This is a genomic window from Chryseobacterium sp. Leaf405 (assembly GCF_001425355.1).
Classification (GTDB): Bacteria; Bacteroidota; Bacteroidia; order Flavobacteriales; family Weeksellaceae; genus Chryseobacterium.
Window position 1 is genome coordinate 288,357 of sequence record NZ_LMQN01000012.1, and the last position, 57,671, is coordinate 346,027.

The 57,671-nt window shown below is 33.5% G+C and carries 56 protein-coding genes (2 of these 56 cut by a window edge); 24 read left to right on the top strand and 32 right to left on the bottom strand.

The annotated features are described in order from the left end of the window. The 5 genes from ASG22_RS07480 to ASG22_RS07500 form a co-directional block, all read left to right on the top strand. Positions 1-1,387: the end of a translocation/assembly module TamB domain-containing protein gene (locus ASG22_RS07480; protein ID WP_055982656.1), read on the top strand. 3,410 nt of this gene lie to the left of the window's left edge; 1,387 of the gene's 4,797 nt are visible here — the last part of the coding sequence; its start codon lies beyond the left edge, outside the window; the stop codon is at positions 1,385-1,387. Between the two features lie 134 nt (positions 1,388-1,521). Further along, complete coding sequence (locus ASG22_RS07485) at positions 1,522-1,992, top strand: Lrp/AsnC family transcriptional regulator (RefSeq protein WP_055982657.1); 471 nt, start codon at positions 1,522-1,524, stop codon at positions 1,990-1,992. A gap of 68 nt (positions 1,993-2,060) precedes the next feature. Further along, positions 2,061-2,438: a hypothetical protein gene (locus tag ASG22_RS07490; RefSeq protein ID WP_055982659.1), complete on the top strand. Its 378-nt coding sequence runs from the start codon at positions 2,061-2,063 to the stop codon at positions 2,436-2,438. Positions 2,439-2,648: 210 nt separating this feature from the next. After that, entirely contained in the window at positions 2,649-3,173 is a 525-nt protein-coding gene (locus tag ASG22_RS07495; RefSeq protein ID WP_055982661.1) for a TetR/AcrR family transcriptional regulator, read from the top strand. Positions 3,174-3,179: 6 nt separating this feature from the next. Further along, a complete protein-coding gene (locus ASG22_RS07500; RefSeq protein ID WP_055982663.1) occupies positions 3,180-3,593 on the top strand; it encodes a nuclear transport factor 2 family protein in 414 nt (137 codons plus the stop codon). A gap of 223 nt (positions 3,594-3,816) precedes the next feature. Here the strand turns inward: ASG22_RS07500 and gwsS are convergent, their stop codons facing one another. The 13 genes from gwsS to ASG22_RS07570 all read right to left on the bottom strand — a co-directional run bounded on the left by gwsS (position 3,817) and on the right by ASG22_RS07570 (position 14,674). After that, positions 3,817-4,884: a grasp-with-spasm system SPASM domain peptide maturase gene (gwsS, locus tag ASG22_RS07505; RefSeq protein WP_055982665.1), complete on the bottom strand. Its 1,068-nt coding sequence runs from the start codon at positions 4,882-4,884 to the stop codon at positions 3,817-3,819. A gap of 175 nt (positions 4,885-5,059) precedes the next feature. Next, positions 5,060-5,458, bottom strand: coding sequence for a hypothetical protein (locus tag ASG22_RS21345; RefSeq protein ID WP_238586871.1), 399 nt, complete (start codon positions 5,456-5,458; stop codon positions 5,060-5,062). Then, positions 5,439-5,957 (bottom strand): hypothetical protein, encoded by a 519-nt coding sequence (locus tag ASG22_RS21350; RefSeq protein ID WP_238586872.1) that lies wholly within the window; start codon positions 5,955-5,957, stop codon positions 5,439-5,441. The genes ASG22_RS21345 and ASG22_RS21350 overlap by 20 nt, the downstream gene beginning before the upstream one ends. 2 nt (positions 5,958-5,959) lie before the next feature. Beyond that, the gene (locus ASG22_RS07520) at positions 5,960-6,838 is read right to left on the bottom strand and encodes a hypothetical protein (RefSeq protein ID WP_055982669.1); all 879 of its coding nucleotides are present in this window, start codon (positions 6,836-6,838) and stop codon (positions 5,960-5,962) included. Between the two features lie 591 nt (positions 6,839-7,429). Continuing rightward, positions 7,430-8,377: a transketolase family protein gene (locus ASG22_RS07530; protein ID WP_055982673.1), complete on the bottom strand. Its 948-nt coding sequence runs from the start codon at positions 8,375-8,377 to the stop codon at positions 7,430-7,432. 46 nt (positions 8,378-8,423) lie between these two features. Beyond that, entirely contained in the window at positions 8,424-9,275 is an 852-nt protein-coding gene (locus ASG22_RS07535; protein WP_055982675.1) for a transketolase, read from the bottom strand. A 91-nt stretch (positions 9,276-9,366) separates the two neighbouring features. Continuing rightward, positions 9,367-9,726: a hypothetical protein gene (locus tag ASG22_RS21125; RefSeq protein WP_131726167.1), complete on the bottom strand. Its 360-nt coding sequence runs from the start codon at positions 9,724-9,726 to the stop codon at positions 9,367-9,369. Positions 9,727-9,940: 214 nt separating this feature from the next. Beyond that, entirely contained in the window at positions 9,941-11,500 is a 1,560-nt protein-coding gene (locus ASG22_RS07545) for a sodium:solute symporter (RefSeq protein WP_055982679.1), read from the bottom strand. 107 nt (positions 11,501-11,607) lie between these two features. Beyond that, positions 11,608-11,910: a GNAT family N-acetyltransferase gene (locus ASG22_RS07550; RefSeq protein WP_185113792.1), complete on the bottom strand. Its 303-nt coding sequence runs from the start codon at positions 11,908-11,910 to the stop codon at positions 11,608-11,610. A gap of 1 nt (position 11,911) precedes the next feature. Next, on the bottom strand, positions 11,912-12,310 hold the full coding sequence (locus ASG22_RS07555) for an OsmC family protein (protein ID WP_055982681.1): 399 nt from the start codon (positions 12,308-12,310) through the stop codon (positions 11,912-11,914). 52 nt (positions 12,311-12,362) lie between these two features. After that, positions 12,363-12,896 (bottom strand): NADPH-dependent FMN reductase, encoded by a 534-nt coding sequence (locus tag ASG22_RS07560; protein WP_055982682.1) that lies wholly within the window; start codon positions 12,894-12,896, stop codon positions 12,363-12,365. 15 nt (positions 12,897-12,911) lie between these two features. Continuing rightward, positions 12,912-13,814 (bottom strand): pirin family protein, encoded by a 903-nt coding sequence (locus ASG22_RS07565; protein WP_055982684.1) that lies wholly within the window; start codon positions 13,812-13,814, stop codon positions 12,912-12,914. Between the two features lie 89 nt (positions 13,815-13,903). After that, positions 13,904-14,674, bottom strand: a complete 771-nt coding sequence (locus ASG22_RS07570) for a pirin family protein (RefSeq protein WP_409991367.1) — start codon at positions 14,672-14,674, stop codon at positions 13,904-13,906. On the opposite strand from ASG22_RS07570, the gene ASG22_RS21640 reads away from it, so the two are divergent. After that, positions 14,585-14,818 carry a hypothetical protein gene (locus ASG22_RS21640; protein WP_409991368.1) on the top strand — a complete coding sequence of 78 codons (234 nt, stop codon included), beginning with the start codon at positions 14,585-14,587 and terminating at the stop codon, positions 14,816-14,818. The two genes, ASG22_RS07570 and ASG22_RS21640, sit on opposite strands and share 90 nt — an antisense overlap. Positions 14,819-15,127: 309 nt before the next feature. Here the strand turns inward: ASG22_RS21640 and ASG22_RS07575 are convergent, their stop codons facing one another. The 5 genes from ASG22_RS07575 to ASG22_RS07595 all read right to left on the bottom strand — a co-directional run bounded on the left by ASG22_RS07575 (position 15,128) and on the right by ASG22_RS07595 (position 22,849). Beyond that, complete coding sequence (locus ASG22_RS07575; RefSeq protein ID WP_055982689.1) at positions 15,128-16,531, bottom strand: MFS transporter; 1,404 nt, start codon at positions 16,529-16,531, stop codon at positions 15,128-15,130. A 194-nt stretch (positions 16,532-16,725) separates the two neighbouring features. After that, positions 16,726-17,538: a hypothetical protein gene (locus tag ASG22_RS07580; protein ID WP_055982691.1), complete on the bottom strand. Its 813-nt coding sequence runs from the start codon at positions 17,536-17,538 to the stop codon at positions 16,726-16,728. A 242-nt stretch (positions 17,539-17,780) separates the two neighbouring features. Further along, positions 17,781-19,454, bottom strand: a complete 1,674-nt coding sequence (gene asnB, locus ASG22_RS07585) for an asparagine synthase B (RefSeq protein ID WP_055982692.1) — start codon at positions 19,452-19,454, stop codon at positions 17,781-17,783. A gap of 321 nt (positions 19,455-19,775) precedes the next feature. Beyond that, a complete protein-coding gene (locus ASG22_RS07590) occupies positions 19,776-21,440 on the bottom strand; it encodes a GLPGLI family protein (RefSeq protein ID WP_055982694.1) in 1,665 nt (554 codons plus the stop codon). A gap of 203 nt (positions 21,441-21,643) precedes the next feature. Continuing rightward, a complete protein-coding gene (locus ASG22_RS07595; RefSeq protein ID WP_055982696.1) occupies positions 21,644-22,849 on the bottom strand; it encodes an RsmB/NOP family class I SAM-dependent RNA methyltransferase in 1,206 nt (401 codons plus the stop codon). A gap of 162 nt (positions 22,850-23,011) precedes the next feature. Here ASG22_RS07595 and ASG22_RS07600 point away from each other — a divergent pair, with 162 nt between their 5' ends. Further along, positions 23,012-23,356 carry a zinc ribbon domain-containing protein YjdM gene (locus ASG22_RS07600; protein ID WP_055982698.1) on the top strand — a complete coding sequence of 115 codons (345 nt, stop codon included), beginning with the start codon at positions 23,012-23,014 and terminating at the stop codon, positions 23,354-23,356. A 223-nt stretch (positions 23,357-23,579) separates the two neighbouring features. On the opposite strand, the gene ASG22_RS07605 is transcribed toward ASG22_RS07600, so the two are convergent. Further along, entirely contained in the window at positions 23,580-24,515 is a 936-nt protein-coding gene (locus tag ASG22_RS07605) for a sulfate/molybdate ABC transporter ATP-binding protein (protein WP_055982700.1), read from the bottom strand. Positions 24,516-24,600: 85 nt separating this feature from the next. On the opposite strand from ASG22_RS07605, the gene ASG22_RS07610 reads away from it, so the two are divergent. The 4 genes from ASG22_RS07610 (at position 24,601) to ASG22_RS07625 (ending at position 29,182) form a co-directional block, all read left to right on the top strand. Then, positions 24,601-25,260, top strand: coding sequence for a YceI family protein (locus ASG22_RS07610; protein ID WP_055982702.1), 660 nt, complete (start codon positions 24,601-24,603; stop codon positions 25,258-25,260). 225 nt (positions 25,261-25,485) lie between these two features. After that, positions 25,486-26,496, top strand: a complete 1,011-nt coding sequence (pheS, locus tag ASG22_RS07615) for a phenylalanine--tRNA ligase subunit alpha (RefSeq protein WP_055982704.1) — start codon at positions 25,486-25,488, stop codon at positions 26,494-26,496. Between the two features lie 308 nt (positions 26,497-26,804). Beyond that, a complete protein-coding gene (locus ASG22_RS07620; protein ID WP_055982706.1) occupies positions 26,805-28,544 on the top strand; it encodes a sensor histidine kinase in 1,740 nt (579 codons plus the stop codon). Then, entirely contained in the window at positions 28,541-29,182 is a 642-nt protein-coding gene (locus tag ASG22_RS07625; protein ID WP_055982708.1) for a response regulator transcription factor, read from the top strand. The genes ASG22_RS07620 and ASG22_RS07625 overlap by 4 nt, the downstream gene beginning before the upstream one ends. A 946-nt stretch (positions 29,183-30,128) precedes the next feature. Here the strand turns inward: ASG22_RS07625 and ASG22_RS07630 are convergent. Then, entirely contained in the window at positions 30,129-30,899 is a 771-nt protein-coding gene (locus ASG22_RS07630; protein WP_055982710.1) for a DUF3108 domain-containing protein, read from the bottom strand. 156 nt (positions 30,900-31,055) lie between these two features. On the opposite strand from ASG22_RS07630, the gene ASG22_RS07635 reads away from it, so the two are divergent. Together ASG22_RS07635 and ASG22_RS07640 are read left to right on the top strand one after the other, a co-directional pair. Then, on the top strand, positions 31,056-32,111 hold the full coding sequence (locus tag ASG22_RS07635; protein ID WP_055982712.1) for an NAD(P)/FAD-dependent oxidoreductase: 1,056 nt from the start codon (positions 31,056-31,058) through the stop codon (positions 32,109-32,111). A gap of 84 nt (positions 32,112-32,195) precedes the next feature. Beyond that, positions 32,196-32,525, top strand: coding sequence for a 2Fe-2S iron-sulfur cluster-binding protein (locus tag ASG22_RS07640; RefSeq protein ID WP_055982714.1), 330 nt, complete (start codon positions 32,196-32,198; stop codon positions 32,523-32,525). A 258-nt stretch (positions 32,526-32,783) separates the two neighbouring features. Here the strand turns inward: ASG22_RS07640 and ASG22_RS07650 are convergent, their stop codons facing one another. The 5 genes from ASG22_RS07650 to ASG22_RS07670 all read right to left on the bottom strand — a co-directional run bounded on the left by ASG22_RS07650 (position 32,784) and on the right by ASG22_RS07670 (position 37,088). Continuing rightward, a complete protein-coding gene (locus tag ASG22_RS07650) occupies positions 32,784-33,659 on the bottom strand; it encodes an HNH endonuclease signature motif containing protein (protein ID WP_055982717.1) in 876 nt (291 codons plus the stop codon). A 2-nt stretch (positions 33,660-33,661) separates the two neighbouring features. Next, a complete protein-coding gene (locus ASG22_RS07655) occupies positions 33,662-34,243 on the bottom strand; it encodes a TIGR00730 family Rossman fold protein (RefSeq protein ID WP_055982720.1) in 582 nt (193 codons plus the stop codon). Positions 34,244-34,441: 198 nt separating this feature from the next. After that, positions 34,442-35,887: an aminoacyl-histidine dipeptidase gene (locus tag ASG22_RS07660; protein ID WP_055982721.1), complete on the bottom strand. Its 1,446-nt coding sequence runs from the start codon at positions 35,885-35,887 to the stop codon at positions 34,442-34,444. Positions 35,888-35,974: 87 nt separating this feature from the next. Continuing rightward, entirely contained in the window at positions 35,975-36,466 is a 492-nt protein-coding gene (locus ASG22_RS07665) for a hypothetical protein (protein WP_055983472.1), read from the bottom strand. Between the two features lie 16 nt (positions 36,467-36,482). Continuing rightward, positions 36,483-37,088, bottom strand: coding sequence for a hypothetical protein (locus tag ASG22_RS07670; RefSeq protein WP_055982723.1), 606 nt, complete (start codon positions 37,086-37,088; stop codon positions 36,483-36,485). 156 nt (positions 37,089-37,244) lie between these two features. Here ASG22_RS07670 and recR point away from each other — a divergent pair, with 156 nt between their 5' ends. From recR to ASG22_RS07695, 5 genes are read left to right on the top strand one after another with little or no spacing between them, the layout of a single operon-like run. Then, positions 37,245-37,859 (top strand): recombination mediator RecR, encoded by a 615-nt coding sequence (recR, locus tag ASG22_RS07675; protein WP_055983475.1) that lies wholly within the window; start codon positions 37,245-37,247, stop codon positions 37,857-37,859. A 23-nt stretch (positions 37,860-37,882) separates the two neighbouring features. Beyond that, the gene (locus ASG22_RS07680; RefSeq protein ID WP_055982725.1) at positions 37,883-39,046 is read left to right on the top strand and encodes a hypothetical protein; all 1,164 of its coding nucleotides are present in this window, start codon (positions 37,883-37,885) and stop codon (positions 39,044-39,046) included. Further along, the gene (locus tag ASG22_RS07685; RefSeq protein ID WP_082504968.1) at positions 39,043-39,855 is read left to right on the top strand and encodes a glycosyltransferase family 2 protein; all 813 of its coding nucleotides are present in this window, start codon (positions 39,043-39,045) and stop codon (positions 39,853-39,855) included. Before ASG22_RS07680 ends, ASG22_RS07685 begins: the two co-directional genes overlap by 4 nt. 14 nt (positions 39,856-39,869) lie before the next feature. Further along, complete coding sequence (locus tag ASG22_RS07690; protein ID WP_055982728.1) at positions 39,870-41,000, top strand: NAD-dependent epimerase/dehydratase family protein; 1,131 nt, start codon at positions 39,870-39,872, stop codon at positions 40,998-41,000. After that, on the top strand, positions 40,997-42,028 hold the full coding sequence (locus tag ASG22_RS07695) for a hypothetical protein (protein WP_055982730.1): 1,032 nt from the start codon (positions 40,997-40,999) through the stop codon (positions 42,026-42,028). The genes ASG22_RS07690 and ASG22_RS07695 overlap by 4 nt, the downstream gene beginning before the upstream one ends. A 56-nt stretch (positions 42,029-42,084) precedes the next feature. Here the strand turns inward: ASG22_RS07695 and secG are convergent, their stop codons facing one another. From secG to ASG22_RS07710, 3 genes are all read right to left on the bottom strand, one after another. After that, positions 42,085-42,435 carry a preprotein translocase subunit SecG gene (gene secG / locus ASG22_RS07700; RefSeq protein ID WP_055982732.1) on the bottom strand — a complete coding sequence of 117 codons (351 nt, stop codon included), beginning with the start codon at positions 42,433-42,435 and terminating at the stop codon, positions 42,085-42,087. A gap of 132 nt (positions 42,436-42,567) precedes the next feature. Continuing rightward, the gene (locus tag ASG22_RS07705; RefSeq protein WP_055982734.1) at positions 42,568-44,613 is read right to left on the bottom strand and encodes a M16 family metallopeptidase; all 2,046 of its coding nucleotides are present in this window, start codon (positions 44,611-44,613) and stop codon (positions 42,568-42,570) included. 50 nt (positions 44,614-44,663) lie between these two features. After that, positions 44,664-45,977 carry a M16 family metallopeptidase gene (locus tag ASG22_RS07710; RefSeq protein ID WP_055982735.1) on the bottom strand — a complete coding sequence of 438 codons (1,314 nt, stop codon included), beginning with the start codon at positions 45,975-45,977 and terminating at the stop codon, positions 44,664-44,666. Positions 45,978-46,139: 162 nt separating this feature from the next. Between ASG22_RS07710 and ASG22_RS07715 the strand changes: the two genes are divergently transcribed. The 5 genes from ASG22_RS07715 (at position 46,140) to ASG22_RS07735 (ending at position 52,954) form a co-directional block, all read left to right on the top strand. Further along, positions 46,140-46,751 carry a short chain dehydrogenase gene (locus tag ASG22_RS07715; protein WP_055982737.1) on the top strand — a complete coding sequence of 204 codons (612 nt, stop codon included), beginning with the start codon at positions 46,140-46,142 and terminating at the stop codon, positions 46,749-46,751. Between the two features lie 67 nt (positions 46,752-46,818). Further along, a complete protein-coding gene (locus ASG22_RS07720) occupies positions 46,819-49,152 on the top strand; it encodes an ATP-dependent helicase (RefSeq protein ID WP_055982739.1) in 2,334 nt (777 codons plus the stop codon). Between the two features lie 164 nt (positions 49,153-49,316). Continuing rightward, positions 49,317-50,135 carry an alpha/beta hydrolase gene (locus ASG22_RS07725; protein WP_055983479.1) on the top strand — a complete coding sequence of 273 codons (819 nt, stop codon included), beginning with the start codon at positions 49,317-49,319 and terminating at the stop codon, positions 50,133-50,135. 92 nt (positions 50,136-50,227) lie between these two features. Then, a complete protein-coding gene (locus ASG22_RS07730; protein WP_055982741.1) occupies positions 50,228-50,995 on the top strand; it encodes a phospholipase D-like domain-containing protein in 768 nt (255 codons plus the stop codon). Positions 50,996-51,232: 237 nt separating this feature from the next. Beyond that, positions 51,233-52,954 (top strand): S41 family peptidase, encoded by a 1,722-nt coding sequence (locus ASG22_RS07735; RefSeq protein WP_055982742.1) that lies wholly within the window; start codon positions 51,233-51,235, stop codon positions 52,952-52,954. Between the two features lie 182 nt (positions 52,955-53,136). Here the strand turns inward: ASG22_RS07735 and ASG22_RS07740 are convergent, their stop codons facing one another. The 4 genes from ASG22_RS07740 to ASG22_RS07755 all read right to left on the bottom strand — a co-directional run bounded on the left by ASG22_RS07740 (position 53,137) and on the right by ASG22_RS07755 (position 57,348). Further along, the gene (locus ASG22_RS07740; RefSeq protein WP_185113793.1) at positions 53,137-54,978 is read right to left on the bottom strand and encodes a carbon starvation protein A; all 1,842 of its coding nucleotides are present in this window, start codon (positions 54,976-54,978) and stop codon (positions 53,137-53,139) included. A 182-nt stretch (positions 54,979-55,160) separates the two neighbouring features. Then, positions 55,161-56,183, bottom strand: coding sequence for an alpha/beta hydrolase (locus ASG22_RS07745; protein ID WP_055982745.1), 1,023 nt, complete (start codon positions 56,181-56,183; stop codon positions 55,161-55,163). A gap of 21 nt (positions 56,184-56,204) precedes the next feature. Further along, positions 56,205-56,588, bottom strand: a complete 384-nt coding sequence (locus ASG22_RS07750) for a DUF3037 domain-containing protein (protein WP_055983482.1) — start codon at positions 56,586-56,588, stop codon at positions 56,205-56,207. Then, positions 56,575-57,348: a HipA family kinase gene (locus tag ASG22_RS07755; protein WP_055982746.1), complete on the bottom strand. Its 774-nt coding sequence runs from the start codon at positions 57,346-57,348 to the stop codon at positions 56,575-56,577. The genes ASG22_RS07750 and ASG22_RS07755 overlap by 14 nt, the downstream gene beginning before the upstream one ends. A 186-nt stretch (positions 57,349-57,534) precedes the next feature. Here ASG22_RS07755 and ASG22_RS07760 point away from each other — a divergent pair, with 186 nt between their 5' ends. Continuing rightward, positions 57,535-57,671 carry the start of an alpha/beta hydrolase family protein gene (locus tag ASG22_RS07760; protein ID WP_055982748.1) on the top strand. It continues 703 nt past the right edge of the window, so 137 of the gene's 840 nt are visible here — the first part of the coding sequence; it begins with the start codon at positions 57,535-57,537; its stop codon lies beyond the right edge, outside the window.

Below are 57,671 nucleotides of genomic sequence, written 5' to 3' on the forward strand. Positions count from 1 at the left end.
GAGAACCAATTCCAAAGGAAATATCTCCGGTGCGATACAGTTTGAAACGATTTCATCAATGGGTGTCAACCTTGTAATGAGAGCCGATAATTTACTGGTGTTGAATACGACTCAGAAAGATTTAGATTTATTTTGGGGAAGAGTGTACGGACAGGGCGATTTGTATATAGACGGTGCGGTTTCTGCGCTTAATATTTCGACGCCAAATATGAAAGCTCTGAGCGGAAGTACATTTACTTTTAATTCAGGATCGACCTCCAATGTGGAAGAATTTAAAATGCTGAGGTTCTTGAAAGAAGGAAAAGACGGTTTGGTAACATTGGAAGATAAGAAAAAAACAGGGGCAAATATGAATATTGATTTTGCCTTAGATGTAGATAAAGGTACCACCGTAAATGTATTAATTGGTGATGATGTCGGAAATATTATGGTAAAAGGTGCAGCAGAAAGATTGCGTTTCCAAATGAACCGACAAGGAAATATTGCCATGAACGGAACCTATCGAGTAGATAATGGAACGTTTGTTTCTAAAGCAATTTTGAATAAAACATTCCAGATAGAAAAAGGAAGCAGTATTCGTTGGGATGGAGATGCCATGAAGCCTGCGCTCGATATTACCGCAAACTATGTAAGAATGGTTTCTAACGCCGGAGAATATCTGAATATGGGAAGTATTCAGCCGATCAGTATTTTACTACAGGCAAATATTACACAGTCTCTTATTGATCCGAAAGTAGATTTGAATGTAACTGCATTGGACGTCTCCAGTCAGGTTAAAGAAACATTAGCTGCGAAGATGAGCCAGGAAGGCGAGAAAGTTCTTCAGTTTGGTTCTGTATTGTTGCTAAGCAGTTTCAACGTATCCAATACGGGTGGAGTAGACGTGGATGTTGCCGGGGTTGCCGAATCTTCAGGATATAATATGCTTTTAAAACAGTTAGGATCTGTTTTGAATACGATGAGTAATGAGTTCCAAATTGATCTTAATTATGTGAAAGGTGATCAGTATTCCAACACAGGAGATCGAGCAAATGCGGGAGTAAGTTTTGCCCTTTCACCAAGAATTAAAGTAAAAACGGGACTTGGAATTCCTTTAACAAAAACTGAAAATACAGAGACCAATTATCTGTCAGGAGAAGGAACGATCGAATATGATATTTCTAAGAAAAATGACGGAAGTCTTGTTCTGAGAGGATATTCAAAACCTTCCAATATCGGTATGGTAAATGGGGCAGGATCAAACGGAACTGCAAACCAAGCCTATGGAGGAGGTATTGTTTGGAGTAAAAGCTTCAATTCTTTCTTCAAAAAGAGGAAAAAAGATAAAAAACAAGCCGTCGACAAAACAGAAATAAAAACAGATTCTACAAAATCAGAAGCGAAATAATTACAATATTTTAATGATTTTTATCATCCATGTTAATTATTGTTAATGTTTCATATAATTTTTTTAGTTAAATAATTTTTTATAAATTTGTAAAAAATATCTTGATTTTTTAAGAAAAATGTAATTTAACTAATATGAACTATCAACTGGACGAAATAGACAAGAAAATTCTTGATTTCTTGGTAGAGAACACAAGAATGCCTTTTACAGAGATTGCTAAGCAGATGGATGTTTCTGCTGGAACAATTCACGTAAGAGTGAAAAAGATGGAGGATGCAGGTATTATTTTGGGATCATCTCTTAATATCGATTACAGAAAGCTGGATTACCACTTCACTGCTTTCATAGGAATCCTTTTAACAAAATCAAACAGAACTCAGGAAGTTTTGAAAGAGTTATCTACTCTTCCTAACGTAATCGAAGCGAGTGTTATTTCAGGGAAATACAATATCTTCTGTAAAGTGAGAGCTAAAAATACAGACGACGCAAAAAGAATTATCTATCAGATAGATGATATTCAAGACGTAATGAGAACTGAAAGTATGATCTCTATGGAGGAGTTTTTAAGCGATAAAAACAGATTGATCAACGCAATCTCTATATAATCAAATTTTAAACGAATTATATAAAAAGAACTTATGAAATCTCTCATAAGTTCTTTATTTTTGTACCTATGGAAGAATACAGTTACTTTGATGAAGATCCGAAAAAAGGGTGGGGATTTATTCTGGCATTTGCAGCCCTAATGTTATTTACAGTTATGGGATTCGGGGTAGATCTTGATGAATATCTGCAGCATGAAACATTGAATATTCCGGCTTGGTATTCTGCCGTCATTTTTGCGATTGATGCATTGATGGTAGTAAGTCTGATTCTGATGTTCTTCTACCGAAAAATAGGGATATTTATGTTTCCTGCTTTATTGGTTTTACACTTTTTTATGCATAATTTTTACCTGTCAACTTTTTTATATACAGACGTAACGAACCTTTTCCTTTTCACGGGTTTTGGAATGTTGGCAATTATTCCGAAATGGAAGTTTTTTAAATAGCCTCTATTAAGAGAGAGCAAAGAATTTAGAAATTAAGACATTACAATATTATAATAAGAACGGGTTAAGCCCGTTTTTTCTTTTATACTAAACTTATAAAGTATTTAAAATTAAATATTATAGATATTCCTATAAAATAATTATAGACAGAACGATCTGTATTTTTTGACAATTAAGTCGTACATTTGTCTTATTAAAATAAACCACAAGATGCTATCACCGAAAGAAAGAATCATTAAAACAACATTTGAGCTATTTGCAAAGCAAGGATATAATTCGACGGGAATTAATCAAATTATTTCTGAAGCCAGTGTAGCAAGAGCAAGCTTCTATCAATATTTTAAATCTAAAGAAGATCTTTGTGTTGAGTTTTTAAATGTAAGACATGACTATTGGTTTAATGAATTACGTCAATTCACTTCAAAAGAGAATGATGTAAAATCTAAAATCATTTCTTCTTTCGATTTTTTACTGTATATGAATGAAAAAGAAGATTTCAGAGGCTGCAGCTTCCTGAATATTTTATCTGAAATCCCGACGGATAATATAAAAATCCTTACTGTAATCCAAAATCATAAAAGAGATCTTAGAAATTACTTTTCAGCCTTGGTGGAAAATACAGACATGGCGGATCATATTTATTTATTATTTGAAAGCAGTATTATTGAAAGTCAGCTTTTCAGATCGAACGAATTAATAGAAAAATCAAAAAAAATAATTATCAACTTAATTTAACTAAAAATGGAACAGAAACATCCACTTCCGCCGTTTACCTTAGAAACGGCTTTGAAAAAAATCCAATTAGCAGAAGACGCTTGGAACAGTCAGAATCCTGAAAGAATTGCTAAAGCTTATACCATAGACAGTGAATGGAGAAACAGAGATCAATTTGTAAACGGCAGAGAAGAAATTGTTAAATTTCTCAGTGGTAAGTGGGACCGAGAATTGAATTATAAGCTTAAAAAAGAATATTGGGCACACACAGAAAATCGTATTGCTGTTCGTTTTGAATATGAATATCAAACCAAAGAAGGAAACTGGTTTAGGGCGTATGGAAATGAAAACTGGGAATTTGATGAAAATGGTTTAATGGCGAAAAGATACGCAAGTATTAATGATCTGGCGATAAAAGAAGAAGACAGAAAGTTTAGATAAGCAAAAAGCATCCGTTTTCTGGATGCTTTTTGTAAATATAATTAATTATTTTAAACTGTAACAAATTCCTGTTTTGTCGGTCTTTCCTAGCCAATAAATTCATCCAAACCATTAATATATTTGTACTCTTCAGCCATTAAGATTTTTCTTGTTTTTTCAATTGATTTGAGATGATTTTCTTTCTTAGAATAGATGATTTGATAAATTCACGACAAATGTATTCTTATAAGCCATATTTTGATATTATCTTTTCTTTTAAAGGATTAGTACTCCATTCTTCCCACTCTGCTTTGTAGGGATTATAACCACATTTAATAGGTTTAGAAATATCAAGACCTTCATTATTTGTGTTAGTTTCTTCTGTATAAGCTCTGCAGTCAGTACAAACATAACGAAATTCACATTCTTTACAAATTTCTATTTTATCTTTGGTAAGATTCCAATGATTTTTGAAATCTTTCACATTTAAAGCCTCTTCTAAAGTTATGTTTTTTATATTTCCAAAAGATTGATACATTGAAGGGCAGTTTTTAATATTACCATATTTATCAATTGATATTTTTTTATGAAGACAAGAATTGTGATTAATTGCTTCCAAAACTTTAGGTAAATTAACGTTAAAATATTTTAAATCTACTTTACCGCAAGAGTTTAATTTTATTTGTTCTTTTACAAAAGCTACAGTGAATTTATACTTGTCTTTAGGTTTAAAAGGATTTTTGTTACACGAATAAAATGCTAAACTGTATATTCTAGAGCAAAAGTTATCGATTACCTCAAAAAAATCTTCATTAAATATTTCATGATATTTAGAAAATATTTCTATTGAAGTTATCGTGGTATTTTTAAACGTATTTTCAATGAATTGTATACATTCAAAAGATAAAAAATTATCGTAATGAATTACAATATGTTCGGCGCCCAAATTCGATAGTGATTTGTTTAATTGGCTCAGTACATGCAAATCATCAATCTCGAGATAAGCATTTGTAATTTCGTTTGGTGTTGAAAATTTATATGAAAAAGGTGGGAAATTATTGTCCCAATAATCTTTAGTAATAAAACCGTATTCGTTATCCAAAAGAATTTTTAAGTACTCTCTTAAAAATTCGTGCGACCCTCTGTCATAAGATTCGAAAAGATTTTTTATTGATTTTTTTTTGAGTTCTTCTATGATATCACTAAGTTCTAAAGGATATAATTTTGCTTTTTCTCTTTGTAAGTCAATGATTAAAATTCTTTGAACTCCTTTTGTAACTAAAATATTACTAAATAGATTAAAATAATTCACAATAATCTGGTAATTGATTTGTAAGGTTTGGATCTGAAGAGATATTCAGTTTGATATTTCTCACACTCCACAAAAAATGTAAGGTTTGATTTACTTTTTACGATGATTTTGCTTTTTGAAAACTCAACATACTTAAATGTAAGAGGGAGTTTATTCTTTTCTCTTATTTTTTTCTTCATAAGTTTTCAGCAAGTTTATAGGCTAAATCATAATTGCAATAAAAAGATACATTTCCAAATTGACCTACAGGGTTCACTTCTAAAAAATAAAATTTATTGCCACTTTTTATAAAATCTAAAGATCCTGAAGATAAATCTAATTTATTCATTAATAATATAATTTTCTCTTCTAAATCTTTAGGAAGATTATATCTCACATTTCTATTAATTATTTTCCCATTATACTTTCTGGAATCTACTTTTGTGTTATCATCATTTTGAGAAAAAATTGCCATAGACCAAATTTCACCTTTAAGGTAAAATGATCTGATTTCAAAATCCTTTTCAATTTTTTCCTGAAAGAAAGTGATAAAAAAATCTTCATTTTCTTTTTTCTCAACAATTGAAGTGTACATTGAGCCATGATTCTCTTGGAACTTTAGAATTCCATTTCCAGCAAGGGGGCTTAGTAATAGTTTTATTAATTTCCAATCGATCCGTATTATTTGTTAAAAAATATTTTGGAACATCAAATCCTATCTCTTGTGCTGTATCCAATACGATCAACTTGTTAACATGATAGTTACTTTCTTTGTTAATATGATTTTTCTTTTCTAAGTAATTTTTTACATAATCTTCTAACCAATGTTGATGCTCATTCATGTGCATATTGATAGCCTGATTTTCATACTTTTTTCTTAAAAACCATATACCACCTCTTCTATACCATACAGTAGTGATTTCATCAATAAAAAAACAATTTCTTTTGCTCTTAATATAAATACGATTATCCTCTGATTTTATTTCAAATACTTCATTTTCATGTACTCGGATAAAATCTTTTTTTAGTGAAATGAGCCAACGTATGATTTCATTTGTTGTCCTTTCATTATTTTCTGAAATTATTAATATCATTTTTACCTTTTTAGATAATCTGCATTAATTTTTTTGCTGTGCTTTAGAGTGGGTAGTCCTATTTCTTTACGATTCTTATTTATTTTTGTACTATCTGTTATACGTGAATTACTGAAAGTACAATATACACAATCCTTCCCTTCCATATAGGCTCTTTTATCAATCATTTCAGCATAATCTTCTGGAGGACAGTCGCCTGATTTTACATATTCTAAAATCTTTTCTTTGAAATAAGGGTAATCTGTATTGTCTATTCCTGCCATGTGATTAAGAATATTTCCCATAGGCATAAATATGTCATTATTTCCCCAAAGCCCTATTTTTTGATAAGATGGAAATCCAAAGTTATTAAATGTCCACATAAATAATTTTGCATTTTTTCTATCATTAATGGTTTGTTGTTTTTCAACATATTTAGGCATTCTGAATTCCTGATTTCTAAAAAAAGCGATAGAAAAAGAATCAACTAATCTTTTATTGAGCCCTCTTTTCCAATCAGCTACTTTATATTTTATTTCCAAACTATCAATCCCATATTTTTCACATAACATAAAAAAGTCTTTATCGAGTTGATTGTATTTCCAATTGGATACTAATAAAGGTATTAGTTTGTAAAGATTTTTCTTACCACCAAAATCTAGATTGTATTTATCCGAAAGGGTAATATAAGTTTGATATTCATCAATAAGATGAGAGTTATGAGGAGGATACTTCTTAAATAATTTTTGATACATCTTAACAGCGGTAAGTGTATCACCTTTAATGCGGTATATATTATCTATTTCGTTTATTTTATTTAAATAAGTAATATGATTTGATTTAGAGACCTGACAGGAATATATAATCATCAAGATTAAAAGCAAAAAAAAACTTTTATTCATTTCTATAAAAAAGTATGTTATTAAAAGAAAATAGTGGGGAGATATTATTAATAAAAAACCCTCCTAATGGACAGTTTTTTAGTTTGTTTTTGTAATAATTGGATCAGAACAATCATCAGTCATACATTCTTGGCGTTGGACATGCACACCATCAACATAAGTGTCAATGTCGGCACAATTCCATTGACTGGTAGATGATTGTGACCACATCGTATTTGATCCGGGTAATTTCCCTCCAAATATTGAATCTACATCTTTTAATTTTTTTTTCAAAAGAAGCAAATAACTTCTTAATTCCTAGTAATTTTTTCATTATTCTAAATTATATTTGTCAAAATTGACCGTATAAAGTAATAATATAATTCAATATTATTGATATTTAACTTAATTTAACTTTTTTGTATTGTTATTTTAATTGATTAATGGTTATTTGTTTTTTATTTAATTAAGATGATTTGATTAATTTATTTAATTAAACTGCTTATTTATTTTAAAACCAATAATTACATTTTGTTTAATAACTCAAAATATTTTTTTAAACAAAAAAGCATCCAGAAACGGATGCTTTTTATGTATATATTTTAAAAGAAATTATTTATCTAAAATTCTTTTCACTGCTTCTATCACCGCAGTAGAATCGATTTTGTATTTCTTCATCAATTCAGCAGGAGTAGCAGATTCCCCGAAAGTATCGTTTACAGCAACAAATTCCTGTCTGGTAGGTCTTTTTCTTGCTAACATTCCTGCGATAGATTCTCCCAAACCACCAAGATAGTTGTGTTCTTCAGCCGTAACGATTTTTCCTGTTTTTTCAACTGATTTTAAGATGATTTCTTCGTCCAAAGGTTTGATCGTGTGAATATTGATCACTTCACAAGAAATACCTTCTTTTTCAAGCTCATCTGCAGCCAAAAGAGATTCCCAAACAAGGTGACCAGTTGCAACAATCGTTACATCAGTTCCTTCCTGAAGCATAATCCCTTTCCCAATTTCGAAAGGCATATCTTCCGGAATGAAAACAGGAACTACAGGTCTTCCGAATCTTAAATAAACCGGACCTTCAAAATCAGCGATGGCTAACGTTGCTGCTTTCGTTTGGTTATAGTCACAAGGATTGATTACCGTCATGCCCGGAAGCATTTTCATCATTCCGATATCTTCTAACACTTGGTGCGTTGCACCGTCTTCTCCCAACGTAAGACCTGCGTGAGAAGCACAGATTTTCACATTTTTATTAGAATAAGCAACCGACTGACGAATCTGGTCGTACACTCTTGAAGTAGAAAAGTTAGCAAAAGTTCCAGTGAAAGGAATTTTTCCTGTGATGCTGAGACCTGCCGCAAGACCGATCATATTCGCTTCTGCAATACCCACCTGAAAAAATCTTTCAGGAGCTTTTTCAATGAATTTCTCCATTTTCAAAGAACCGATAAGGTCAGCACAAAGTGCTACAACATTAGGGTTTTTGTCAGCCAATTCAGCTAATCCTGCTCCGAATCCTGAACGTGTATCTTTTTTTTCTGTATATGTAAATTTCATTTTTTTAATTATTGATTAAAGATTACTTATTATTAATTACTCATAATTAATAATCCGCCGGAGCTTCTAAATATAATTGTTTGAAAGCCGTATCCAATTGCTCATCGTTAGGAGCTTTTCCGTGCCAAGCGTGAGATCCCATCATAAAATCTACACCGTTACCCATTTGCGTGTGAAGGATAATTGCCACAGGTTTTTCTTTTCCTGTTTCAGTTTTTGCTTTTTCAAGAATAGCAATTACGGCTTCAAGATCATTACCGTTTTTCTCTTCCAACACAGTCCAACCGAAAGCTTCTAATTTTGCATGAAGATTTCCTAATGGTAGTACATTGTCTGTACTTCCATCAATTTGTTGTCCATTATAATCGATCGTAGAAATGATGTTGTCAACTTTTTTACCGGCAGCATACATAAATGCTTCCCAGTTTTGACCTTCCTGCAACTCTCCGTCACCTTGTAAAGTATATACCAAAGAGCTGTCTCCATCAATTTTTTTACCCTGAGCTACCCCCAAAGCAACAGAAAGACCTTGTCCCAGAGAACCTGAAGCCACTCTGATTCCCGGCAAACCTTCATGAGTAGTAGGGTGACCCTGCAATCTTGAATTCAGTTTTCTGAAAGTTTTCAATTCTTCAACCGGAAAAAATCCGAATCTTGCCAAAGTAGAATAAAAAACAGGAGAAATGTGACCGTTCGAAAGGTAGAAATGATCCTGATTTTTACCTTCCATAGTAAAAGGAAGACTATAATTCATTACTTTTCCGTAAAGGGCAGTGAAGAATTCTGTACAACCCAAACTTCCACCCGGGTGACCGGAATTTACATCGTGCACCATTCTCAAAATATCTCTTCTTATCTGTGTGGTGAGAGATTTCAACTCTTCGATACTTTTGCTCATTGATATATGATTTAATTATAAGCGAATTTACGATTTTTTAATGGCTTATGGAATGCAAAAAGAGAGTATGATATTAAATTTCTAAATTGATTTAGAAATAATTTAATTTATAAAAAATCCAAATACCCAAGAAAATATACGAGGTTGTATTTGCAATCATTACTCCGGTAAAAATTTTAATTCTTTTTAAATCAGTGAAAATTTTAATTCTTTTTATTGAGTAGTATTCTATAAAAATTGAAATAGTGTATGTAATTAAAAGACTTATAATTAAATCAAAAATAATTTCGTTTGTAATTTTTGATTTAATAGGGTACGCAACATTTCCCAAAACAATATCAAGAATTGGAAATTTAGAATAACTTTCTAAATAAGTAAAAAGTAAAATTCCAAAAACAATTCTAATCAAACCTTGAATAAAAAAACCGCCAAGAGTAGAAAAAATATTCATGATCAAAACGTCGTGCAAAATTGATTTAAAATTAACTCGGAAAAATTTTGAAAAAATGAATGTTTCAACAATAATAACAAAAATAAATGCAATTAAAATATACCACCATTCGAAAAAAAATAATGGTAATGCAGCATTACATAGCCTGTTATTAATTCTTTTCATGATTAATGAATCAAAATCTATTATCCCAAAGTTAAGTATTCAATAAATTTTAAACCAGCTTTAAATAATTCTTATTCTTCACCAGCCACAATCCGATAAAAGTCAGCAATCCGTTTAGAACAATTAATTCTACGCCGATTCTGTAATCAGTATAATTCGTAACCAAAGAATTAATAATATAAGTAATTATCGGCGCTAAAATCGTAACGGTAAGAATAGAATATTTTTTTGAAATCTGAAATTTGGTGAAAATTCCGAAGGCGAAAAGTCCTAAAAGCGGTCCGTATGTATAGCCTGCAATTTCCATGATCAGATACACGATTGATTTGTCGTTCAACGCTTTGAAAACCATAATTAAAATAAAGAAAACGATGGTAAAGGTCAAATGAACTTTCATACGGAGACGTTTTTTCTCTTTCTCAGTTTTATTCTTATCTTCATTTAGGTTTAACAAATCAACGCAGTACGAACTTGTAACTGCTGTTAAAGCACCATCTGCAGAAGGAAATAACGCTGAAATTAAACCAATAATAAAAATAACAGAGATAATCATTGGAAAATGTCCCTGAAGTGACAACGCTGGAAACAAATCGTCTCCCATGATATTTTTGATTTCACCTGCAGAATCTTTAAACCCAAAAATATTAGTAATGGTATCACCATTAATTTGTCCATATTCTGCATCATTCTGCATCGCAAAAAGATAAAGAAGTCCTCCTAAAAATAAAAATGCAAGATTCACAAATAGCAATGTTCCTGCAAAAGTCAGCATGTTTTTCTTGGAATTTTTAAGATTATCAACAGAGATATTTTTTTGCATCATTTCCTGATCAAGACCTGTCATAGCAATCGTAATGAAAATTCCGCCTATAATTGTTTTAAGGAAAAATGTCTTGGAATTGGGATCAAAATTAATAAAATGCGTATAATTTTTCTGTTCGAGAATCGTGTATGCTTCTCCAAAAGATAAATTTAAATTGGATAAAATATAAACAATACAGGCAATTAAGCTGATAATCATGAATGAAGTCTGCAGGGTATCGGTAATTACAATGGTTTTTACACCGCCTTCAAAAGTATATAGAAGGACCATTAATAGAAGTACCAAAGCGGTTACCCAAAACGGAACTCCCAATCCTTCAAGCAAGAAAATCTGCAAAACATTAACGACCAGATATAATCTTGCCGTTGCACCGATTGCTCTTGAAACAATGAAAAATACAGAACCTATTTTATGAGCTTCAACATTAAATCTTTTCCCTAAATATGTATAAATAGATGTAAGATTCATTTTATAATAGAGTGGAAGTAAAATTGCTGCAACGATGAAATATCCGATGAAAAATCCGATGACCATCATGTAATATTCAAAACCTCCGAAAATGTATTCGCTTCCGGTCATTTTGCCGACCGTTCCGGGCACAGAAATAAAAGTAACGCCACTTAAGCTGGTTCCGATCATCCCGAAGGCCACCAACCACCATTTACTTTTTTTGTTACCAATAAAAAATGACTGGTTATCAGAGTTTCGGCTCGTGAAATAAGAAATCACCAGAAGACCGATGAAATAGATAAAAACGAATAGCAAAAGGATAGTTCCGGAGTTCATGCTGAGATTTTAAATTTTAGCAAATATAGTTTTTTTATGTTCCGCTTAAAAAAGAAAAACCTTCAGGATTCTTCCCAAAGGTTTATATATTTTTCTTAAAAAATCAATTACTGCGCTTGAGTCTTATTGACTAAAACATCCTGTAACTCTTCATGTTTCTGAAAAGTAGCTTTTGCAAAAGGACAAAGCGGAATAATTGTTTTCCCTTTTTCTCTTGCAAATTCTACCGCAGCTAAAAGCATTTCTTTGCCAACTCCTTGTCCGTTGTATGCTTCATCCACCTCAGTGTGGTCAATAATAAATCTTTCTTCTCCAGCCCAGGTATAGGTCATTAAACCTGCTCGGTTTCCTTCTATGAATGCTTCAAAATTTCCGTGTTTTTCGTCGTTGTTTTGTTTTATTTCAATCATATTATGAAAATTTGGTTAATATTTCAATATCGTTTGTCAGTATTTTATGAATAGGACACGCATCTGCAATGGTACGAAGTCTTTTCAGTTGTTCATCATCAAGATTTGTGCCTTCAAAGCTTACCTCTCTTTTAAAAATAGCTCTTTTTGTTAAAGGAAAGTTTTCCAGCTCGACTTCAACATTTATTTTTTCAACAGCCCATTCTTTTCTGTCAATGTACATTCTCAACGTTGCTGCTGTACAGCTCGCCAAAGAGGTTGCCAGAATTTCGAAAGGGTTAAAGCCTTTATTCTGTCCGCCTTTATCCACGGGTTCGTCGGTGATCATGATATTTTCACCAGCTACTACTTCTGTGTAATATTTTTCTGTTCCTAAGCTTGCTTTTACAATTATCGCCATTTATTTTTTTTACTATTGAGTTCTAATATAATTATAAAAACTGACTAAATTTTTAGTTTTTAATCTGATTTTTGAAATTTTCAATTTTATCCTGTAGATCTTTTAGCATTTCAGGGTTGATAACTCCGGTTTCAAGATCAAAATTTTCATAAAACTTCGGAAGTGAGAAAGTGTCTTTAATATCAGCACCAAAATTCGGAAAGAATGTTTTTGCCGTATTTATCACATTTCCACCACCGTAACCTCCAGGAGAAGTCGACATCAGGAGCATCGGTTTATTTTGAAAAACTTTTACGTTGATTCTTGAAGCCCAATCGAATACATTTTTGAAAGCGGCACTGTATGATCTGTTGTGTTCCGCAAGGGAACAGATAATAACGTCACATTCTTCAATGACTTTTAAAAAGTTGTGCGCTTCATCGGGAAAACCTTTCTTTTCACGGTCAACGGAAAAAACAGGCATATCAAAATCGTTTAAATCAATTAAATTAATTTCTTCATTCTGAAAATCTTTCAAAACAAATTTCACCAATTCTTTATTGATAGAAGTGGAAGATGTACTTCCTGCAAATGCTAATATTTTCATAGATTATTTTAAATCTTATGGTTTTCTGTTTAAAATTGCTTTCGGAAGCGGAACATATTCTTCTTCGTCACCCGGAACCAAAGGAAAAGCATCATGATTTTGGTCGTTCCAATTTACTTTTGCCTGCTCAATAAGTTCTTTGTCTGAATTTACGAAATTCCAGAATATAAAACGTTCTTCATCAAAAGGTTCGCCTCCGAAAAGATAAACCGTTCCGTTTTCACTCATATCGAATTCGCACAATTTGGTGTCTTTGGCAATCATTAACTGTTTTGAACCGTAAGAATTTCCATCGGTGGTCACTGTTCCGTCTAAAACGTACATCGCAGCTTCACCGTACAAATCTTTTCCGATACTGATTTTCTTTGCCTCTTTGGTTTTAATTTCAATAAAAAATAATTTGCTATGAACCGGAACCGGAGATTTTTTTCCAAATGCTTCTCCGGCTATTAATTTATATTGAATTCCATCTTCTTCCCAAACCGGAAGTTCATTGCCTTCGATATGATGAAATGTTGGTTCAGACTGTTCCAAATGTTTCGGAAGCCCTACCCAAATCTGGAAACCGTGAAGTCTTTTATCTGTATGTCTTAAATACTCCGGAGTTCTTTCCGAGTGAACAACGCCTTTTCCGGCAGTCATCCAGTTTACCGCGCCCGGCTGAATTTCTAAAGCACTTCCGATACTATCTCTATGGAAAATTGAGCCTTCCAAAAGATAAGTTAAAGTCGAAAGTCCGATGTGCGGATGTGGCGGAACATCCAGATTCTGATAATCTTTAAGCTCAGAAGGTCCCATATGATCGATAAAAACGAAAGGTCCGACAGCTCTTTTTTCGCGGAAAGGTAACAATCTTCCCACTAAAAAGTTTCCTATATCCGCTGATTTTTCTTCTATGATAAGTCCGATATTTGACATGATATATAAAGTTTTTATTAATTATTGTAAAGCTAATGTAATGAATTTTTATAATGACTGTGGTATTTCCCACGTTTTTGAACGAAAAGTTAATCTTCAAGATAGCCAAATCTTCCCAAATTATAATCCTCGAAAGCCTGCATAATTTCCTCTTTGGAATTCATCACAAAAGGATCGTGAGAATAAATAGGATCGTTTAAAGGCATTCCGCTGATTACTAAAATAACGGAATCTTCGTTAGCTTCAATTGTAAAATCTTCACCTTCATTTTCAAAGAGAATGAAGTGATCGGTTGGCACTTTTTCTTCGCCGTTTACAATAATGTTTCCTTCAATAACTAAAGCTGCCGTGTTAAAATTTTCCGGGAAACTGAAATCTGCTTTTCCTCCTTTTTTCAATTTTGCATTCATCATATTGACTGGACTAAAAGTGAAAGCAGGACCTTTTTCGTCTTTGTATATTCCTGCGATAACTTCGACAAAACCGTTTTCGCCCAAATCAACTTTAATTATATCTGAATTTTTAATGGTCTGATATTTCGGGCAGCTCATTTTATAAACAGCAGGAAGATTTACCCAAAGTTGAACCATTTGGAAAATTCCGCCTTCTTTTGCCCATTCTTTTTCATGATATTCTTTGTGAAGAACACCTTTTGCAGCAGTCATCCACTGCACATCGCCTTCACCGATAATTCCACCGCCGCCTGCACTGTCGTGATGCTGAATTTTGCCTTTATAAACTATTGTGATAGTTTCAAAACCTCTGTGCGGATGTACTCCAACGCCACGCGGCTTGTCTGTCCCGTCAAAATGAAATTTTGCATTATAATCGAGCATCAGAAACGGATCCATTCTTTTCATATCGATTCCCTCAACATTCGGAATGAAATTATGAATCCTAAAACCGTCACCTACAAGATGAGCAGGTTTAGGAGCTATCACGATCTCTACTTTTTTGGTTGCCATAATATTGTTGGTATTATGAATCAAAGGTACTTTAGTTGAAAATCAGTTGCATTGATCTGTGGTAAGAGTTACGAGGATTTATGTTCCGAGTTTGAGCGTATGAAAATTCCCCTCCTTTGGAGAGGTGGCGAAAATTTCAGAGAAATTTTTGACGGGGTGGTGTATAAAGTAAATTGCAATTCACTTTGTACGGTTGCATTTTCTTAGCCCCGATAGGAACGACATCCTTTTTGCCAAGGGAAAAGCAAGGAAAAAAAAGATATAGTGGATAGCGGGAAATAGCTTCTTAAAAAGAAAGTCCACATTATTGAGAATAATTCTTAGACTCTGCTCGGGATGACACTGCTATTATTCTTCTTTAGATTGCATATTTTTTCCGTCTGAGATATGAAGCCTGCGGAAAACAAAGCCCGAGATAATCGTTAAAATACCCACAGTCAGAAATGTAAGTCTAAATGCGTTATGAATTTCTCCTGCGATGAGATCGGTATTTTCAAATATCTTTAATACAATCAATCCAAACGCAATCCCAAAACCAATTGCAAGCTGTTGATTTACTGAAATTAGCGAATTTCCGCTGCTTGTCTGGAAATTTCTAAGGTCTGCAATCGAAATGGTATTCATCGAAGTAAACTGGATAGAATTGAAAAATCCTAAAATTGCAATTATGGGGATAAACCAATATAAAGAGGTATGAATGTCGGGAATTGATAACAGACAAATCAGTACTCCAATGACAAAAGTATTGACCATTAAGGTCTGTCTGTAGCCAAATTTATCTAAAATTTTAATCACATAAGATTTTCCAAACATCGCTGTAATTGCCATCGGGGCAATAATCCAGCCGGAAGTAACAGCAGATTGTTTGTAAGCAATTTGGATCATTAATGGTAATAATAAAGGAACAGAGCTGATTCCCAATCTTGTTGCTAAATTTCCGACAATTCCTACACGGAAAGTTCTTACCTGAAATAAATTCAGAGGAAAAATTGGACTGCTGTCTTTTTTTGCATGTCTGTAATAATAATACATAAAGAGAAATCCTAAAATGAAAACCACCAATACCGGAGTTGTATTCTGAAGATCTCCAAAAAGTTCTAATGAAACAGAAAGTAGGAGAGAAGCTGCCGCAAAGATCAGGAAACCTTTTAAATCGAAATCGACTTCACTTGCTTTGTAATTAGGCATAAACTTTATGGCCAAAACAATTCCTAATATTCCGATCGGAATGTTAATAAGGAAAATCCAGTGCCATGAAAGATAATCTACCATGTAACCACCCACTAGAGGTCCTAAAACCGGTCCGATTAATGCGGGAATAATGGCAAAGTTCATGGCTTTTAACAATTCGCTTTTATCAAAAGTTTTAATTAGAGCTAATTTCCCGACAGGCGTCATCAAACTTCCGCCAACACCCTGAATTACTCTGGAAATTACAAGTTGGGTAAGATTTTGAGATGAGGCACAAAAGAAGGATCCTAAACTGAAAAGAATCAGAGAGAAAATAAAAACTTTCTTCGTTCCGAACCTGTCTGCCAAAAATCCGCTTGCAGGCATAAAAACAGCCAACGTTAAAACATAACTGATGATCGCATTCTGCATATTAAGCGGAGATTCCTTTAAATCTCGTGCAATGGAAGGCAAAGAAGTATTCAGAATAGTAGAATCTAGCATCTGCATGAAAATCGCCGTAGCAAGAATCAGAGGAAGAATCTTTTTTATCGAATTGGTTTGCGGAGGTAATTCTGGCATATGACTGTACTGGACGTTATTTTAATCCAGATTTATTTTAGTTTGAAAAAATTGGGATTTTATTTTAAAGCAATATTTGTTCCTTTACATAAGTTTAAATGTAAAACTTTACCGAGATTGCTCCGGAATTACGAATGCGATGCCAATTATAATCCAACAAAAAAGTCCTGCGAAATTTCACAGGACTTTTTGATTTATTTTCTAGGTTTTTCTACTCCTTTCCATTCATCACCGGCTTTTCTGTACTGGCTTAATTCGAAAGTTTTGAAATCTTTTGTTTTATATTCGATGTTATCTGTATTTTGTTCAAATGGCATGATGTAATAATAATCTGCATCTGTTTTGTCCGTTTTTGTTCCTTTCTTTACTGTAGGAACGTATTTGGTAAATTTATAGCTCGGAAGATATTGCCTTACTCTCGCATAGAAAGCTTTGTTTTCTTTCTCTTCAGGAATGATATCTACAATATTAAAATCATCCTTAGATTTATTGATCCACAAATAATATGTTTTCTCTTCTCCTAAATTTCTGTTGTTTGAGTTGAAAGCAAATAATTCTTTTGGTACCAATTCCTTGATTTTTTCAGGATCTACTTTTGTGTAGTATTCACCTTTTGAAGGATCAACATATGTTTCAATATTATACATTAACACAGAATTGTTATCTAAATTTTTATTTTTGAAATATTGATTTAAAGATAATTCTGCTGTCGCTCTAAGCTCTTTTCCTCTTTGATCTAACTTTTTAGTAGGGTTCTGAGGATTTACTTTTTTTACAAACTCGTATAAAACTTTAGGTTTTACGTCTTTCAGGTGAGGATAAGTTTTCAGTTGCTCTGCTTTTACCAGCCAGTAATATTGTTGATAAAAGTCGTCTTTATCCTGATCCTTCACACTTTTATACACCATTGCAAGTTTCTTGGAGCTAAGATATTTACCGTATTTTCCCTGTCCAAAAGCAAAAGTCATGGATAATAAAGCAAATAAGAGCGTAATGTTTCTTCTCATTTTTATAAAATTGATATTTTCGTTTTCCAAATATAATTATTTATTAGATATTATTTTTGATTAACAGTTAAATTCTGACAATATTATTATCGTTAATTCAAAAAAAAATCCTGTATTGCTACAGGATTGACAAATTTATGTTTTAGGTTATAGACTTTAGCGCTTAGAATTTAGTTTTTTAGAGTTAATAATTTCAACTTACTATCTTTTAAAAAGGGAGTTATTATGTTAATTTCATAACTCTATTCTTCATAAGACGTTTCGTGTACTTTCACTGCTCTTCCGCTTGGGTCGTTCATTTTCTTAAAAGCTTCATCCCATTCCAAAGCAATAGGAGTGGAGCATGCAACGGAAGGTACAGAAGGAACTGTTGCCGCCGCCGTTTCACTTGGGAAATGTTCCTCAAAGATCGTTCTGTAACGGTATTCTTCTTTGTTTTGAGGAGTATTCAACGGAAATCTGAATTTTGCGTTAGCAAACATTTCGTCAGTCACTTCTTTTTCAGCAACGGCTTTTAAAGTATCGATCCATGAATATCCAACGCCGTCGGAAAACTGTTCTTTCTGTCTCCATACGATAGATTCGGGAAGAATGTCTTCAAAAGCTTTTCTCAATACCCATTTTTCAATTTTTCCTTCAGCAACGTTGATCATTTTATCTTTGGGATTAACAGTCATGGCAATATCCATGAATTCTTTGTCAAGGAAAGGCACACGTCCTTCAATTCCCCAACTCATCAATGCTTTGTTAGCTCTCAAGCAGTCATATAAATGAAGTTTGCTTAATTTTCTCACCGTTTCATCGTGGAATTCTTTCGCATTCGGAGCTTTATGGAAATACAAATATCCACCGAATAATTCATCTGCTCCTTCTCCGGAAAGAACCATTTTTATCCCCATCGATTTAATGACTCTTGCCAAAAGATACATCGGTGTAGATGCTCTAATTGTTGTCACATCATACGTTTCCAAATGATAAATTACATCACGGATGGCATCCAGACCTTCCTGAACCGTAAAATTAACTTCATGATGAACGGATCCGATATGTTCAGCCGCTTTTTTCGCTGCTGCCAAATCCGGAGAACCGATCAAACCCACCGCAAAGCTGTGCAATCTCGGATACCAGGCTTCCTGCGTGTCACCACTTTCAACGCGTTGTCTTGCAAATTTTGCCGTGATGGCAGAAATCACTGAAGAATCCAGACCGCCGGAGAGAAGAACTCCATAAGGAACATCACTCATCAGTTGTCTGTGAACAGCATCTTCTAGTCCTTTTCTTATTTTTGAAATATCGGTTTCGTTATTTTTTACATTATCAAAATTTTCCCAATCTCTTTTGTACCATTGCTGAAGTTCGCTTCCGTCTTCACTATATACTAAATGTCCGGGTAAAAATGTTTCGATTGTTTTGCAAACGCCTTCCAGTGCCTTCAGTTCTGAAGCTACATAATAGTTTCCGTTTTTGTCCCAACCGTGATACAGTGGGCAAATTCCCATATGATCACGGGCAATTAAATAAGTATTATTTTCGGTATCATATAAAGAGAAAGCGAAAATACCGTTTAGTTTTTCAATGAAATTTTTACCGTACTTTCTGTACAATGCTAAAATAACTTCACAGTCAGATTCGGTTTGAAAATCATAATCAGGAAATTCTTCCTTTAATTCTCTGTGATTATAAATTTCTCCGTTTACCGCTAAAACTACTTTTCCGTCTTTTGTAAATAAAGGCTGCTTTCCCGAAGTTGGATCTACAATAGCCAATCTTTCGTGAGAGAAAATCACGTTGTCATCCTGAAATACTCCGCTCCAATCCGGACCTCGGTGACGAATTTTTTTTGACATTTCTAGTACCTGAGGTCTTAATATTTCAGTTTTTTGTTTGGCATCAAACAAACATACAATTCCACACATTTTATATCGTTTTATTGAAGCAAAAGTATAATAGTAGTTTAAAAATAACAACAAAAAATTTAATTAAGTTAATATTTTTAATTAAATTTTATATTTTAAAGAAAATTTTAAACTATTTGAGGCTAAAAATGTTATTTTAATTGATTTTTTTAACCTTATAAAGAATAACCATACTTACATACGAAATAAAAATTATATATTTATTAATGTATGATAAGTAATTTTATAAAAATAAACCTTTACTTTGTAGCTCGAAATAATTTTTTTTCATCATTTGTGTTTTTACCTTCTCGCAATTCATTTTGCGAGAAGGTTTTGTTTTTATTCAACCCCTAATAGTGTTCCCGAAACATTCCATGCACTGAAATAGGTTGCTTCTGAAGGACCTTGGGGGATTTTTATTTGTATGCTGTGTTTTCCGGCTTTTAAATCACCAAGCTGAATAAAATTTGGATTGGTAATTGTCCCTGGGCACCAGTTTGATCTGCTTAAATCTGACGATGAAAGCCCATCCCCGAAATTTCCAGAAGCGGGATTGTACAAACGGTAAGAACCACAGTCTGTTCTCCATGGTACAAAAGAGTAGGTCATTTTTCCATCCAAAAAGATAGAATTCGCTTTTGGAATGAATTCGTCACCATTTTCCCAACCGCCGTGTCCTGTTGTGATATATCTTAACTGGGCATTTTTAAGATCTTTTTTTAACGTAAATTCTACAAATAATCCTTTATCATTATTAAACATTGTAGAATAATCCTGTCCCGCCATTTCCATAATATTCAATGTATTGAAAAGTGGAATTGCCGTGTTATTTTTGTTTACAGTCTGGTCGCTTTTGTGAATTGTAATTTCCATACTTAGCTTGTGACCGCCCTTATCATAATTTCCAATAAATGCACCGACCCAGATCTCTTTTTCTGATAATAACGGTTTCAGTTCGGTAATATCCTGACGATACGGACTTATGGTTTGCCAGGTTTTATTTTTTAATTGAAGGTTATTAAATTTATTAACTCCAAAAGCAGTAAAAAATCTCATCATTTCAACGGCAGGATTATAATTTTCCGTTGTCATAGTTCCGTAATATTGCTTCCCATTTCCGTTTTCATAGACGGGCAGTGTTTTTATACCTTTTTCCAGTCCGTCGAAAAAAGATTGTGATTTGTCCTGCGGAATCATAAAAACAGTTCCTGTTCTGTCATAAGCATCGCCGTTGGATTGTTGTTTCACTTCAGTGAAAATTAATTCGCCATCCGATATTTTTGGAAACTTAATTTTTTTAAGGATAATGGTTCCGTTGGCAAATCTTTTTATGTTTTCATTAGATTTAGATTCTTCTGAAAAATTAATGGTTTCGTTATCAAAAACTTTCAAAGTGGTGAATTTGCTTTTCCAGACAAGATCTCTGTAAGTTAGCTGATCTGTAGAGTTGATGGAGCCTTTTAAAAGCGTCTCAATATCAGTTTTTTTAACTTTTTTAATGGAGCTTGCCGTAACTAATGAATTTTTATTTCTTTCAATTTCTAAAACAAAGCCTAAATTTTGCCCGACACTTGAAGGTCCGCCCTGAATTTTCAGATCATTGGTATACCAAACTTCAATTGTATTTGAATTGATTTTAGTAATCGCTTTTTTGCAATTATACCCTAATATTTTTTTCGTTTCATTAGTCAGTTCAAAATTCTGTTTTCCAATTGCTTCTGCATCTGAAGTTGAAATGATTTCGTTAGGTTTTAAAAATGCATAAGAAATTATCGTGTTAGAAGGTTTTTCAATTTTCGTCATTTCAAACGGAAATTCTGCTTTTTGTTCTCTGATTTTATTATTCAGGATAAAATTTTCCTTTTCATTTGCCCAAACCAAAGTCGGAGATTGTTCTTTTGAAACTTTGCCGTTGAATGAACTGATGTATTGAACTTCGTAAGTCTGCGCAAAAGACAGAGAAAATAAAAATGTAAAGAAACTTAATAAAATTCTTTGATGCATAATTTAAAATAGTTTTCCACAAGGATAATTATAGTAAAGTATCGGTTTGTGAGTTTTAAAATTAATTTATAAATAAGTATAAAGATCAGCCTGTAAGTTACATTTATCAGTGATAAATAAAGCTTTGCTGTAAAATTTTCTTTTAGGAAATAAAAAAACTACTCCAAAATAGAGTAGTTTATAAGTTTTATATTGAGCTTAATTTAAGAAACTCTTTCAATTAAAGCCATATAGAATCCATCGTAACCCTGACTAGGCATTACTTTTTCATCTTTCAGCATTTTGAAGTTCGGATTATTTTTAACAAATTGCTCAACTTGTTTGTTGTTTTCAGAAGGTAGAATAGAGCACGTTGCGTACACCATTTTTCCACCTACTTTAAGCATTTTAGAATAATCCTGAATAATCTGCTGTTGTTCTTTTTTAATTCTGTCGATAAAATCCTGATCGATTTTCCATTTGCTGTCCGGGTTTCTTTTCAAAACTCCTAAACCGGAACATGGCGCATCGATCAATAATCTGTCCACTTTATCATGAAGTCTTTTGATCACTTTAGTGTCAGAAATCATACGTGTTTCGATGTTATGAGCTCCGGCTCTTTTGGCACGACGTTTTAATTCAGCCAACTTCCATTCGAAAATATCTAAAGCAATAATTTGTCCTTTATTTCCCATTAAAGCAGCTAAGTGAAGAGTCTTTCCACCAGCACCAGCACAAGCGTCAACAACTCTTTGTCCTTCTTTCACATCTAGGAAATATCCGATTCTTTGTGAAGAAGCATCCTGAACCTCAAATAATCCTTCTTTAAAGGCTGTTGTAAGAAAAACATTCTTTTTCTCTTCTAATTGCACTGCATCAGGATAATTCTTAATAGGATAAGCAACCACACCTTCAGCAGAAAGATCAGCAATAAGCTCTCTTGGGGTCGATCGTAAAGAATTTGCTCTTAAAACTGTAGGAGCCTGCTCGTTCAGGGCTTTCATTTCTCTTTCCCAATCTGCACCTAATTCTTTTTCCAATGTTTCAGCAAGCCACTCAGGGATGGAATATTCGATAGCTTTTGTAGGAACTGTATTTTTTTTAAGCTTAGTTAGGATATCGGCGATTTTTATTCCGTCAAATTCTTCAAATTTTTTATAATTTGTTTTACTCCAAAGCAGATAAGCCATGATCAATTTATAAATATTATTAGGTTTTACACCTTCTCCCATATAATATTCAAGGCGTTTTTTCCAACGGATAATATTGTAGAAAATTTCAGAAACTACCGCTCTGTCCTGGCTTCCCCATTTTCTGTGTGCTTTTAAAAGTCTTTCGATTACTTTGTCGGCGTATTTATTTTTCTCGAAAAATGTTTCTTGTAAAGCATCGTGAATTCCGATGGCTAAGTTTCTGTGAATAAGTTCCATAAAATTGGGTTCTGCTATTTTGAATCTGCAAAAATACGAATTTAAGTTGAGATACAAGTTTTTGGAGTTTAGTTTCATAATTTAGTCTAGGAGATGATTTCATATCGTATCCCTAAGTCTGCAACTCATTTTAAAATCTTACCTTTGCAAAAAATTTAAAATATGAGTGATACTGTACTTTGTCCTAAATGCGGCTCCGAATTTACTTATCCAAGTGACGATGTGATGGTTTGTTCGCAATGTTTCTATGAATGGAATCCTGAAGAAGCTGCATCTGAAACTTCGAATTCCGGACAAATTTTAGATTCAAACGGAAATGAATTACAAGATGGAGATTCTGTGGTTGTAATTAAAGATTTACCGGTAAAAGGTGCGCCAAAACCAGTAAAAGCAGGAACTAAAGTTAAAAATATTCGTCTGAGACCAGACAGTGATCATAATATTGATTGTAAAATTGATGGTTTTGGATCTATGGCTTTGAAATCAGAATTTGTGAAAAAAGCATAAAAAAAGGAAAAGATTGGACAGGGTAATCTTTCAAAAGAGTCGATTGTCCCATTTTGAAAGAGACTAATTTTCGTCTTAGGAGGCAGAAAGAGAATTAACCAAAAATTTCCTTATGCTTTAGAGATACAAATGTAAGAAAAGATTAAACTCAATTCTTATGTTTGTATTTTTTTTATTAAAATTTAACAGTGTAAATGTAAGAAGATGTGCTGATTGTGGAGATTTAAACGAAAGAAATCATAATTTCACCAGCTATTTCTTCATCTGTATACATAACAATTTGCTTATTTTTTGCTTTCACTTTATTCCAATAATGATTTCCTGCAAATCGGCTTTCCAAAACTTCAGCTGTGATGCCGTTTTCTGTAATTTTTATTTCTTTAGGATAATAGGAAAATTTCGAAATCTGAAAATCCGAAATTTCTGTATCATTAAAAATATTGACTTCACCGAAAAGTTTAGCGACATAAGAATTGTAAGGATTTCTGAAAGTCTCTTCAGGTTTGTCATTTTGAATTAGTCTGCCGTCCTGAAGCACAATAATCTGATCCAACCACGGAATAATATCCTCAAGCTCATGGGTGGAAATCAGTAAAGAAATATTATTTTGCTTTACATATTTAAATAATTTTTCTCTTAATTCAATTTTTCTGGGAAAATCAAGATTACTGAAAGGTTCGTCTAAAATGAGAAGTTTCGGAAGCACAGAAAGTGCTCTTGCCAATGCAACTCTCTGCTGCTGACCGCCACTTAGATATTTAGGTAAAATATGCGCATAATCTTCTAATCCAACAACTTCCAGAAGTTCGGCAACGGTTTCTTTTTTCTGGTTTAAATTAATATTAGAAATAAATTTCCCTACATTTTCTGCCACGGTTGCGTAAGGCATCAGATCGAAATTCTGAGCTACAAATTTCATTTCTGCTTCTCCGGGAACAAGATTGCCTTTGGGACCAAAAAGTTTTTGACCATTAAAAATAATTTCTCCGCTTTCCCAATCCAAAAGACCGTAAATCAAACTTAGCAATGTTGATTTTCCGCATCCGCTTTCACCTGCCAATGCAATAATTTTACCTTCCTCAAATCTTAGATTAAGGTTCTGAAACAAGGGTTTTTCTTTGGAATATGAAAATTGAAGATTGTTTATTTCTAATAGCATATTACAAATGTATGAAATGAAATGTTTCTAGGAAAGGATGTTTTTTTTTATTATATTAGCAGTAGTATTTTAAAAATTACAAATTATGAAGAAAAGGTTGTTTTCGTTACTTATTCCGGCATTCTTTGCAAGCGTTACTTTGGTTTCCTGTAAAAAGGATAAGCCGCTGACGAGCGAGAATAATGAGGTTTCAACAACGAAAGACGGCAATGAGTATATCGTTGATACTTTGAACAGTAAAATCGAGTGGAAGGGCTATAAAATTTTTAAATCTGAAAATACAAGTCATTTCGGCACCATCAAATTTGAAAGTGGAGATGTTACAGTAAAAGACGATAAGCTGGAGAGTGGAAAATTTGTTGCAGATATGAATTCTTTAACGTCTGTTGATCTTAAAGACAAAGCCGAACAATTAGAAAAATTAAACGGACATCTGAAAAGCAACGATTTCTTTGAAGTGGAAAAATTTCCTACAGCTTCTTATGAAATTACAAAAGTTGCGGCATCGGTAGAAGGTGATTATAATACACTTCTTGATGGTAATTTAACAATCAAAGGAATCACAAAACCTGTTCAGTTTAAGGCAAATGTTTCTGTGAAAAACGGAGAAGTAAGCATTGCTTCAGAACCTAAAGATATTAAAAGAGAAGAGTTTGGAGTAAAATTTCAGGCACCTGCTGAAAATGGTGTTATCAAGGATGAGGTAACTCTTCAGATCAATATAAAAGCTTTAGAAAAAAGATAAAGATGAATTCTTACTAAACTTATATATACTGTAGGATATATTCTAACTGTAGTATTTTTAGTTCTTATTCGTCTTTTCAAGAAGATAAAGAAATAATTTTTTTATTTAAGTGAAATAAGTGATTGAAGTCTGTCTCCCGAAAAAGAGGCAGATTTTTTTAACATAATTAGGAAAATTATTTAATTGAAAAATCGTATTTTTGCAAAACATTTAGAAAGGTATAAAATGATAGAAAAGATCGAGGAACTACTGGTTGAGGTAAACAGCTTCAGTGCTACGTCTAAAGAGGAAATTGAAAACTTCCGAATTAAGTACAATGGTAAAAAGGGAGTTTTAAATGATTTCTATGAAACTTTAAAAGCTGTTCCGAACGATCAGAAAAAAGATTTCGGACAAAAAATCAATACATTAAAAATCGCTGTTAATAGTAAATTGGAGGATTTTAAAAATTCTTCTGAATCTTCTGTTATCCTTGAAAAAGAAGATCTTACAAGACCTGCTTTTCCTTTGGATTTGGGTTCAAGACACCCTATTAATTTGGTGAAAAACAGAATTATTGAGATTTTTAAATCTATCGGTTTTGCAGTTGCAGACGGCCCGGAAATCGAGGACGACTGGCACAATTTTACCGCTCTTAACCTTCTTGAATATCACCCTGCGAGAGATATGCAGGATACTTTCTTCATTGAACAAAATCCGGATATTTTGTTGAGAACACACACTTCTTCCGTACAGATTCGTTATATGGAAGAAAATCAGCCACCGATCAGGATTTTATCTCCGGGAAGAGTGTTCAGAAATGAAGCGATTTCTTCTCGTTCACACTGTATTTTCCATCAGATTGAAGGATTATACATTGATGAAAATGTTAGTTTTGCAGATTTGAAACAAACGATTCAGTTTTTTACCACAGAACTTTTTGGTAAGTCTAAAATCAGAATGAGACCTTCTTATTTCCCGTTCACAGAACCAAGTGCTGAGATCGATGTATATTGGGGATTAAACTCTGAAACAGATTACAGAATTACAAAAGGGACAGGATGGCTTGAAATTATGGGTTGCGGAATGGTAGATCCTGCCGTTTTGAAAAACGTAAATATTGATTCTGAGAAATATTCGGGATATGCATTCGGAATGGGAATTGAAAGAATTACCATGCTTCTTTATCAAATGAGTGACATCAGAATGTTTTTCGAAAATGACATCAGAACCTTGGAACAGTTTAAATCACTATAAAAGTTTAAACTTTATATAAATTAATCCTGTGGAAATTTTCACAGGATTTTTTGTTAATTGAGAAATAAATTCTTCTTTACAAAAGGGAGATTACAAAATCAAAATTAATAATACCCGGCAAAGCAATTCAAAAATCTAACTGATTATCTGAAAACGGTAAAAAATATCATTATCAAAGGGCTATAAAAGAAATTTATTTCTCCCAAGGGATTGATATTTTTTTTAATTTTACAAATGTTTAACTTTAGCTGTAAAAAGTTTTATATCGTTTTACAATTAGGTTAAAAATAGTTTAAACGAACACAAGCATGAAATCAAAATCTGTTCCTTCGAAGTTATCGAATTTTAAATTGAGAAAAATTGTTCATTATTCGCTTATCCTGTGTATTTTGCTGATACAGATAACGATAGCGGCATTTTTTTATAATGAATTTATTACCAAGAAGAATCTGACTTTTATTGAAAATCAGTTAAAAGAGATTCATTCCTTAGAAAACTTAACTGATAATTCCAAAAATGAGCTTTCCAATGCACAGGGTTTTCTGCAAAAATATGTTGTAAGTGAAAATGACCAGTATCTCAAATCTTATTTTCAGTCTTTAAATAAATTAGGAGAAAATTTAGACAGCATCAGTCTTTATGAAAGTAAGTATCCCAGATTAAAGAATATTCTTACCACTAAAAAGAATGACTCATTAGAGATTAAGAAACTAAAAGTGCTGATTGATTCAACGTATCAGTTCTCTACAACGTCTAATCTTCAAGCAAAAAATGATTTGCCTCAATTAAAAAAGTATAATTTAGGAAATAGTTTAGACAAATTTGATTTTAATGTAGAGACGAAAACATTTGCCGATACGGTTAAGAAAAAAGGATTATTCGGACGTTTGGGAGATGCAATTTCCGGAAAGGAAAATGTACGTAAAGAAAGCACTGTAATTACTGTAAATAAAGGAAAAGCTCCAGATGCTGCTATGTTAAAAGCTGAATTGGACAGTATTATCAATTCAGTGGATAATCATTATTCAAAAGAGATAAAAAAGATTCAGATCAACGTTGTTGAAAAACAGAATAATAATGGGAAGGTTTATAAAATGTTCAGTAATCTTTTGCTTTACAGTAACGGTTTGATGAGTATTTATGAAGTTGCCATTAAAGATTCTAAGTCGGATCTTGAGAAGGAATTTAACAAGCAGAATTCAAAAAATAATAAAATCAGAACCTATTTAATATTCGGATCGATGATTTTGATGTTTGTTGTTTCAATACTGATTATGTTTCTGACGAGAATTGCATTTATATATGAAAGAAAACTGAAAGCCGCCAATCAACAGATTAATGAAAACCTGAATTTTAAAAACAGAATTCTGGGAATGTTGAGCCACGAATTGAGGTCTCCATTAAAAATAATCGGTCTTTTCATCAATAGAATTAATAAAAAAACGGATGATGAGAAAATTAAAGAATATCTTAAATCAATCAGTTTCACCAATGATACTCTGCTGATACAGGCAAATCAAATCTTAGAATACACCAAAAATCAGGCGGTAGAAAATAAATTGACTCCGGTAGTTTTCAATCTTAAAAATGAAATTACCTCCATCTTAAATTCTATTGAACCTTATATAGAAACGAGAAACAATACTTTTGTTATACACGAAAAGATAGCTCCGGAGCTTATTATTTATTCCGATAATAAAAAAATTAATCAGGTTTTTATGAATATTCTTGGGAATGCTAATAAATTTACTGAAGACGGACAAATCACTGTAACCACAATTGCAGAACCGATAAATGAAGATGTAATAGTATTAACCACAAAAATAACAGATACGGGAGCAGGGATTTCAAAATCTGATTTGGAAAAAATATTTGAACCATATTATCAGGGAGTTTTGTCTGAAGATGTAGAAAATCTTGGGGCCGGGTTGGGATTGAGCTTGTGTAAAGAGATTATTGCCTTATATTCGGGAACTATTTCTGTAGAAAGTGAGGTTAATAAAGGGACGACTGTTACTTTCACGGTTAATTTAAATATTAATAAATGAATCAATTAAATAAATCTGTTACCATTTTATTGGCAGACGATCATAGTCTTATCAGACAGGGAATTATTTTTCTCCTTGAAGATCTTGATTGGGATTATGAAGTTTTCCATGCGTCCAGCTTACAAAAAGCGGTGGAATCCGTAAAAGAAAATCAGATAGATTTATTAATAATTGATGCTCATTTTCCTGATGGCAACAGCCTAACTGTCTTGCCTGAAATCAAAAGAATACGTCCTGAAACCAAAATCCTCGTTTTTACGGGAATTGATGAAAGCACACATTCGTTAAAATTCATGAATGCCGGAGCCAATGGGTTTCTGAGCAAAATGAGTGAAGAAGATACGGTAAAAGAAGCCATTCTAAAGATGTTGAATCATGGTGAATATATTTCTCCTGTCACACAGGCTTTATTGATCAATTCTATCCATAACCGTAACCTTATCAATCCGCTGTTGTCTTTAACGGAAAGAGAGCTTCAGATTGCAGAAATGTACGCAGAAGGATATGGTAATCTGGAAATTGCGAATAAACTGGATGTGAAACAAAATACCGTAAGTACGATTAAAAAAAGGATTTTCGATAAACTGAAAATTGAAAATATCGTAGAACTGATCGATCTGATTAAAAATCATCATTAAAGCCTTTAATGATTAAAAATATGAATCGTTGTAGATAAATATCTACAACTGTTGCGATATATATCTAAATCAATTATTCTTATCGTATATCCATCTCTTCCTATCTTTGAATCAAATAAAAACAACAAAATAATCACTGAAAAAAAATGAATTCAGCCTTCACAAAAATTATTAAAAACACACATGTCCTTTAAAAAATTATATTGGTTTTGACAAAACACAAATGATGAAAACAAACACAAATGAAGTTGAAGGCTGTAATGATGAAAAAGAACAAATTTCGGTTTTAAAACACTGATGATGAAAAATTTAGGTATCATAATTACAGAGTTTAACCACTCTGTAATTGGTACTTAAAAAAACAAAACACAAAAACACACAAATAATGAAGAATGCAAATGCCTAAAAATTAATGTTTCGATCTATTAAACACTAATGATGAAAATTCAAAGTATCATGATTACAGAGTTTAACCGCTCTGTAGTCGATACTTAAGAAAACAAAACACAAAAACACACAAAATGATGAAGAAATACAAATGCTGAAAAATTAATATTTCGATCTCTTAAACACTAATGATGAAAATTCAAAGTATCATGATTACAGAGTTTAACCGCTCTGTAGTCGATACTTAAACAAACACAAAACACACCAGCTTTATAATTAACCTTACAAAAAGCAATGATGAAAAATCAAACCTCCGGAATTTCCGGAGGTTCTTTGTTTTTAATTACTGACCTAAGAAACAAAACATAATTAAAAACTAGATTGTATTGAAAAATTTACTATTGTTAGAATTGTCATAACATTTAATATTCTATTTATGAACTATAAAGATTATCTTAATGTTATAAGTAAGACAATAAGGATCTGAAAACTATTACATGTAAAAAAAAATATGCCTGAAAATTTTTCAGACATATTTTAAATAAGATTAATACTATTTTTATTTTGTAAATCTTAAAGGATATTTCACATTTTTAAAATCATCAATACTTGCCTTTAAAGATCCTACAGCTAATTCTGCTTTTAAAAGCATAGGGACGTGGTTGGCATCATTACTAACCCACATCGTTACCCCTTCTTTTTCTTTGAAAACCCTTCCGCTTTTTACCGACGGTATTATTTTCAAACAATTAATTGTTCCAAATTTTGTTTTAAGATTTTCCGTTCCTGTTACTTTTAGTTGGAATGGGAACATTTCATCATCAATCCATACATTCATATTAATAATAGTTCCAACTCTTAATTCGGCAGAACTTTTACTTCTCAAATAGTAAAAGCAAGATAACATATCCTGAACTCCTCTTACAGATCTTATAACTTTCGATCCGTTTGCCGGAGTTTTTTTATCAGTTAAAATTAGAGTATTATTGTCATGATTGAAGACCGTTTCAAAATGCTGACGGTAGCTTCCTTCCTTCACATTTCTTACATAGAAGCTGGGAAGTCCGGTATTCATATTGATATAACTTTCATAAAAATCTTCTACTTTAAAAAATGCTTTTACTGCACCGGTTGTTGCCCCGGTTCCTCTTACATGAAGATGCGGAACACCTCTGTAATTAGTTTTCTGAGCAACAAGATTAGCCGTTCCTGCGTTCAGAAATCCGTAATGAATTCTTAATGTAATAGACTCACCATCTGCAATATTATCTATCTGACCGAAGCCTAAAAAGAATACAAATAGGGTTAAAAGATTCAAAATTTTCTTCATAAGTAAATTTTTACAAAAAGGTTGCCAATTTTAAAAACGCTAAAATTAAAGGGATATTTGATAAATCTCAGTTTTTTATTTAGAATGAATTAAATATGCTTCGCATTAAAATTAGTAAATTTGCAGCCACAAGTATAATTAAATTATCTTATTATTATGATAACGACCGATATATTGATCATAGGAGCCGGCCCGACTGGACTTTTTGCTGTTTTTGAAGCAGGTTTATTAAAAATGAAGTGTCATATTATTGATGCACTTCCTCAACCGGGAGGACAATTGGCTGAGCTTTATCCAAAGAAACCTATTTTCGATATTCCAGGTTATCCGTCTGTAAATGCAGGTGAATTGGTAGATAATTTAATGGAACAGATCAAGCAGTTTCAACCGGGATTTACTTTGGGAGAAACGGCCATTTCTTATACTAAAGTTGATGATGAATGGTTTGAAGTGGTTACTAATAAAGGAACTGTTCACAGATGTAAAGCAATTGCTATTGCCGGTGGTTTGGGAACTTTTGAACCTAGAAAGCCGACGATGGACAATGTTACAGATTACGAAGAAAAAGGATTAGAATATTTTGTAAAAGAACCTGAGCATTTCAGAAATAAAAAAGTAGTAATCGCCGGAGGTGGAGATTCTGCACTGGATTGGAGTGTTTTCTTATCGAATGTAGCAAGCGAAGTTACGTTGATTCACAGAAGAAACGAGTTCCGTGGAGCTTTGGATTCTGTTGAGAAAGTTCAGGATTTGAAAAATCAGGGGAAAATTAAATTAATTACTCCTGCAGAAGTTACAGCGATAAAAGGTGACGGAAAAGTAGAAGCAATTACGGTTGCAGTTGACGGTCAAGATCCTTATGATATAGAAACTGATTATTTTATTCCATTATTTGGATTGACTCCAAAGTTGGGTGAAATTTCTCAATGGGGATTAAATATCGAGAAAAATGCAATTGTTGTAAATAATGCTTTAGATTATCAAACCAATATCGAAGGAATTTACGCAATCGGAGACATCAACACGTATCCTGGAAAATTGAAGTTGATTCTTTGTGGTTTCCACGAAGCGACTTTGATGTGCCAGAGTGTTTATAACAGACTGAATCCAGGTAAAAAATTCGTATTAAAGTACACAACAGTAAGTGGTGTAGACGGATTTGACGGAAGCAGAAAAGAAGCTGAGAAAGCGGTTGTGAAAAAAATTGACTAAATTTGTTGCCAATTGACGGGGATTAGTTGTTAGTTAAAACTTGCTTTTACCATCAACTTACCAATAATTAAGAATCAACAAAAAATGAGCGATATAAATATAAAAATCACCGATAGGGAAGGAGTTACCCATGATGTTGTAGCGCCAACGGATATGTCCATGAACTTAATGGAAATCATCCGTTCTTATGAATTGGCAGAAGAGGGAACAATCGGAGTTTGTGGAGGAATGGCGATGTGTGCTTCTTGTCAGGTTTACGTGATAAACGATCCCGGACTTGAGCCAATGGGCGATGAAGAAGATGCCATGCTCGGTGAAGCTTTCCATGTAAAAGAAAACAGCAGATTGGGTTGCCAATTGCATATGGCGATGGAAATGGAAGGGCTGGAAGTGGAAATTGCTCCTTATCCTTAGAAATTTTTAAGTTAAAATATAAACCTCCCGAAGATTTTCTTTGGGAGGTTTTTTGTGATTAAATAAAATTTTGTTTCCGAAAATTATTATCCTCGAAATAACTTCCAATAGCTAAACAACTAACATTAATCAATATATTTTTATTGTTATAAGTTATGCTTTTAACGAAGCAAATTGTAGTTATTACTTTTTTGCCCATTAAATGACTTCCCCATGCTGAATTTGGGGTTGCTTCATAAGCGTCAAATTCAAATTCAATCATGATACCTTTCTTTTTATAATAACAAATTCTTTTTGATTAATTCCATTTGTTTTTTTTGTAATATTCTTAAAATAAAATCCGATTTGAATAGAGATATAGCTACCAACTTTTACGAGAGATTTTATTTGTTCTCTACTAAATTTATCAGTTAAATCTATCAATGAAATATTTTGCAAAACATTATCGAAAAGTTCTTTCATATAATTGTATAATAAATAACCATCACTGAAACTATAAAACTGGCTTTTAAAGCTATCTTTTATTCCAAATGTACCTAATTCATTTATTAAACCTAATTCTTTTGTTATTTTAGAAAATCTATAATTTTTATAATCTAAATTACTAGCAAAAAATAATTCGAAAATTCTATTATGATTAAAGTAATCCCATCTAGCTCCATCAATTAATGTTAAGCCTAAGATAGCTTTCGCATCTGAATTTTTTACTGAATTTAACCATTCACTTTTTGCATGTAGAATATCTACTGGTTTCAAGTTTAGACTTAGTCCTTTTTTAGTATGTGCATCATTATGATGCTCTAAACATAACACAACAAGATTTTCTTCTGAATGATCTTTTCTATAATGCCATTCTTTAATATGATGAATGATGATAGATTTATTATTATTTCTACAAATACAACAAGTTCTTTTAGAATCGTAAAGCAATTTTACAATTGTTTTCGTAGGTATTGGTGGTCTATCTTCTTTTAAAATATTAGATATAATTTTTTCAGGGATGTTTATTTTTAATAACGAGTCTTTATCTAAATTTTTCAATTTTGTTAAATTATATCCATTTTCTAAAAGCTGTTTTGCTAAATTTGAATCAAATCCTCTTGAAAGTAAAGTATTAAACGACCTATTATTCATAATTAAACCTTCTCTTTTGAAATCCACTTCCCAACCGTTGGAGCTTCATAATTTTTCATCATTTCCAACAAATCTTCAATATCATCACTAATCAACAGCATATCACGATTAATCTGCTTTAAAAATCCTTTATCAACCATCGTTTGGACCAACTTAATTAAATCATCATAAAATCCATCAATATTGAAAAGAGCGATAGGTTTTTTATGAAGTCCGAGTTGTGACCACGTGATCATTTCGAAAAACTCTTCCATCGTTCCGTAGCCGCCGGGAAGAACGATCACGCCGTCGCAAAGTTCATTCATTTTGGTTTTTCGCTCGTGCATGGTTTCCACTAAAATTAATTCTGTCAATCCTTTATGAGCAATTTCTTTGGATTGTAAAAATTGGGGAAGAACGCCGATTACTTTTCCGTTATTGTTCAAAGCTCCGTCTGCAACGGCTTTCATTAATCCCGTGTTTGAACCTCCGTAAACCAATTGTATATTTTGTTGTGCTAAAGTCTGCCCAAGTAAAGTTGCCTGTTCTTCGAAAATAGAATCCGAACCAAAGCTTGATCCGCAGAATACTGTGATGCTTTTCATTGTTTAAAATTTGTTTTAGTTAGATGCTTCGACAGGCTCAGCATGACATTTCTCTAATACTGACTGTATTATTTAGAAAACAGTTTGTAGCGGTGTCATGCTGAGCCTGTCGAAGCATCTCATCTTTGTTTTTTTTAATAAACTAAAAATATCCAAAATCAAGCGACTTTGGATATTCAATATAGCAATTTTGCAATTTTATTTTAAAGGAATATTCGCTAAAATTTCTTTAGTGAAACTCCAGAATTTCTGTGTAGAAGAAATATTCGCTTTTTCATCCGGAGAGTGCGCCCCACGAATCGTTGGTCCGAAGCTTACCATTTCCATTTCAGGATAATTGGCTCCGATAATTCCACATTCCAAACCTGCATGACAAGCTACAACGTGAGGCTTTTCTGTGAACTTTTCGACATAGATTTTCTCCATCAACTGAACTATTTCAGAACCAGGTTTTGGTTTCCAACCCGGATAAGAGCCGCTGAACTCGGTATTCATTCCTGCTAATTCTGCTACAGATTTCAATTGTTCTGCTACAGAATCTTTTGAAGAATCAACAGATGATCTTGAAAGGTTTAAAATTTTTAATCCACCTTCTTTTAACTCAACTCTTGCTACGTTGTTTGATGATTCAACAAGATCTTTTACATCCGGACTCATTCTGTAAACACCATTATGAAGGGATTTCAAAGCCAAAATAATTTTCTTTGAATCTGTTTCTGAAATAGCTTTGTCGGAAGAAGTTGTATTTTCAATATTAATTTGAAGATTAGGCTCTACGCTTGCAAATTCTTCAAGGATTTCTTTTTTAAGACCGTTTGTTAGTTCTTCAATGAATTCCTGAGCATTTCTCACGGAAGCAATCGCAACACCTTCTCTTGGGATCGCATTTCTCAATCCGCCGCCGTCAATAGAAATTAACTGGATATTTTCTTTTTCCAAACCTTTATACAAAAGTCTTCCTAAAATTACATTCGCATTTCCGAAACCTTTGTGAATATCCATTCCGGAGTGACCGCCTTGTAATCCTTTCACTTCAAATCTTACAACTTGTCCCTGAATATCAACTTTTTCATAATTTTGAGTGATCGTTACATCGATTCCTCCTGCGCAACCGATATCGATTTCATCATCTTCTTCTGTGTCAAGATTTAATAAGATCTGCCCGGTTAATTGTCCGGGTTTTAAGCCTAAAGCTCCCGTCATTCCGGTTTCTTCATCAATGGTGAAAAGAGCTTCCAAATCAGGGTGAGGAATATCTGAACTTTCCAAGATCGACATGATGGTGGCAACGCCTAAACCATTATCAGCTCCCAACGTAGTTCCTTTTGCCTTTACCCAATCGCCATCAACTTCCATTTTGATTCCTTCTGTATCGAAATCAAAATTAATATCGTTGTTTTTTTGACAAACCATATCCAAATGTGATTGAAGAACAATAGATTTACGGTTTTCCATTCCTGAAGTGGCAGGTTTTTTAATGATTACGTTTCCTACTTCATCAACGGTGGTTTCCAATCCTAGATTCTCACCAAATTCTTTGATGAACGCAATTACTCTTTCTTCTTTTTTTGAAGGTCTTGGAACTGCATTTAATCTGGAAAAATTTTTCCAGATAATCTGCGGTTCTATATTAGATAATTCCATGAAATTTATTTTTATCAAAATTACGAAATAAAAAATGCTTCTGTAAATTCAGAAGCATTAATTTTTTATTGTAAGATCGTAGTTAAATCAACATCCGCATTCCCCGTAAATAGGCATTATAACAATTGTTCCGTCAGGTTTTTCAATAGTTAAAGTTCCTTCAAATAATAAGGCTTCTTCACCTTTTATTTTCTTGCCTTTTACAGAAATTTTATAATTATCGCTTTCAATTTCTTTACTCAGTTCTTCATCCACTTCCATATCGCTTGAAGAGATTAATTTCATTGCCAGTCTTTTACCGTCAAGCTTCATATAAGCAGTTTTTCCGGCATCGTCGGCATAAATATATTTTTCTGCTTCGAAATCTGCTTTATTTTTCGCAAAATAGCATGAACATTCTTTAATTTCTTTTGGAAAAGGAATGGTTTCAACTAAAATTTTTGCTGAAGAAGTATCGGTAACAACAGAATCCTTAATTACTTTTACAGAATCTGTAGAAGTAGAATTTGGAACTGCCTGTTGCTCCTTTTTGCAGGAAACCAACAGAATTGCTGAAACGAAAACGATTATATATTTCATTGTTGTGGTGTGTTTTTTATCCTCTTGATCTTTCAAGAAGGGTCATCATTAATAAAGAAAGGATTACTGCACTTTCTTCATCGTCATCAATATCAATTAATCTGTCTAATTGAAATCTTCTTCCGAAAAATGAAGGCATTTTTTTAAGTTTGAAATAAGCTTTTCCGTCAACGCCTTCAACTGTATATGTTGGATTAAGGAAATATCCTGTAAACATCCCGATAATCGGAATTTCGCCAACCATGCTGTCAAAAAATCTTACCCATGCGCTGTCTTCCTGAACTTTGAATTTTGGCTGATCGTTGGTGTCAAGAATGTCATAGCTCGCTTTCCAGATAGAACGCATACCTTTTCTGGCCAATCTTCCAAAGCTTTTTCCTGTAGCCACTTCATTCAAAGAATAAGAAGCATTAAAATCAATCCATTGGTTTGCTTTGATTCTGAAAAGTTCCTTTGATTTGCTTTCGTCATTAAAAACGATTACATCTTCTTTCAGCTTAAACATTTTCTGACGAACGTACGCTACATAGTTGCCATTTCTGTCGGTGATGTTGAAATCACTCGCTAATGTTGAAATTTTAAATTTAAAATCCAGTGGATAATTTAAATTGTTAAGTGCCATTTAGTTTATTTTTCAAGTTAATATTTAGGTAGGTCAAAGATAATAGTTTTTTTTAAGTTCGAATGGTGGGTGGTGAATTATGATTGTCGTATTTTGATAATGATAACAGATAATTCACATGAAAAAATTCTCAACTTTAATTCTTATTTTTGTGTTATGGATTATCCGAGTAAAGTTTTGGCGAAAGCCGTTGATGAGATTTCCGGATTGCCCGGAATTGGTAGAAAAACCGCCCTGCGTCTGGCATTGCATTTACTAAAGCAGCCGAATTCCAGAGCGATGACTTTGGGGAATTCTTTAATTAACCTTGTTAATGAGATAAAATATTGCGGCGAATGTCATAATTTTTCCGATTTTGATGTTTGTGAAATCTGTAATAATCCTAAAAGAAGTGATGAGGTAATTTGTATTGTGGAAGATGTACGAGATGTAATTGCCATTGAAAATACAGGGAAATACACAGGGAAATATCTGATTTTAGGCGGGAAAATTTCTCCAATGGAAGGAATCGGTCCCAATCAGCTGAATATTTCAAGTATTGAAAAAAAACTAAATAACGGAGTTGTTAAAGAACTGATTTTTGCTTTAAGTGCAACGATGGAAGGTGATACAACTGCGTATTATATCTACAAAAAATTCAAAAGCTTTAATGTAAATTTTTCAAGCATTGCAAGAGGAATTTCTGTGGGTGACGAACTGGAATATGCAGATGAAATTTCTTTGGGAAGATCGATTATGAACAGATTACCTTACAACGAAGGGAATTCTTAACATCAAATTTTTTAAATCTTTCCATGAAAAATTTGTCCTTATTTACCACCAATATCTCAGAAAACAGAAGAAAATACAGTACTGTTTTTATTTATCTGATGATAAATGCTTTATTCATTGTTAAGTACGGAGAAAAGTATAATATTGTTCTTTTAGTTTCTTATTTTGTTGCGATTGCAGGATTAAGCTTTTTTTTCATTAAAATTAATCTGAAAGATATTTTTTATAAATCCCTTTTCTGGATCGGAGTAATTTCATTTTTTATTTTCAGTATTTTTCTTAATTATAAGGTGGATGGCAATTCTCTGAATGTAGATCGTTGGTCTGCGATGGAAGTCGGGATTAAAGCGATTTTAAACGGTCAGTATCCTTATAATATTCCGGATCACATGGGTTGGGAATCGTCTAATTTGCCGATGCTGATTGTTCTGGGAATGCCTTTTTATCTTCTGTTCGGAAGTGTAGGATATTTGCAGTCTTTTATTTTTCTGTTTTTTTGCTACTTGATTTTTAAGATTTTTAATAATTATAAGCAAAGATCAGTTGTTCTGATATTACTTTTTCTTTCTCCAAGTTATTTGTGGGAAGTGTACGTGAAAAGTGATTTGTTTTCCAATTTTGTTCTTATTTGCGGGTTTACTTACCTGATATGGAGAAGATTTTTGTCGGAAAAGAGGATGAAGTCCGAATTAGTTTCATTTTTTACGGCGCTGCTTTTTCTTACCCGTCTTTCGGCCATTATTCCTTTGACAATCTTATTATTTAAAAAGTTTTATGATCTTTCTGTAAATGAAAAATTACGTTTCATTGTCGTGTTTGTATTATCAGTTTCAGTTATTTTATACATTTTCTTTCATAATGTACCGAATATTGATGTATTAATGAGGCATAATCCGTTGATGATACAAAGTGCAAAACAACCGCTATTACTTAGTTTTTCATATATTGTACTGGCTTTAATATTGTCTTTCAAGGTAAAGTCTTTGTTCGAAATAATGTATTGGTCAGGAATATTACTTTTTGTCTGTGTGCTTGTTCCTTTTATCATGTATTTTGTAGAATTCGGGTATACAGAAATGATTGTGAATTCATCTTTTGACATAAGTTTTTTCAATATGGGTATGCCTTTCATATTGATAAGTATAGTGTTGGGAATTTTTAAAAATAACTATAAAGAAAGCAAATGATTTCCGTTATTATTCCGATGTATAATGCAGAACAGTCTGTTGTTTCGGCTTTAGATTCTGTGAAAAATCAAACTTTTCCTTTGGAAGAATTTGAAGTTATTATCGTGAATGACGGTTCCACAGATAAAAGTGCTGAGGTTGTTGAAAATTACAGCAGAGAAAATCCTCAACTAAACATTATTCTGTTAAATCAAAATAACGGAGGTGTTTCGAAAGCAAGAAATACAGGATTAAAAATAGCAAAAGGAGATTATATTGCTTTGTTGGATGCAGATGACGAATGGCTGCCTTCAAAAATAGAAAAGCAAATCAGATATTTCGAAAATTCTAAATATGAAATCGATTTTCTGGCTACGGCGAGAAATGACAATCAAATTCTTTTTCCCTATAAAATTGAAAATAATCTTGCTGAAATTACTTTCAGAAAACTTCTGATCAGAAATGAAGCACAACCTTCAACGGTTATGTTCAGAAAAAAAGTGATTGAAAATACAGGATTTTTTGATGATGATCAAAGATATGCCGAAGATGTCAATTACTGGATGAAAATTTCCTTACAAAACAAAATGTACATCCTGAACGAAAGCCTGGTCATCGTAGGAAAAGGGAAAAGAACGTTCGGAGTTTCAGGATTATCTGCCAATCTCCCGGAAATGGCAAAAGGTTTCAGAAAGAATCTGAAAGAAATGTACCTGCTGAAGCAAATTAATTTTTCTCAATATCTCTTATTTGGGCTATTTTACAAGTCAAAATATTTACTTTTGCTGTTTAGGACGTTTTATTATAATTTAAACACAGCAAAAAAATAAAATTTACAGATCGAATGAAGATACTCGTTACAGGTGGAGCTGGATTTATTGGGAGTAAGTTATCGTTGGAACTTAAGAAGAAGGGGTATGAAGTTACGGTTCTGGATAATCTCTCTTCCCAGATTCACGGAGACAATCCAGAGGAAGATTCGCCCTTGTACAGAAGCATTTTGGGACAGGTGAATTTTATTAAAGGTGATGTGGTTAATTTTAATGATTGGAAAAAAGCCATAGAAGGTCAGGAAGTAATTGTTCATCTGGCTGCAGAAACAGGAACCGGACAGTCGATGTATCAGATTGAAAAATATACCGAGGTAAATGTTTCAGGAACGGCAAAAATGCTTGACCTTTTGGTTAATAATCCCCATAAAGTTAAAAAAGTTGTTATTGCATCATCCAGAGCTGTTTATGGTGAAGGAAAATATCTGCATCCTGAATTGGGATTAATTTATCCTAAACCAAGAAATGTAGAAGAAATGCGTAACGGAAAATTTGAAATAATTTATCCAGACGGACAGATGTTGAGAGCTCTGCCTACAGATGAAGAAGCAAAAATACACCCGACTTCTATCTACGGAATCACAAAATATACACAGGAACAAATGGTAATGACTGCCTGTTCTTCAATGGACGTGGCGCCTGTCGCTGTAAGGTTCCAAAACGTATACGGTGAAGGTCAGTCTTTATTGAATCCTTACACGGGAATTCTGTCGATTTTTTCTTCACAGATTCTTAATGGAAACGATATTAATGTTTTTGAAGATGGAAACGAATCCCGAGATTTTATTCATGTTGACGATGCAGTAGAAGCAACAATTAAATGTATTGAAAATGATGCGGCAAACGGTGAAATTTTCAATGTGGGAACCGGAGTTTCAACGGCTGTAACTACCGTTGCAGAAAATTTGAGAAAATTTTATAATATTGATTTTGCTATTAATATTTCCGGACAGTTTCGATTAGGAGATATTAGACATAATTTTGCAGATATCAGCAAGATAAAATCAAAGCTTAATTTCCAGCCGAAAATTTCTTTTGAAGAAGGAATGTCTAAGTTTACAAACTGGGTTTTGCAGCAGAATATTCAGGATGTAAAGTTTAAAGAATCTCTTGATGAAATGAGAGTAAAAGGACTTTTAAAATGATCAGTTTAAAAGGAAAAAAAATACTTTTCTTATCAGTCAGTTTTTTTAAATATGAAAATGCCATAGCAAAAAGACTTTCTGACTTTGGTGCTGAGGTAGATTTTTATGACGAACGACCTTCCAATTCCAATCTTTCTAAGGGGATTATCCGTATTTACAAGAATCTCTATCACATTAAAATCAACAACTATTACAATAAGATCTTAAGTGAAATTAAAGGAAAGAAATATGATTATTTTATTTTGATAAAAGGAGAAGCGATGCCTGCTTTTTTTCTTGAAAAAATAAAGGAAACCAATCCCGAAATGGAAATGATTTATTATAATTTCGATCCGTTATCAGAATATCCAAACCTTATTTCAAACTTAAAATATTTCGATAAAAAATTTACTTTTGAATATAATGATTCGGTACAATTTGGTTTGAATTTCAGGCCGTTATTTTACGTTGATGATTATAATTGTTTAGATGTAAATCCTCAGAAACCAGAATATGATATCATATTTATCGGGAGCGCTCATACAGATCGATATATTGTTGGAGAAAAGGTAAGGGCAGTTGCAGATCGTCAAAATATGAAATCCTATTTCTATTATTATGCGATGGGTAAAGTAGCATTTAGACTAAAAAAACTCATCGATAAAAATTTAAAACAGTTCGATATTACAAAAGTAAGTTTTGATAAGCTGAATCACTTTCAGATTATTGACTTTTATAAAAAAACAAAATCAGTTCTTGATATTAATAAACCTTTTCAGAATGGTTTAACGATCAGGACTTTTGAAGTGTTGGCTTCGAGGAGAAAACTGATTACCACCAATTCTGATATTAAAAATTATCCTTTTTATAATCCCGAAAATATTCTTGTCATAGACCGTGAGAATATTGTTTTAAACTCTGATTTCTTTCAAACTGATTTCAGAAATATGGATGAAAAAATACTTTATATGATGTCCTTAGATTCTTTTATTGAATGTTTGTTTGATAAAAACCAGGATGATTACTGGAATTCTTTCAGAAAAAATTAATACAACAAAAAAGCAACTCAGAACGAGTTGCTTTTATATGTAAAAATATTATTTGCTTACTTTGTTGGCGCTGGTGTCTGAGCCGGAGTTGTTGTAGAAGCTGGAGCTGAAGATTGCTTAGCCGGAGCCTCTTTTTGAGTTGGAACTTTTACCGGAGCAGTCGTAGCCGATGGCTTACCTGTAACTACCACACTTATCAGGATAAGAACGATGATTGTTGCACCTAAAGTCCATGTTGCTTTTTCCATAAAGTCATTGGTTCTCTGTACTCCAAACTGTGCAGAAGATGCACCTCCGAATGTACTTGAAAGACCTCCACCTTTTGGGTTTTGAGCCATAACAACAATTACCAGTAAAACACTAGCAATCATAATAAGAATCATCAATAGTATAAATATAGTATCCATTAATTATGTTATCTTTTGAATGGGCAAATTTAAACTTTTTTTACTGAATGGCAAAGAAAGATGTCGCCAAATATTGATAAAAATAAAAACGGCAACTATTGTTGCCGTTTTTTATATAAAAAGAGTTTGTTTTTATTTAAAATCAGAATCTTTAGCCTGGTTTACTTCGATGGATTTTACCTCCATTGTCATATCCATTCCCATTTGGCTGACATTAATGGTGTAAGGCATTTTCACACCTGCAACATCTTTGTAGTTTGAGAACGTGGTAGGAACAGTCATTTCCTGACCTTGAGCTTTTACCGTTTTTGTTTCTCCGGTTTTCAATCCTGTTTTTACGCTGTAGTAATAAGTGGTGTTATCACCTTTTATTGCATAAGAATCTTCACCGTTAATTTTTTCAATTCCAGCCACTTTATAGTCAGCCGATTTAGCAAAACCTAATTCGTCGAAAAGTTCAGTATTCTTTAAGTTTTCAGCGATTTGTTCAGGTTTCATAGGAACTTTTTGTCCCATTTGCTCAGAATAACCGGTTTTTCCGTCAAACACCTGCTTCTGAACTGTTTGTCCCATTGCAGTTACTGTTGTTAATTCTTTTCCACCTTGAGCTTTAATGATTTTAAAATCAATATTCTGCCCTTGCATAGACATTGAGGCTGTCATAGAGTAAGAAGAGATTTTAGCCAAATTTGCCTTTCCTCCGATTGCCGTAATGTATTTGTCTGCAATTGAAGCCACAGTTACAGTAGCGTCAACTTTCTGTGTAGACGGTTTTGCAACAGGATTAGCTTCTTTATCGAAATACTTTACAGGATAACCCAATTTTTCCAATCCTTCAGAAATATCAGACGCTTTACCGGCGATGAAAATTCTGCTTTGGTTTGGTAAAATCGTAGTTTTTACAGCATTTGAAACGTCTGCAGCAGTTACTTTATCAATAGATTTTAAGTAATTGGTATAGAAATCAGCTGGTAAATCCTGAACTTTTTGGTTCAAAGCAAATCTTGCAATGGTTGCAGGCTGCTCCAAAGACATGATGAAAGAACCTTTTAGCTTAGCTTTAGCATTTTCCAGTTCTTCCGGTTTTACAGTGGAAATGCCGTTAAGTTCATTCATAAATTCCTTAACAGCTTTGTCTGTAACCTCGTTTCTTACACTTGCACTTGCAGAAAACTGTGGAGAATATTTGCTTGCGCTCATGTTTGAATAAGCACCATACGTAAATCCGTTTTTCTCACGAAGATTCATGAAAAGTCTTGCTTCACCACCACCTCCAAGGATATAGTTGGCAATGGTTGCAGGGAAGTAATTAGCATCTTTCATTTTCAATGTGTTCAGGTTGTTTAAAGAAACAACTGACTGTACAGCAGAAGGTACATCTACAACATCGATTTCTGTTTTAGCAACATTAGAAGCCGGTTCTACCTGAGAAATAGGCGTGTTTGATTTTTTCCATCCACTGAATGCTTTTTCAATTAAAGGCTTTACTTTATCAAATTTAACATCTCCAACAACTACTAAGTAAGCATTGTCTGGAGCATAATATTTTTTGTAGATGTTTTGAACATCAGATAATTGAATTTTGTTGATAGATTCTACCGTTTCAAATTCACCTCTCGATGTATTTTTCCCGTACATCAAAGCATTGGAAACTTTTCCTGCGATAGAAGATGCATTTTTTTCTTCAGATTTAAGTCCTTCAATAGCTCTTTCCTTAGAATCTTCAATTTCTTTAGCAGAAAATTTAGGGTTGATGATCGCATCCGCCATTAAACCTAAAACTTCAGGGAAATATTTTGAAAGTGAGTTTGCAGCAGCACCTCCGGAATTGAAATTAAGATTAGCTCCAAGATAATCTACTTTTTTGTTGAAGTTATCTTTGCTCATGTTAGTTGTTCCGTTTTCGAACTGTTCTGCCATGATTTCGCTTACCCCAACTACTGGTCCTTCAAAATATGGAGGCCTGTCCATAGAAAGACTTGCGCTTACTCTTGGTAACTTGTTGTTTTCCACAACCATTACCGTAAGACCGTTGCTTAATTGGAAAGTTTTTGGCTTAGCAATGTTGATTGCGGGAGTTGGTCCCGGTTTCGGCATTGCATTAAGATCTATTTTTTGTGCTGAAACCGTTCCTGCGAATAAAAACGCTACAGCTATATATGTTAATTGCTTTTTCATTTGTAAAAATTTAATTTTTAGTAATCATTTTTAAACCTAAGTTTAGCTGATTACTTTTTTTCAGGTACGTAATTAATGATGATTCTCTGATTAGAATTAAGATACTTTTTAGCCGCATTTTGAAGATCCTGTCTTGTGATTCCTCTGTAAATGTCGATTTCTTTGTTGATCAAATTCGTATTACCCATCAATACGTGGTTGGTTGCCAATGAAGCAGCAATTCCCTGGATGCTTGAGTTTGCATTTACAAACTGGTTTTCAAACTGGTTCTGAAGTTTCTGATAATCTTCTTCAGAAATTAAAGTCGTCTGAAGTTTTTTGATTTCAGCATCAATATCCGTCTGTAAAGCCTGTTTTGTAGTCTGTCCCATCGGAATAGCAAAGAATGCGAAAATACCGTAATCTTCCAATCCTTGATTGAAAGCCTGTACCTGAAGCGCTTTTTTATCCTGATCAACCAGTTTTTTGTATAAAACTGATGATTTACCGCTGCTTAAATAAGAAGAAAGCATATCTAAGATATAAGCATCTTTTTCTTTGTTAGCTGGAGTTCTGTATGCGAAAACATAAGCCGGAAGCTGGATGTTAGGGTCAGTTGCCGTAACTTCTTTTTCCTGAGTAATAGGTGCATCTTTCGGGAAATCTTTTGAATAAAGAGTTCCTTTTTGAATTCCTCCATAGTAAGTTTCGATCCATTTTTTAGTCTGCTCAGGTTTAATGTCTCCTGCAACAACTAAAGTAGCGTTATTTGGAACGTAGAATTTTTTATAAAAAGCCTGGAACTCCTCTAATTTTGCAGAGTTCAAATCTTCCATAGAACCGATTGTAGGCCAGTTGTACGGATGATTGGTAAATAAATTTTTCTGAATTGTTGTGAAAAGATTTCCATAAGGCTGGTTATCCATTCTCAATCTTTTTTCTTCTTTTACTACTTCTCTCTGAGTATCTACACCCACTTGGTTAATGACAGCGTGACGCATTCTTTCAGCTTCCATCCAAAGACCCAATTGCTCGTTGTTTGATGGGAAAGTTTCGTAATAGTACGTTCTGTCGTTTGTAGTGTTAGCGTTATTTTGTCCTCCGTTTGAAGAAACAATCTTAAACCAGTCGCCTCTTTTGATGTTGGGTGTTCCTTCAAATAAAAGGTGCTCAAAGAAGTGAGCGAAACCTGTTCTTCCTTTTACTTCATCTTTTGCACCCACGTGGTACATTACCCCAGTCGTTACAACCGGTGCAGAATTGTCCTGATGAAGAATTACGTGAAGACCGTTTGGTAAGTCATATTCTTCGAATTTAATTTGTTGTGCATTCAGAGCCATTCCGAAGAAAGCCGCAGCAGCAACAGAAAGAAGTCGCTTTTTCATAAAGTAGAAATTGTTTTTGTCAATTAGTGCCAAATTTACTGTAATTGTTACAATTTGGAAACGATTTTTTATTAAAATACCTAACAATTGTTAATGTTGATAAATAGATGTTTGTTTAATCTGAATTGTTTATTTTTAATCATCAAATCAATCATATTTAATATGGATTCTAAAAAATTAAGAATAATTGTAATCGGTTCCAGCGGAACTGTTGGAAAAGAAGTTGCAAAAGGGTTGGAAGAAAGCGGACATGAAGTCATTCGTGTTTCCCGAAGCTCGGGAGATTTTAATGCTGATATTCAGGATAAGAAAAGCCTGGAAACATTGTTTAAATCTATCGGAAGTTTTGATGCTGTAGCAAATGCAGCGGGAGATGTAAAATTTGATTCTCTTGAGAATTTCACAGATGCGGATTTTGAATTTTCTTTCGGAAGTAAGTTGATGGGACAAATTAATATCGTCCGAACGGCATTGCCTTTCATTAATGATAACGGTTCTTTCACTTTAATTTCAGGGATTTTGACGGATGAACCGATTGCCGGAGGAACTCTTGCATCTACGGTAAACAGTGCGATAGAAGGATTTGTAAAAGCCAGTTCGTACGAATTACCAAGAAATATCAGAATTAATTGTGTAAGTCCTACAGTTTTGGCAGAAGCTGAAAGTTATCACCCTTTTTTTCCGGGTTTTATTCCTGTTGAAGCTTGGAAAGTGGCGAAAGCTTACGAAAAATCTATTGCAGGAGTTTTTAATGGAAGAATTATTAAAGTTTAACTTCCAAATACAAATTTGAATTGTCCTTATAATACACTAATTTTGTGTTCCCAAAATTTTTTGCAGTATGGAGGATTATTTGAAAGGACTTAATGAATCACAATTTGAAGCCGTTACCACATTACAGGGACCATTGATGGTGCTTGCGGGAGCGGGTTCCGGGAAGACGCGCGTGCTTACCATGCGTATTGCTCATTTAATCACCAACGGAATTGATCCTTTTAACATTTTGGCGTTGACTTTTACCAACAAAGCAGCGAAAGAAATGAAAGAACGTATTGCAAAAGTGGTAGGGCAAAGCAATGCAAGAAGTCTTTGGATGGGAACTTTTCACTCTGTTTTTGCAAGAATTCTGAGAAGTGAAGGTCATTATTTAGGGTATCCGTCTAATTTCACAATCTACGATCAGCAGGATGCACTGAATGTTATCCGAAAAGTGATTAAGGATATGAATATTGATGCGGATTTATATAAACCGAAAAAAGTTCAGTCAAGAATTTCTACCTATAAAAATAATCTGATCACTGTAAAAGCATATTTCAACAACCCGGAATTATTGGAAGCTGATGAAAAAGCCAACATGAAATTCATCGGGCAGATTTATCAGAAATATGTAGAGCAGTGTTTCAAAAACGGAGCGATGGATTTTGACGATTTATTGTTGAAAACCAATGAACTGTTAACCCGTTTTCCAGAAGTTTTAGCGAAATATCAGGACAGATTCAGATATATTTTGGTGGATGAGTACCAGGATACAAACCATTCTCAGTATTTGATTGTAAAAGCTTTAGCATCAAAATTTGAAAATATCTGTGTGGTAGGAGACGATGCACAGTCGATTTACTCTTTCCGTGGTGCCAATATTTATAATATTTTAAACTTCAAAAAAGATTATCCGGATGCAATTACGGTTTCGTTGGAGCAAAATTACCGTTCGACGCAGAATATTGTAAATGCGGCAAACGTCGTTATTGCTAAAAACCTTCAGCAGTTTAAGAAAAATGTTTTCAGTGAAAATGAAGAAGGAGAGAAAATAAAAGTATACCGTTCACTTTCAGATGCCGATGAAGCTAATTTTGTTGCCGGAAATATCTGGGAAACCAGAAACCGTGAACAAAGAAAATACAGTGATTTTGCGATTTTATACAGAACAAACTCTCAGACGCGTGCTTTTGAAGATGCGCTGAGACGTAAAAATATTCCGTATAAAGTATATGGTGGTCTGTCTTTTTACCAAAGAAAAGAGGTGAAGGATCTCATCGGTTACCTTCGAATTCTGGTGAATGAAAACGATTCTGAAGCGTTAATGAGAATTATCAATTATCCCGCAAGAGGAATTGGTGAAACAACTCAAAATAAAATTATTGTTTTTGCAGACGCTCACAATATTTCTGTTTCGCAGGTATTGGGTAATCTTCCGCAATATGCGCCACAATTGGGATTAAATAATGGAGTTTTAAATAAACTGAATGACTTTTGGTCAATGATCAAAGCATTTCAGGTTTTGTTGAAAACAGAAACAGCTTATAGTGTTGCGATGGAAGTGGCTAAACGAAGCGGTTTGATTAAATTTTTAAAAGACGATCAGACTCCGGAAGGAATTTCCCGTGTAGAAAACGTTCAGGAACTAATGAACTCGATGCAGGGATTCATCGAAGAACAGATGCAGCTGGAAGACGGAGATCCGAGTTTGCCGAATTTCCTTGAAAACATCGCACTTTCTGCCGATACACAGAAGAAAGATGATGAGGAAGAAATGGTTTCATTAATGACGATTCACCTTTCCAAAGGACTGGAATTTCCGGTCGTGCATTTGGTTGGTTTAGAAGAAAATCTTTTCCCGAGTTTCATGAGTTCTACCACAAGAGAAGATCTGGAAGAGGAGAGACGTTTATTTTATGTGGCATTAACAAGAGCTGAAAAACAGGCATTTTTCTCTTACGCTGTTTCCCGTTTTCAGTGGGGGAAAATCACAGATGCAGAGCCTTCAAGATTTTTAAGTGAAATAGATGAACAATATATAGAGTTTGTAAATCCTGCGATTGAAAAACGATTCATCAATAATTCGGGTGTAAAATCGAATATTTTCGATGAACATCCATCTGAATTGAAAGGCTTTAAAAGGGTTGAAAAGAAAACGATCGAAAGAGCAGATGGTTCAAAGCCAATTGCAGAACCGAAAAAATTAAAACCTGTTGCTACAGCGAGAATTATTAATCCAAGTGGAGCTTCTTCGCAGGATATCGAAGTGGGAGACAAGGTAAGACACGACCGTTTCGGGATCGGAGAAGTAACTTTCCTGGATGGAACAGATCCTCAGAACATCAAAGCAAAAGTGATTTTCATGCATGAAGGTGAGAAAAATCTAATTTTAAAATATGCTAAACTGACGAAGATTTAAGTCATTGCGAGGAACGAAAGTGATAAAGCAATCTTTATAATTCCCATAAACTTTACAATTCGCAGGTTTTCTGTATGATATGTAGAGTTTGTGGGATTTTTAATTATTAATCATTAAAATGAGGCAATATGAATTTCGTATATTTAAATCATAAAATGTTTCAAATGAAAAGGATTCTGATATTTTTAACTCTCACCCTATTTTCAGCACCGCTTTTTTCTCAGGAATATCGTACGGAAAACAATATTCATTATTACGATGAAAAAGCCAATAAATCTGATGCTTATATTAATGAAAGATGTGTACTTGATATTTATATTCCGAACAATGTTAAAAATTTCCCTACGGTTATTTGGTTTCATGGAGGTGGCTTGACGGGCGGACAAAAAGAAATTCCGGAAGGGTTGAAAAATAAAGGAATCGCTGTGATTGGCGTGAATTACAGGCTTTCTCCAAAAGTAAACGCTCCGAAATATATTGAGGATGCAGCAGCGGCTACAGCGTGGGTTTTTAAGAATATTAAAAATTATGGGGGCGATGAAAATAAGGTCTTTATTTCAGGACATTCTGCGGGAGGGTATCTGGCGATAATGGTTGGTTTAAACAAAACCTATTTAAATAAATACGGAATTGATGCCAATAAATTGGCAGGAATTATACCTTTCAGCGGACAGATGATCTCACATTTTACCATAAGAAAAGAAAAAGGAATTGATGAACTTGATGCTAGAATTGATGATTTTGCACCACTTCATTTTATAAGAGCTGATGCACCGCCATTACTTTTGATCACGAGTGACCGTGAAAAGGAATTGCTGGGAAGATACGAAGAAAATGCTTACATGGCACGAATGATGAAATTGAAAGGTCATAAAGAAACAACGTTATACGAACTTCAGGGCTTTGATCACGGCGGAATGGCTCAGCCTGCTTTTCCTTTATTATTAAACGAGATCAGAAGAGTAGAGAAGCTAAAGAAATAATAATTTCATAAAAAATTAAATATTAGCTTTGCAGAATTTATTTTTGCAAAGTTTTTTCTTTTTACAAATGTGATCTTAAAATTTATTTCGATATGGGAATCTTCTACAATAATGCAGTATGCGATATTTATATCGGGAAAAGTGCCGGTGGCAAAATGATGCAGGACATCAGAAATGCACAGAGAAACGTAAAAATTGTTTCACCTTATCTTTCTCCTTTCCTGATTAAAGAATTGATTCATCTTCATTCAAAAGGAATTAAAATCAGGTTGATAACAACTGATGAAATTGAAGATTTTTATGGATATGACAAGAATATTCATAAGTTAATTATTCAGCAACAACATACCGATGAGAAGGCAAAGCAAACAAGAGATAATCTTATCAGTCTGTCTGGAACGCTGCTTTTTGCAATGATTGCATTGGGTATGGTTTTGCTCCCTTTAATGTATCTTTTAAATAATTTTAAATTTGCTTATGGTTTTATCATCGTTGTTTTACTATTTTTTTTAAGAGATTCTGTTGTTAAGAAAATTAGAAACACGAAAGTTTATCGTTATACCTATAAACAACTTTTCCCGTTTAAGGTTTTTGTTTCCCCCAATAGCGGGAATTCGACTAATAAAACCTTTATTCATAGCAAAATTTATATTATTGACGATGAGATTGCTTATTTGGGTTCTCTTAATTTTACAGGAAGCGGAGTAAAAGAAAATCATGAAACAAGAATCCGAACTACCGATCTCAATGCTGTGGCAAAAATTATAGAAGAAGTAAAAGAAGTTTTTTATCATTCCAATTTACCCGAAAGAGATATTCAGTTTTGGGGAAGCCAGTTGTATGAAGAGCCGATGAACTAAGAATGTGATTTAAATTTCCATAGCTGATTTTTATTGTTTCAGAAACGGCATTTCACAATTTATTTTAAATAGCTAAGACCACTTTGTCAAAAAGCAACGCATAATTGAATTTAAAAAAATTGAACTGTAACTTTTAAGACAAAACTTTTGTCATTACTGTAAATTACCAATTATTAAATAGAAGCTTTTCATTGAAATTAAACTATTAAATTTGTAGCTCAAATATCAATTTACAGAATGAAATATATTGTTTTTTTATCCGTCTTTTTGACATCAGCACTTTCAGCTCAGCTGAGCAGATTTTCTGATCATGATTTATACGAACTGGGGAAAGTTTGGGGTATGGTGAAATATTATCACCCCGCAGTTTCTCAGGGGAAAGTAGATTGGGATGCTGTTTTGCTGCAATCATTTGCAAATCCATCTAAGTCTGATGTAGGGGAGATAACGAATCAATGGCTGAGTACGGCAGATCAGAGTAAATTTGATGAGATTGTAAAAAAAGATATGGGTTGTGACAGCATTACACTTCGCAATTTTGATATTTCTTGGATTAAAAAATTGAGAAAAGTTGCTCCTGAAAGTAAAACACGTTTGGTAAATTTAGCGGCTCAACCAAAAAATGTAGGCTCGTTTTATTCCAACCCTGTAGAAAACAGTATTCGTTTCAGCAGCAGCAATGAAAAAGTGTACGACAAATTTTCGGTGGAACTCAAAATGCTGGAGCTTTTCAGGATATGGAACGCTATTGAGTATTTTTATCCGTATAAATATCTTTTGGATAATCGGTGGGATGATGTTTTAAAAAAATACATTCCGATGTTCAGAAATATCAAAAATGAAAAGGATTACCGGTCTGTCGCAATGCAGCTTTCTGCGGAACTTCAGGACACTCATACCGAGTTTGAAAATAAATATCAGTATGATGTACTGGGAGAAATGACAGCACCTTTTATTTTTCAGATGGTGGATGATAAAGTACTCATAACAGGAATAAAAGATGAAGCCAAGATGAAAAAATCCGGCTTGGAAACTGGTGATCTGATTACTAAAATCGACGGTAAAACGATTATCAAAATAATGGATAGCAAATCAAAGTATTTTCCCTATTCAAATGAGTCAGTAAAAATAAGTGAGACATACAATTATCTTTTTAGCGGAAATGAAAAAACGATGTCAGTTGAAGGCATAAAAAAGGATGGAAAAACTTTTAAAACCACAGTGGAACGTGTAAAACGTATATTCAACGATGAATGGGACAGGGAAGGTATTCCGAATTATCATTTAAACTATAAAGGAAAGACTTACGAGTATTTGACATACAATGAGAAAGAAAACCGCCTAAATCCAAGTTTTCAAATTGAAGATAAGGTATATTTTGAGTTTTCATCATTAAAAGTTTCAGAAATTCCTTCACTCATGGAAACTTATAAAAATACAAGAGGATTGGTTTTCGATCTTCGCGGTTATAATAATGACGGTTCATTAATAAAGATTTTTGACTATCTACTGAGTAAGCCGGAACATTTCGGTATTATGACGCATGCTGATTTCAGCCAGCCGGGTAAATTCTGTTTTGTGGATAATATTATTGATAAGAGTTATAAGTTTGCAGGCAAAATTAATTCCGATCCATACAAAGGGCAAGTCGTTGTTTTAATTAATGAATATACGCTGAGTGCAGCAGAATTGTGGGCGATGATTTTTAAGAAAGTCCCTCATGTTATTTTTGTCGGAAGCCAGACCGCAGGTGCTGATGGGAATAAAACCTCTATTAAACTGACAAATGGAAACAAACTTATTTTTTCTGGATTGGGAATTTATTATCCGGATGGTGGAGAAACACAACGAATCGGTATAAAGCCTGATGTAATAGTACGCCCTACTGTTCAGAGCATCAGAAATAAAGAAGATGTTCTTCTTCTAAAAGCACTTGAGTTAATTGATCAGAAAAAGTAATTTTTTTATTTTTACTAAGTACTTGGTAAAAGGGATCTGATTTCTTTGTTTCATAACAAATATTTCAGATCCCTTATTTTATTTTAACTAATCAAAACAATTTCTACAATTAATTTTGGTTTTACATTTTTGACTGAAAATTAACAATGAACTGCAAAGCAAATTGAGCATTCACTGTAAAATTATCTTTCTACCAATTCTTTTACAGATTCACCATAAAAATCAATTTCAGATTTATTGATTTTCAATAACTGATACCATTTTCGGAAAGCTCCGATGAAAACAATCAGCATAAGAACCATTGCTACAACGGCTAATGTTGCCAATAAATACTGTTCTTTGGGAATATAAATGGCAGTTACCTGAATGTAGCCTGCCCAAAATGTAATTACCGCCATAAAGACTCCCGGAATTGCTGAGCATAATGCATATTTTCCTCGGTTTAATCTAATTAACATTGTTGTGCAGACAATTAATCCACAGGCGGCGAGAAGCTGATTACTGATCCCAAATAAAGGCCAGATACTGCTCACATTTCCTGTGAAAACTAAATATCCCCACGCAAAAGTGAAAATAAGACTGCTGATGATAATTCCCGGCATCCAGTTTTTATCATTGAATTTCGGAATTACAGAACCTAACATTTCCTGTAAGAAAAAACGCCCAACTCTCGTTCCTGCATCAATGGCAGTCAATATAAATACCGCTTCAAACATGATAGCAAAGTTGTACCAATATGCCATCAGCTGATCCATATAAGGAATTTTGTTGAAAATATGAGCCATCCCCACAGCAAGAGAAACTGCTCCTCCGGTTCGTCCGTGAAGATCAATCCCGATTTTTTGTGAAAAATAATCAATATCTACCCCATGTAAAGCTGGATGTGCAGCAATAAAAGCATCGTAAGAATCTTTCGGCGTGTTGATGGCAAAATAATCTCCCGGCATTAATGTACACGCAGCGATTAAGGCCATCAATGCAACAAAACCTTCTACCAGCATCGCTCCATAACCAACAAAAAGAATTTCTTTTTCTCTGTTCAGCATTTTCGGAGTCGTTCCGGTTGCAATCACCGCATGAAATCCTGAAATCGCACCACAGGCAATGACGATAAATATAAATGGCAAAACGGGACCGCCGATTACAGGGCCGCCGCCATTTACAAACTGTGTAAGAGCCGGCATTTGTACTGTCGGATGAATGGCAATCACACCAATCGCTAACATAATAATGGTTCCGATTTTTAAATAGGTTGAAAGATAGTCTCTCGGAACCAGCAGTAACCAAACCGGCAATACGGAAGCTAAAAATCCGTAGAGAGGAATGGCGATAGAAATCGTTGTGATGTCCCATGAGAAAAGATTATTCATTGTTTCATTCTGCATCAGATTATGTCCCCCAATGATTCCTGCAATCAGAAGAACTCCACCTAAAATACTCGCAAAAGTCACTGAGTTTTTTCTGTAACGCATGATCAGTCCCATAATAATCGCAATCGGCATCGTGATCACAACGGTAAATAATGACCATGAAGCTTCATGCATTGCATTGATACAGGCTAAAGATAATCCGGCAAGCGTAAGAATCAAGATGAATAAAATAGCAAAACCGGCAACAGTTCCCGTTGTTTTACCGATTTCTTTGGAGGCAATTGTTGCTAAACTTTGCCCTTTGTGACGTACAGATGCAAATAAAACAACCATATCATGAACGCCACCACCCAAAACACAGCCAATTAAAATCCATAAAGCTCCCGGAAGATACCCGAATTGTGCTGCCAAAACTGGTCCCACCAATGGTCCGGCTGCTGCAATTGCCGCAAAATGATGTCCGAAAAGAACATTTTTATTAGTCGCTACATAATCTTTACCATCAGCAAATTCTAAAGCCGGAGTGGTATTGTTATCATTCAATTTTAATACTTTATTGGCCATGAAAATTCCGTAGAAACGGTAGGCTATGGCAAAAATAAGCACTGAAACGAAAACGAGTGTGAGTGCATTAATGTTATTTAAGAAATCCATATCAGTAAGGTTTTTTATAATAAAATAATTAAATTTTTTGTTTGTTTTAATTTGAATAATTTAAACAAAAGCCAAGATAATTAATTTTGATATAAAAATATTGATATGTATACTAATTTAGCAAATTTATAATTTTATAGTAGTAAATGATTGATAATTAAATAATTGATTATTGACGTGTACTATTTTGTATGAGAAACAATAAAATTCACCATTTCATCATTAAGCTGATTCATATATGCTTTATCAGTGGTTCCAAAACCATGCACTCCATCTTTTACAACAATTAAATGATTTTCGATGTTCTGTTTTTTTAGTTTTTTGACCAATTTTTTCGACTGTTTTATTGGTGCCACTTTATCTTTATCTCCGTGAAGAATAAAGGTGGGAACAGCATTTTCGGCATCATTGACAGGAGAAACCGTTTCGAGATAATCGATCGCTTTTCTTTTTTCGGTCTGAATATCATATCCTGAAATTCCAAGAACTAATTTTTGCCTGATTTCCACAATCGGCTTAAAAAACAATCCAACAATCGCCACAGGAATTTTGCCTAATCTCGTATGTAAAAGTTTGTTTAAATCTGTTGGTCCGAAATTACTTACCACATAATTCACCTTTCCGGAATAGGCAGAAAGCTCCGGGCTTCCAATATATTTGGTATCGTTTGTATAGGCTGATAGCATTGATAAATGTGCACCTGAAGAAGCTCCGAAAAATCCGATATTGTTAGTGTCGAAATTGTATTTCTCAGCATTTTTTCTCACCCATCTTACCGCATCTTTCGTATCCTCAATGGGTAATGGGAAATGTACCGTTTCGCTTACCAAAGTATTATCAATACTAACGACCGCATAATTTTTTTCAACCAATTTCAAAATAAAACTTTCAATATAACTGTCGGATCTCACAGTTTTATCGCCTTTAGCCCAAGCGCCGCCGTGAACATAAACCACAACCGGAAGTTTTTTTGAAGTTGAATTTTTCGGTTCATAAATATCTAATTTGAGAGGATTTCCTGAACTGTCATTTTTATAAGTAATATTTTCTAAAAACCTAGTCTTTTCGGGAAGCACTGTGTTTGGTGGAAGTTTAGTTTCATTAATTGGTGGTTGAGAATAACTTAAACTGAATAAGCTTAAACATAAAATAAAAAACAGGTTTGTAGAAAACCTGTAGATTATATTGCAATTCGTTAATTTCATAGAATATTTTTTTGAAGAATCTTATTTTACTAACTCCTCAAAAAGTCTACCAAAAGTTTTTTCAAAATCAATGGATTTTCCGGGATGAGGTCTGGAAGTCTGCACAACAGCACTTCGAACTGCTGTCAGCCAACGGAAACGTTCAGGAATTTCGAGCTGAGCAATGGGTCCGCCGTCTTTAGTTCCTTCTGCAATTTTTTTGAAACTTTCCAGATTCTGAATAATATCATCATAATCCAATTTGCTGTGCATCAGTTTAAATTTATCTGGACACAAATAAAATTCAACTTTGATAAATTTTTCTCTTTTAGAAAACATCACCAATCCAATGTTGAAAAATTCTTCTCTCTCAACCTTCGGAACCAAGCGTATGACGGCGTATTCGTAAATTTTATCCTCTTGCATTTTTGGCTTCATTTAAAAAGATTTCAGAATGTTCTAATCGGGTTTTCAAAAAATTGAAATATATCTCACGGATTTCTTCAGGTGTTTCATCGGCATCGTTCCAATGCAGCCAATCTTCAGGGATCAGATTAACGATTTCCCTGAAAACAGTTTCGTTTAAAAGTTCTTTAGCGAATGTATCAGCCTCATCCAATTTTGTTGCTTTTGGAAGTAAAACATGGTCTTTTACATATTTAAACGGAGTTTTTGCTGCTGTTTCAAAATTCTGCCATGAATGATGGAAATAAAAGGAAGCACCGTTGTCGATTACCCACAATTCTTTGTGCCACATCAACATATTGGTATTCCTGAAAGTACGGTCAATATTGGTAATAAAGGCATCCAGCCAAACTATTTTTGAAGCTAAAAGAGGATCAACCTGAATGCTCGGATCGTAAGTAATGGCCTCGGAAAGATAATGCAATCCCAAATTCAGCCCTTCAGAATTTTTCAATAAATCCTGAATTTCCTCATCTGCTTCTGTTCTTCCGAAATCTACATCAAGGTTGATAAATACCAGTTCAGGAATTTTTAATCCCAATAATTCTGCGATTTTTCCACCTAATAATTCAGAAATCAACATTTTAACTCCATGACCTGCGCCACGAAATTTCAAAACATATTTAAAATCATCATCAGCCTCTGCCAAAGCGGGAAGCGAACCTCCTTCACGAAGCGGCAGAATGTAACGCATGACGGTTACTGTTCTTAAATCCAACATGAAGCAAAAATAAGGTTTTTACTTTGTGTTTATTTCTATTTATACTATTTTTAAGTGAAAATTAGATTAATCATTAAAAATATACAGTCTGTCATTCTGAATGGAGTAAGCATAATGAAGAATCTATTATGAGATTTCTCCTTCATTGAAATGGCAAAACTTATGTTTTCAAGTAAAAAATAAAATATGCAGATAACAAAACAACAAAATATTATCATCTCAAACCCAGAAACCAGAGATTTTCTTGCAGACGCTTATTATCCGGAAACGAATGAAAAATTACCGTTAGTTATTTTCGTGCATGGCTACAAAGGTTACAAAGA

Coding starts and splice junctions, on each gene's coding strand:
- ASG22_RS07485 (WP_055982657.1), top strand. CDS start 1,522: ATGAACTATCAACTGGACGAAATAGACAAGAAAATTCTTGATTTCTTG.
- ASG22_RS07490 (WP_055982659.1), top strand. CDS start 2,061: ATGGAAGAATACAGTTACTTTGATGAAGATCCGAAAAAAGGGTGGGGA.
- ASG22_RS07495 (WP_055982661.1), top strand. CDS start 2,649: ATGCTATCACCGAAAGAAAGAATCATTAAAACAACATTTGAGCTATTT.
- ASG22_RS07500 (WP_055982663.1), top strand. CDS start 3,180: ATGGAACAGAAACATCCACTTCCGCCGTTTACCTTAGAAACGGCTTTG.
- ASG22_RS21345 (WP_238586871.1), bottom strand. CDS start 5,458: ATGTACACTTCAATTGTTGAGAAAAAAGAAAATGAAGATTTTTTTATC.
- ASG22_RS21350 (WP_238586872.1), bottom strand. CDS start 5,957: ATGATATTAATAATTTCAGAAAATAATGAAAGGACAACAAATGAAATC.
- ASG22_RS07520 (WP_055982669.1), bottom strand. CDS start 6,838: ATGAATAAAAGTTTTTTTTTGCTTTTAATCTTGATGATTATATATTCC.
- ASG22_RS07530 (WP_055982673.1), bottom strand. CDS start 8,377: ATGAAATTTACATATACAGAAAAAAAAGATACACGTTCAGGATTCGGA.
- ASG22_RS07535 (WP_055982675.1), bottom strand. CDS start 9,275: ATGAGCAAAAGTATCGAAGAGTTGAAATCTCTCACCACACAGATAAGA.
- ASG22_RS21125 (WP_131726167.1), bottom strand. CDS start 9,726: ATGAATATTTTTTCTACTCTTGGCGGTTTTTTTATTCAAGGTTTGATT.
- ASG22_RS07545 (WP_055982679.1), bottom strand. CDS start 11,500: ATGAACTCCGGAACTATCCTTTTGCTATTCGTTTTTATCTATTTCATC.
- ASG22_RS07550 (WP_185113792.1), bottom strand. CDS start 11,910: ATGATTGAAATAAAACAAAACAACGACGAAAAACACGGAAATTTTGAA.
- ASG22_RS07555 (WP_055982681.1), bottom strand. CDS start 12,310: ATGGCGATAATTGTAAAAGCAAGCTTAGGAACAGAAAAATATTACACA.
- ASG22_RS07560 (WP_055982682.1), bottom strand. CDS start 12,896: ATGAAAATATTAGCATTTGCAGGAAGTACATCTTCCACTTCTATCAAT.
- ASG22_RS07565 (WP_055982684.1), bottom strand. CDS start 13,814: ATGTCAAATATCGGACTTATCATAGAAGAAAAATCAGCGGATATAGGA.
- ASG22_RS21640 (WP_409991368.1), top strand. CDS start 14,585: ATGTACTCCAACGCCACGCGGCTTGTCTGTCCCGTCAAAATGAAATTT.
- ASG22_RS07570 (WP_409991367.1), bottom strand. CDS start 14,674: ATGAAAAGAATGGATCCGTTTCTGATGCTCGATTATAATGCAAAATTT.
- ASG22_RS07575 (WP_055982689.1), bottom strand. CDS start 16,531: ATGCCAGAATTACCTCCGCAAACCAATTCGATAAAAAAGATTCTTCCT.
- ASG22_RS07580 (WP_055982691.1), bottom strand. CDS start 17,538: ATGAGAAGAAACATTACGCTCTTATTTGCTTTATTATCCATGACTTTT.
- asnB (WP_055982692.1), bottom strand. CDS start 19,454: ATGTGTGGAATTGTATGTTTGTTTGATGCCAAACAAAAAACTGAAATA.
- ASG22_RS07590 (WP_055982694.1), bottom strand. CDS start 21,440: ATGCATCAAAGAATTTTATTAAGTTTCTTTACATTTTTATTTTCTCTG.
- ASG22_RS07595 (WP_055982696.1), bottom strand. CDS start 22,849: ATGGAACTTATTCACAGAAACTTAGCCATCGGAATTCACGATGCTTTA.
- ASG22_RS07600 (WP_055982698.1), top strand. CDS start 23,012: ATGAGTGATACTGTACTTTGTCCTAAATGCGGCTCCGAATTTACTTAT.
- ASG22_RS07605 (WP_055982700.1), bottom strand. CDS start 24,515: ATGCTATTAGAAATAAACAATCTTCAATTTTCATATTCCAAAGAAAAA.
- ASG22_RS07610 (WP_055982702.1), top strand. CDS start 24,601: ATGAAGAAAAGGTTGTTTTCGTTACTTATTCCGGCATTCTTTGCAAGC.
- pheS (WP_055982704.1), top strand. CDS start 25,486: ATGATAGAAAAGATCGAGGAACTACTGGTTGAGGTAAACAGCTTCAGT.
- ASG22_RS07620 (WP_055982706.1), top strand. CDS start 26,805: ATGAAATCAAAATCTGTTCCTTCGAAGTTATCGAATTTTAAATTGAGA.
- ASG22_RS07625 (WP_055982708.1), top strand. CDS start 28,541: ATGAATCAATTAAATAAATCTGTTACCATTTTATTGGCAGACGATCAT.
- ASG22_RS07630 (WP_055982710.1), bottom strand. CDS start 30,899: ATGAAGAAAATTTTGAATCTTTTAACCCTATTTGTATTCTTTTTAGGC.
- ASG22_RS07635 (WP_055982712.1), top strand. CDS start 31,056: ATGATAACGACCGATATATTGATCATAGGAGCCGGCCCGACTGGACTT.
- ASG22_RS07640 (WP_055982714.1), top strand. CDS start 32,196: ATGAGCGATATAAATATAAAAATCACCGATAGGGAAGGAGTTACCCAT.
- ASG22_RS07650 (WP_055982717.1), bottom strand. CDS start 33,659: ATGAATAATAGGTCGTTTAATACTTTACTTTCAAGAGGATTTGATTCA.
- ASG22_RS07655 (WP_055982720.1), bottom strand. CDS start 34,243: ATGAAAAGCATCACAGTATTCTGCGGATCAAGCTTTGGTTCGGATTCT.
- ASG22_RS07660 (WP_055982721.1), bottom strand. CDS start 35,887: ATGGAATTATCTAATATAGAACCGCAGATTATCTGGAAAAATTTTTCC.
- ASG22_RS07665 (WP_055983472.1), bottom strand. CDS start 36,466: ATGAAATATATAATCGTTTTCGTTTCAGCAATTCTGTTGGTTTCCTGC.
- ASG22_RS07670 (WP_055982723.1), bottom strand. CDS start 37,088: ATGGCACTTAACAATTTAAATTATCCACTGGATTTTAAATTTAAAATT.
- recR (WP_055983475.1), top strand. CDS start 37,245: ATGGATTATCCGAGTAAAGTTTTGGCGAAAGCCGTTGATGAGATTTCC.
- ASG22_RS07680 (WP_055982725.1), top strand. CDS start 37,883: ATGAAAAATTTGTCCTTATTTACCACCAATATCTCAGAAAACAGAAGA.
- ASG22_RS07685 (WP_082504968.1), top strand. CDS start 39,043: ATGATTTCCGTTATTATTCCGATGTATAATGCAGAACAGTCTGTTGTT.
- ASG22_RS07690 (WP_055982728.1), top strand. CDS start 39,870: ATGAAGATACTCGTTACAGGTGGAGCTGGATTTATTGGGAGTAAGTTA.
- ASG22_RS07695 (WP_055982730.1), top strand. CDS start 40,997: ATGATCAGTTTAAAAGGAAAAAAAATACTTTTCTTATCAGTCAGTTTT.
- secG (WP_055982732.1), bottom strand. CDS start 42,435: ATGGATACTATATTTATACTATTGATGATTCTTATTATGATTGCTAGT.
- ASG22_RS07705 (WP_055982734.1), bottom strand. CDS start 44,613: ATGAAAAAGCAATTAACATATATAGCTGTAGCGTTTTTATTCGCAGGA.
- ASG22_RS07710 (WP_055982735.1), bottom strand. CDS start 45,977: ATGAAAAAGCGACTTCTTTCTGTTGCTGCTGCGGCTTTCTTCGGAATG.
- ASG22_RS07715 (WP_055982737.1), top strand. CDS start 46,140: ATGGATTCTAAAAAATTAAGAATAATTGTAATCGGTTCCAGCGGAACT.
- ASG22_RS07720 (WP_055982739.1), top strand. CDS start 46,819: ATGGAGGATTATTTGAAAGGACTTAATGAATCACAATTTGAAGCCGTT.
- ASG22_RS07725 (WP_055983479.1), top strand. CDS start 49,317: ATGAAAAGGATTCTGATATTTTTAACTCTCACCCTATTTTCAGCACCG.
- ASG22_RS07730 (WP_055982741.1), top strand. CDS start 50,228: ATGGGAATCTTCTACAATAATGCAGTATGCGATATTTATATCGGGAAA.
- ASG22_RS07735 (WP_055982742.1), top strand. CDS start 51,233: ATGAAATATATTGTTTTTTTATCCGTCTTTTTGACATCAGCACTTTCA.
- ASG22_RS07740 (WP_185113793.1), bottom strand. CDS start 54,978: ATGGATTTCTTAAATAACATTAATGCACTCACACTCGTTTTCGTTTCA.
- ASG22_RS07745 (WP_055982745.1), bottom strand. CDS start 56,183: ATGAAATTAACGAATTGCAATATAATCTACAGGTTTTCTACAAACCTG.
- ASG22_RS07750 (WP_055983482.1), bottom strand. CDS start 56,588: ATGCAAGAGGATAAAATTTACGAATACGCCGTCATACGCTTGGTTCCG.
- ASG22_RS07755 (WP_055982746.1), bottom strand. CDS start 57,348: ATGTTGGATTTAAGAACAGTAACCGTCATGCGTTACATTCTGCCGCTT.